General features: G+C 48.6%; 54 protein-coding genes and 4 pseudogenes (1 of these 58 running past the window's edge). 27 read left to right on the top strand and 31 right to left on the bottom strand.

The window, feature by feature from the left end:
- Positions 1 to 456, bottom strand: partial view of a bifunctional NADP-dependent 3-hydroxy acid dehydrogenase/3-hydroxypropionate dehydrogenase YdfG gene (gene ydfG / locus FEK43_RS16880; RefSeq protein ID WP_130260613.1) — the 5' portion only. 291 nt of this gene lie to the left of the window's left edge; 456 of the gene's 747 nt are visible here — the first part of the coding sequence; the start codon lies at positions 454 to 456; its stop codon lies beyond the left edge, outside the window.
- A 136-nt stretch (positions 457 to 592) separates the two neighbouring features.
- On the opposite strand from ydfG, the gene dcp reads away from it, so the two are divergent.
- Together dcp and FEK43_RS16870 are read left to right on the top strand one after the other, a co-directional pair.
- The gene (gene dcp / locus FEK43_RS16875; protein WP_135406687.1) at positions 593 to 2,638 is read left to right on the top strand and encodes a peptidyl-dipeptidase Dcp; all 2,046 of its coding nucleotides are present in this window, start codon (positions 593 to 595) and stop codon (positions 2,636 to 2,638) included.
- Between the two features lie 363 nt (positions 2,639 to 3,001).
- A complete protein-coding gene (locus FEK43_RS16870; protein WP_130260615.1) occupies positions 3,002 to 3,892 on the top strand; it encodes a diguanylate cyclase in 891 nt (296 codons plus the stop codon).
- A gap of 114 nt (positions 3,893 to 4,006) precedes the next feature.
- On the opposite strand, the pseudogene FEK43_RS23155 reads toward FEK43_RS16870, so the two are convergent.
- The 3 genes and pseudogenes from FEK43_RS23155 to ftrA all read right to left on the bottom strand — a co-directional run bounded on the left by FEK43_RS23155 (position 4,007) and on the right by ftrA (position 5,283).
- Positions 4,007 to 4,109, bottom strand: a pseudogene (locus FEK43_RS23155) (hypothetical protein).
- Positions 4,109 to 4,204 carry a protein MgtS gene (mgtS, locus tag FEK43_RS16865; RefSeq protein ID WP_064529968.1) on the bottom strand — a complete coding sequence of 32 codons (96 nt, stop codon included), beginning with the start codon at positions 4,202 to 4,204 and terminating at the stop codon, positions 4,109 to 4,111. Before mgtS ends, FEK43_RS23155 begins: the two are co-directional and overlap by 1 nt.
- A gap of 107 nt (positions 4,205 to 4,311) precedes the next feature.
- On the bottom strand, positions 4,312 to 5,283 hold the full coding sequence (gene ftrA / locus FEK43_RS16860; protein ID WP_138158651.1) for a transcriptional regulator FtrA: 972 nt from the start codon (positions 5,281 to 5,283) through the stop codon (positions 4,312 to 4,314).
- Between the two features lie 94 nt (positions 5,284 to 5,377).
- Here ftrA and FEK43_RS16855 point away from each other — a divergent pair, with 94 nt between their 5' ends.
- A complete protein-coding gene (locus FEK43_RS16855; protein ID WP_001271101.1) occupies positions 5,378 to 5,773 on the top strand; it encodes a rhodanese-like domain-containing protein in 396 nt (131 codons plus the stop codon).
- A gap of 40 nt (positions 5,774 to 5,813) precedes the next feature.
- Here the strand turns inward: FEK43_RS16855 and ydeE are convergent, their stop codons facing one another.
- Entirely contained in the window at positions 5,814 to 7,001 is a 1,188-nt protein-coding gene (gene ydeE, locus FEK43_RS16850) for an efflux MFS transporter YdeE (RefSeq protein ID WP_135406684.1), read from the bottom strand.
- Positions 7,002 to 7,195: 194 nt separating this feature from the next.
- On the opposite strand from ydeE, the gene eamA reads away from it, so the two are divergent.
- The gene (eamA, locus tag FEK43_RS16845; protein ID WP_131161905.1) at positions 7,196 to 8,095 is read left to right on the top strand and encodes an O-acetylserine/cysteine exporter; all 900 of its coding nucleotides are present in this window, start codon (positions 7,196 to 7,198) and stop codon (positions 8,093 to 8,095) included.
- Between the two features lie 30 nt (positions 8,096 to 8,125).
- Here the strand turns inward: eamA and marB are convergent, their stop codons facing one another.
- From marB to marR, 3 genes are read right to left on the bottom strand one after another with little or no spacing between them, the layout of a single operon-like run.
- Entirely contained in the window at positions 8,126 to 8,344 is a 219-nt protein-coding gene (marB, locus tag FEK43_RS16840) for a multiple antibiotic resistance protein MarB (RefSeq protein ID WP_130209257.1), read from the bottom strand.
- Between the two features lie 30 nt (positions 8,345 to 8,374).
- The gene (marA, locus tag FEK43_RS16835; protein WP_130209255.1) at positions 8,375 to 8,758 is read right to left on the bottom strand and encodes an MDR efflux pump AcrAB transcriptional activator MarA; all 384 of its coding nucleotides are present in this window, start codon (positions 8,756 to 8,758) and stop codon (positions 8,375 to 8,377) included.
- A 20-nt stretch (positions 8,759 to 8,778) separates the two neighbouring features.
- The gene (gene marR / locus FEK43_RS16830; protein WP_130209253.1) at positions 8,779 to 9,213 is read right to left on the bottom strand and encodes a multiple antibiotic resistance transcriptional regulator MarR; all 435 of its coding nucleotides are present in this window, start codon (positions 9,211 to 9,213) and stop codon (positions 8,779 to 8,781) included.
- Positions 9,214 to 9,423: 210 nt separating this feature from the next.
- Between marR and marC the strand changes: the two genes are divergently transcribed.
- Positions 9,424 to 10,089 (top strand): NAAT family transporter MarC, encoded by a 666-nt coding sequence (gene marC, locus FEK43_RS16825; RefSeq protein WP_130209251.1) that lies wholly within the window; start codon positions 9,424 to 9,426, stop codon positions 10,087 to 10,089.
- 24 nt (positions 10,090 to 10,113) lie between these two features.
- Here marC and ydeA read toward each other — a convergent pair whose 3' ends face one another.
- Together ydeA and FEK43_RS16815 are read right to left on the bottom strand one after the other, a co-directional pair.
- A complete protein-coding gene (ydeA, locus tag FEK43_RS16820; protein WP_130260618.1) occupies positions 10,114 to 11,304 on the bottom strand; it encodes an L-arabinose MFS transporter in 1,191 nt (396 codons plus the stop codon).
- Positions 11,305 to 11,392: 88 nt separating this feature from the next.
- Positions 11,393 to 12,274, bottom strand: coding sequence for a LysR family transcriptional regulator (locus FEK43_RS16815; protein WP_135406680.1), 882 nt, complete (start codon positions 12,272 to 12,274; stop codon positions 11,393 to 11,395).
- Between the two features lie 100 nt (positions 12,275 to 12,374).
- On the opposite strand from FEK43_RS16815, the gene sad reads away from it, so the two are divergent.
- The 6 genes and pseudogenes from sad to FEK43_RS16785 all read left to right on the top strand — a co-directional run bounded on the left by sad (position 12,375) and on the right by FEK43_RS16785 (position 19,485).
- The gene (gene sad, locus FEK43_RS16810; RefSeq protein ID WP_135406677.1) at positions 12,375 to 13,763 is read left to right on the top strand and encodes a succinate-semialdehyde dehydrogenase; all 1,389 of its coding nucleotides are present in this window, start codon (positions 12,375 to 12,377) and stop codon (positions 13,761 to 13,763) included.
- Between the two features lie 63 nt (positions 13,764 to 13,826).
- Positions 13,827 to 14,753, top strand: coding sequence for a glutaminase B (gene glsB / locus FEK43_RS16805; protein ID WP_130260621.1), 927 nt, complete (start codon positions 13,827 to 13,829; stop codon positions 14,751 to 14,753).
- The gene (locus FEK43_RS16800) at positions 14,753 to 15,112 is read left to right on the top strand and encodes a DUF4186 domain-containing protein (RefSeq protein WP_135406674.1); all 360 of its coding nucleotides are present in this window, start codon (positions 14,753 to 14,755) and stop codon (positions 15,110 to 15,112) included. Before glsB ends, FEK43_RS16800 begins: the two co-directional genes overlap by 1 nt.
- A 138-nt stretch (positions 15,113 to 15,250) precedes the next feature.
- A complete protein-coding gene (locus FEK43_RS16795) occupies positions 15,251 to 16,669 on the top strand; it encodes a diguanylate cyclase (protein WP_131161903.1) in 1,419 nt (472 codons plus the stop codon).
- 245 nt (positions 16,670 to 16,914) lie between these two features.
- Positions 16,915 to 18,366: a tagaturonate reductase gene (gene uxaB / locus FEK43_RS16790; RefSeq protein WP_135406672.1), complete on the top strand. Its 1,452-nt coding sequence runs from the start codon at positions 16,915 to 16,917 to the stop codon at positions 18,364 to 18,366.
- A 197-nt stretch (positions 18,367 to 18,563) separates the two neighbouring features.
- A pseudogene (locus FEK43_RS16785) lies at positions 18,564 to 19,485 on the top strand (bestrophin family protein).
- Positions 19,486 to 19,488: 3 nt separating this feature from the next.
- On the opposite strand, the gene tam reads toward FEK43_RS16785, so the two are convergent.
- Genes tam through lsrA form a run of 7 tightly spaced genes read right to left on the bottom strand, consistent with a single transcriptional unit; the run spans position 19,489 to position 26,103 of the window.
- Positions 19,489 to 20,247 (bottom strand): trans-aconitate 2-methyltransferase, encoded by a 759-nt coding sequence (gene tam, locus FEK43_RS16780; RefSeq protein ID WP_138158643.1) that lies wholly within the window; start codon positions 20,245 to 20,247, stop codon positions 19,489 to 19,491.
- A gap of 56 nt (positions 20,248 to 20,303) precedes the next feature.
- Positions 20,304 to 20,594, bottom strand: a complete 291-nt coding sequence (lsrG, locus tag FEK43_RS16775; RefSeq protein ID WP_130209237.1) for a (4S)-4-hydroxy-5-phosphonooxypentane-2,3-dione isomerase — start codon at positions 20,592 to 20,594, stop codon at positions 20,304 to 20,306.
- 23 nt (positions 20,595 to 20,617) lie between these two features.
- Positions 20,618 to 21,493, bottom strand: a complete 876-nt coding sequence (gene lsrF, locus FEK43_RS16770; RefSeq protein ID WP_000774178.1) for a 3-hydroxy-5-phosphonooxypentane-2,4-dione thiolase — start codon at positions 21,491 to 21,493, stop codon at positions 20,618 to 20,620.
- Between the two features lie 26 nt (positions 21,494 to 21,519).
- Complete coding sequence (gene lsrB, locus FEK43_RS16765) at positions 21,520 to 22,542, bottom strand: autoinducer 2 ABC transporter substrate-binding protein LsrB (RefSeq protein ID WP_130209235.1); 1,023 nt, start codon at positions 22,540 to 22,542, stop codon at positions 21,520 to 21,522.
- A gap of 11 nt (positions 22,543 to 22,553) precedes the next feature.
- A complete protein-coding gene (gene lsrD / locus FEK43_RS16760; RefSeq protein WP_130209233.1) occupies positions 22,554 to 23,546 on the bottom strand; it encodes an autoinducer 2 ABC transporter permease LsrD in 993 nt (330 codons plus the stop codon).
- Positions 23,546 to 24,574: an autoinducer 2 ABC transporter permease LsrC gene (lsrC, locus tag FEK43_RS16755; RefSeq protein ID WP_130209231.1), complete on the bottom strand. Its 1,029-nt coding sequence runs from the start codon at positions 24,572 to 24,574 to the stop codon at positions 23,546 to 23,548. The genes lsrD and lsrC overlap by 1 nt, the downstream gene beginning before the upstream one ends.
- Positions 24,568 to 26,103: an autoinducer 2 ABC transporter ATP-binding protein LsrA gene (lsrA, locus tag FEK43_RS16750; RefSeq protein ID WP_135406669.1), complete on the bottom strand. Its 1,536-nt coding sequence runs from the start codon at positions 26,101 to 26,103 to the stop codon at positions 24,568 to 24,570. Before lsrA ends, lsrC begins: the two co-directional genes overlap by 7 nt.
- Positions 26,104 to 26,351: 248 nt before the next feature.
- On the opposite strand from lsrA, the gene lsrR reads away from it, so the two are divergent.
- From lsrR to hipA, 4 genes are all read left to right on the top strand, one after another.
- Positions 26,352 to 27,305 carry a transcriptional regulator LsrR gene (gene lsrR / locus FEK43_RS16745; protein ID WP_130258990.1) on the top strand — a complete coding sequence of 318 codons (954 nt, stop codon included), beginning with the start codon at positions 26,352 to 26,354 and terminating at the stop codon, positions 27,303 to 27,305.
- A 78-nt stretch (positions 27,306 to 27,383) separates the two neighbouring features.
- The gene (gene lsrK, locus FEK43_RS16740; RefSeq protein ID WP_135406665.1) at positions 27,384 to 28,976 is read left to right on the top strand and encodes an autoinducer-2 kinase; all 1,593 of its coding nucleotides are present in this window, start codon (positions 27,384 to 27,386) and stop codon (positions 28,974 to 28,976) included.
- A gap of 365 nt (positions 28,977 to 29,341) precedes the next feature.
- Positions 29,342 to 29,608 carry a type II toxin-antitoxin system antitoxin HipB gene (hipB, locus tag FEK43_RS16735; RefSeq protein ID WP_130260632.1) on the top strand — a complete coding sequence of 89 codons (267 nt, stop codon included), beginning with the start codon at positions 29,342 to 29,344 and terminating at the stop codon, positions 29,606 to 29,608.
- Positions 29,608 to 30,930: a type II toxin-antitoxin system serine/threonine protein kinase toxin HipA gene (gene hipA, locus FEK43_RS16730; RefSeq protein ID WP_135406662.1), complete on the top strand. Its 1,323-nt coding sequence runs from the start codon at positions 29,608 to 29,610 to the stop codon at positions 30,928 to 30,930. Before hipB ends, hipA begins: the two co-directional genes overlap by 1 nt.
- Before the next feature lie 277 nt (positions 30,931 to 31,207).
- Here the strand turns inward: hipA and FEK43_RS16720 are convergent, their stop codons facing one another.
- From FEK43_RS16720 to FEK43_RS16695, 6 genes are all read right to left on the bottom strand, one after another.
- Positions 31,208 to 31,993, bottom strand: coding sequence for a hypothetical protein (locus tag FEK43_RS16720; protein WP_135406660.1), 786 nt, complete (start codon positions 31,991 to 31,993; stop codon positions 31,208 to 31,210).
- A gap of 54 nt (positions 31,994 to 32,047) precedes the next feature.
- Positions 32,048 to 33,763, bottom strand: coding sequence for a major capsid protein (locus tag FEK43_RS16715; RefSeq protein WP_130260635.1), 1,716 nt, complete (start codon positions 33,761 to 33,763; stop codon positions 32,048 to 32,050).
- 158 nt (positions 33,764 to 33,921) lie between these two features.
- The gene (locus FEK43_RS16710; RefSeq protein ID WP_105266528.1) at positions 33,922 to 34,419 is read right to left on the bottom strand and encodes a hypothetical protein; all 498 of its coding nucleotides are present in this window, start codon (positions 34,417 to 34,419) and stop codon (positions 33,922 to 33,924) included.
- Positions 34,400 to 34,669 carry a hypothetical protein gene (locus FEK43_RS16705; RefSeq protein ID WP_053877785.1) on the bottom strand — a complete coding sequence of 90 codons (270 nt, stop codon included), beginning with the start codon at positions 34,667 to 34,669 and terminating at the stop codon, positions 34,400 to 34,402. The genes FEK43_RS16710 and FEK43_RS16705 overlap by 20 nt, the downstream gene beginning before the upstream one ends.
- The gene (locus tag FEK43_RS22930) at positions 34,656 to 35,519 is read right to left on the bottom strand and encodes a hypothetical protein (RefSeq protein WP_201798112.1); all 864 of its coding nucleotides are present in this window, start codon (positions 35,517 to 35,519) and stop codon (positions 34,656 to 34,658) included. The genes FEK43_RS16705 and FEK43_RS22930 overlap by 14 nt, the downstream gene beginning before the upstream one ends.
- Positions 35,520 to 35,796: 277 nt before the next feature.
- Entirely contained in the window at positions 35,797 to 36,846 is a 1,050-nt protein-coding gene (locus tag FEK43_RS16695) for an alpha/beta hydrolase (RefSeq protein WP_135406657.1), read from the bottom strand.
- Positions 36,847 to 37,337: 491 nt separating this feature from the next.
- Between FEK43_RS16695 and FEK43_RS16690 the strand changes: the two genes are divergently transcribed.
- From FEK43_RS16690 to FEK43_RS16660, 7 genes are all read left to right on the top strand, one after another.
- Positions 37,338 to 38,270, top strand: coding sequence for an AEC family transporter (locus tag FEK43_RS16690; protein ID WP_138158641.1), 933 nt, complete (start codon positions 37,338 to 37,340; stop codon positions 38,268 to 38,270).
- A 36-nt stretch (positions 38,271 to 38,306) separates the two neighbouring features.
- Entirely contained in the window at positions 38,307 to 39,440 is a 1,134-nt protein-coding gene (locus FEK43_RS16685) for an alpha/beta fold hydrolase (RefSeq protein ID WP_138158639.1), read from the top strand.
- 40 nt (positions 39,441 to 39,480) lie between these two features.
- A complete protein-coding gene (locus tag FEK43_RS16680) occupies positions 39,481 to 40,161 on the top strand; it encodes a heavy metal response regulator transcription factor (RefSeq protein WP_130260640.1) in 681 nt (226 codons plus the stop codon).
- A gap of 15 nt (positions 40,162 to 40,176) precedes the next feature.
- A complete protein-coding gene (locus FEK43_RS16675) occupies positions 40,177 to 41,634 on the top strand; it encodes a heavy metal sensor histidine kinase (RefSeq protein ID WP_135406653.1) in 1,458 nt (485 codons plus the stop codon).
- A 64-nt stretch (positions 41,635 to 41,698) separates the two neighbouring features.
- Positions 41,699 to 42,178, top strand: coding sequence for a cupin domain-containing protein (locus tag FEK43_RS16670; RefSeq protein WP_130260642.1), 480 nt, complete (start codon positions 41,699 to 41,701; stop codon positions 42,176 to 42,178).
- Positions 42,156 to 42,917, top strand: coding sequence for a carboxymuconolactone decarboxylase family protein (locus FEK43_RS16665; RefSeq protein WP_131161700.1), 762 nt, complete (start codon positions 42,156 to 42,158; stop codon positions 42,915 to 42,917). The genes FEK43_RS16670 and FEK43_RS16665 overlap by 23 nt, the downstream gene beginning before the upstream one ends.
- A 158-nt stretch (positions 42,918 to 43,075) precedes the next feature.
- Positions 43,076 to 44,140 (top strand): alpha/beta fold hydrolase, encoded by a 1,065-nt coding sequence (locus FEK43_RS16660; RefSeq protein WP_130260643.1) that lies wholly within the window; start codon positions 43,076 to 43,078, stop codon positions 44,138 to 44,140.
- Positions 44,141 to 44,386: 246 nt separating this feature from the next.
- Here FEK43_RS16660 and FEK43_RS16655 read toward each other — a convergent pair whose 3' ends face one another.
- Positions 44,387 to 45,280, bottom strand: coding sequence for a LysR family transcriptional regulator (locus FEK43_RS16655; RefSeq protein ID WP_135406649.1), 894 nt, complete (start codon positions 45,278 to 45,280; stop codon positions 44,387 to 44,389).
- Positions 45,281 to 45,428: 148 nt separating this feature from the next.
- Here FEK43_RS16655 and FEK43_RS16650 point away from each other — a divergent pair, with 148 nt between their 5' ends.
- The 3 genes from FEK43_RS16650 to FEK43_RS16640 all read left to right on the top strand — a co-directional run bounded on the left by FEK43_RS16650 (position 45,429) and on the right by FEK43_RS16640 (position 47,013).
- On the top strand, positions 45,429 to 46,211 hold the full coding sequence (locus tag FEK43_RS16650) for an SDR family oxidoreductase (protein WP_135406646.1): 783 nt from the start codon (positions 45,429 to 45,431) through the stop codon (positions 46,209 to 46,211).
- A gap of 125 nt (positions 46,212 to 46,336) precedes the next feature.
- Positions 46,337 to 46,588, top strand: coding sequence for a DUF1471 domain-containing protein (locus FEK43_RS16645; protein WP_135406768.1), 252 nt, complete (start codon positions 46,337 to 46,339; stop codon positions 46,586 to 46,588).
- Between the two features lie 56 nt (positions 46,589 to 46,644).
- Positions 46,645 to 47,013 (top strand): helix-turn-helix domain-containing protein, encoded by a 369-nt coding sequence (locus FEK43_RS16640; protein WP_135406641.1) that lies wholly within the window; start codon positions 46,645 to 46,647, stop codon positions 47,011 to 47,013.
- Positions 47,014 to 47,285: 272 nt separating this feature from the next.
- Here the strand turns inward: FEK43_RS16640 and FEK43_RS16635 are convergent.
- The 6 genes and pseudogenes from FEK43_RS16635 to FEK43_RS16615 all read right to left on the bottom strand — a co-directional run.
- A pseudogene (locus tag FEK43_RS16635) lies at positions 47,286 to 50,414 on the bottom strand (autotransporter outer membrane beta-barrel domain-containing protein); the annotation flags it as partial.
- 168 nt (positions 50,415 to 50,582) lie between these two features.
- Positions 50,583 to 51,740, bottom strand: a pseudogene (locus FEK43_RS23345) (AIDA repeat-containing protein); the annotation flags it as partial.
- A 34-nt stretch (positions 51,741 to 51,774) separates the two neighbouring features.
- Positions 51,775 to 52,995, bottom strand: a complete 1,221-nt coding sequence (locus FEK43_RS16630; protein WP_138158638.1) for an autotransporter strand-loop-strand O-heptosyltransferase — start codon at positions 52,993 to 52,995, stop codon at positions 51,775 to 51,777.
- Positions 52,996 to 53,316: 321 nt separating this feature from the next.
- Positions 53,317 to 53,934 (bottom strand): LuxR C-terminal-related transcriptional regulator, encoded by a 618-nt coding sequence (locus FEK43_RS16625; protein WP_135406631.1) that lies wholly within the window; start codon positions 53,932 to 53,934, stop codon positions 53,317 to 53,319.
- Positions 53,931 to 54,395 (bottom strand): CaiF/GrlA family transcriptional regulator, encoded by a 465-nt coding sequence (locus FEK43_RS16620; protein WP_135406629.1) that lies wholly within the window; start codon positions 54,393 to 54,395, stop codon positions 53,931 to 53,933. Before FEK43_RS16620 ends, FEK43_RS16625 begins: the two co-directional genes overlap by 4 nt.
- Positions 54,396 to 54,761: 366 nt before the next feature.
- The gene (locus FEK43_RS16615) at positions 54,762 to 55,424 is read right to left on the bottom strand and encodes a tyrosine-type DNA invertase (RefSeq protein ID WP_135406619.1); all 663 of its coding nucleotides are present in this window, start codon (positions 55,422 to 55,424) and stop codon (positions 54,762 to 54,764) included.
- Between the two features lie 150 nt (positions 55,425 to 55,574).
- Between FEK43_RS16615 and FEK43_RS16610 the strand changes: the two genes are divergently transcribed.
- Entirely contained in the window at positions 55,575 to 56,417 is an 843-nt protein-coding gene (locus tag FEK43_RS16610; RefSeq protein ID WP_135406615.1) for a helix-turn-helix transcriptional regulator, read from the top strand.
- On the opposite strand, the gene FEK43_RS16605 is transcribed toward FEK43_RS16610, so the two are convergent.
- Positions 56,414 to 56,965: a tyrosine-type recombinase/integrase gene (locus tag FEK43_RS16605; protein WP_130219595.1), complete on the bottom strand. Its 552-nt coding sequence runs from the start codon at positions 56,963 to 56,965 to the stop codon at positions 56,414 to 56,416. The genes FEK43_RS16610 and FEK43_RS16605 overlap by 4 nt on opposite strands.
- Before the next feature lie 594 nt (positions 56,966 to 57,559).
- On the opposite strand from FEK43_RS16605, the gene FEK43_RS23150 reads away from it, so the two are divergent.
- Positions 57,560 to 57,671 (top strand): hypothetical protein (locus tag FEK43_RS23150; RefSeq protein ID WP_240730951.1); only part of this gene is annotated, 112 nt, incomplete at its 3' end.

The following is a 57,671-nucleotide window of genomic DNA, read 5'->3' as shown; positions in this document are numbered from 1 at the left end:
GGCTTTTGTCGCACCGTAGACGTTGCCACCTGCATATGGCCAGCTACCCGCCGTTGAACCAATGTTAATAATGTGACCACGATTGCGCTCAACCATGCCCGGCAGGACTGCCCGCGTCATATACACGAGGCCCTTATTGTTGGTATCAATCATGGTTTCCCAGTCTTCAACGCTCGCTTTATGTGCAGGTTCCATACCCAGCGCCAGTCCAGCATTGTTCACCAGAATATCAATCTCACTCCACTCGGCAGGAAGTGATGCCAGCATTTCTTCAATGGCGGCGCGGTTACGGACGTCCAGTTGGGCGATATACAAATTATCTCCCAGCTCGTCTTTTAACTCCTGCAACCGCTCCTGACGGCGACCAGTAGCGATAACTTTATGCCCTTGTTGAATAAAACGACGAGTAATGCATTCACCAAAACCTGCCGTTGCTCCAGTTACTAATACGATCATCTCACTGTTCCTCAACGCTTTTGTGTGTCACTAACATAGCACGTGATGCTTAAGAGCGGGTAATACTGGTTTGCAACATTGCACTCCGTTATCAGTAAGCCTACGCTATGGAACACCTCGTTTTCAGGAGTAGAAAATGTCAACGACGAATCCTTTTCTTACGCAGAGCACGCTGCCTTATATGGCGCCCCATTTTGATCAGATTGCAAATCATCACTATCGCCCGGCATTCGACGAGGGGATGCGGCAAAAGCGGGCTGAGATAGAAGCGATAGCGTTAAACCCGCAGACGCCCGATTTTACTAACACTATTCTGGCTCTTGAAAAGAGCGGGGAATTACTCACACGTGTAACCAGCGTCTTCTTCGCTATGACCTCGGCGCATACCAACGATGAATTACAGCGTCTTGATGAACAATTCTCGGCAGAACTTGCGGAACTGGCTAATGACATTTACCTGAACGGCGAATTGTTCGCTCGGGTCGATGCCATCTGGCAGCGCCGTGAATCTCTGAGTCTTGATAGCGAATCCATTCGACTGGTCGAGGTGATTCATCAACGTTTTGTTCTTGCCGGGGCCAGACTTGCAGAGGCCGATAAGGCAAAATTAAAAGTGCTGAATACAGAGGCTGCGACCCTCATCAGTCAGTTTAACCAGCGGTTATTAGCGGCGAACAAATCCGGTGGGCTGGTGGTTGACGATATTGAGCAACTGGCGGGGATGAGTGAGCAAGATATTGCCCTGGCGGCGGATGCAGCGCGCGAGAAAGGTCTGGATAACAAGTGGCTTATCCCACTACTGAATACCACCCAGCAACCGGCGCTTGCCGAACTGCGCGATCGCGCGACGCGTGAAAAACTGTTTACTGCGGGCTGGACGCGGGCAGAAAAAAATGACGCTAACGATACCCGTGCCATTATTCAACGGCTGGTGGAGATCCGCGCGCAGCAGGCGAAACTGCTTGGTTTCCCTCATTATGCTGCGTGGAAAATCGCCGACCAGATGGCAAAAACCCCCGAAGCAGCACTTAACTTCATGCGTGAAATTGTCCCGGCCGCGCGTAAGCGAGCAGACGATGAACTGTCGTCTATTCAGGCGGTTATCGAAAAGCAGCAAGGCGGATTTAGCGTCCAGCCGTGGGACTGGGCATTTTATGCCGAGCAGGTAAGACGCGAGAAATTCTGTCTCGATGAAGCGCAGCTCAAACCTTATTTCGAATTGAACACGGTGTTGAATGAGGGAGTATTCTGGACTGCCAACCAGCTTTTCGGCATTAAATTTGTCGAGCGCTTTGATATACCTGTCTATCACCCGGATGTGCGCGTATGGGAAATATTTGACCATAATGGAGTCGGGCTTGCGCTATTTTACGGTGATTTCTTTGCCCGTGATTCCAAAAGCGGCGGCGCGTGGATGGGGAATTTTGTTGAGCAATCCACGCTCAATGACACACGTCCCGTTATTTACAATGTTTGCAATTATCAGAAACCAGCGACAGGCGAACCTGCATTGTTATTGTGGGACGATGTTATAACCTTATTCCATGAATTTGGTCATACGCTGCACGGCCTGTTTGCCAGCCAACGTTATGCGACGCTTTCTGGCACCAACACGCCGCGTGATTTCGTCGAGTTCCCTTCACAAATAAACGAACACTGGGCGACAAATCCGCAGGTATTCTCTCGCTATGCGAGGCATTACCAAACCGGAGAAACCATGCCGGAAGAGTTACAACAGAAAATGCGCAATGCCAGCCTGTTTAATAAGGGCTACGAGATGAGCGAGTTACTTAGCGCAGCACTTCTTGATATGCGCTGGCATTGTCTGGAGGAGAATGAAGCACGCCACGACGTGGACGATTTCGAACTTCGGGCGCAGGCGGCGGAAAACATGGAGCTTCCCGCTGTACCGCCGCGTTATCGCAGCAGTTATTTCGCTCACATTTTTGGTGGCGGATATGCGGCGGGTTACTACGCGTATCTGTGGACGCAAATGCTGGCAGACGATGGTTATCAATGGTTTGTCGAGGAGGGTGGTTTAACGCGTGAAAATGGGCAACGTTTTCGCGACGCTATCCTTTCCAAAGGTAATAGCGAAGATTTAGAACACCTGTATCGCCAATGGCGAGGTAAGGCACCACAGATTACACCGATGCTGCAACATCGCGGCTTGAACGTATAATTCCCCCATATAGCACCGGGCTACATCCAGTCCGGTGCTATATTATAATATGCTGTTCATTTCTTTTTTAGTTATCCGGGATCTGCGTACATTTGCAGAAATAATTGGATTTATAATACTGCCAAAAGCCCTAATCTTTCAGGCCATTACCTTCTTCCCTTTGGCATAATCGGTATTATATCTTCTGGCTTGAATTTAACGTGTTCTGACAGATTTAATCACTTTTTTCTGTTTATTTTGTTTTAAATCACGCCGTTATATTTTTATCCATTAATTAATGTTTTTTCTATGGAATTGTTGACATAAATTTTCTTTTCTCTCGTTATAATAGAGCGCACAAGGAATTGTGAAAAAGGAGTGGCAATGATCAAGAAGACAACGGAAATCGATGCTATCTTGTTAGATCTCAATAAGGCTATCGATGCCCATTACCAGTGGCTGGTGAGTATGTTTCATAGCGTGGTAGCGAGGGATACCAGTCAGCCAGAAATTACGGATAACCATTCTTATGAACTGTGCCAGTTTGGTCGGTGGCTTGATCATCATGGACCACTCGATAGTGATGAATTACCCTACGTTCGGATAATAGATTCTACCCATCAGCATATGCATAACTGTGGCCGGGAATTAATGCTGGCTATTGTCGAAAATCGCTGGCAGGAAGTTCATTTTGACGAATTTCAGGAAGGGTTGCTTTCTTTTACCGCAGCATTAACAGATTACAAAATTTATTTGCTGACTATTCGTAGCAATATGGATGTATTGACGGGATTACCTGGCCGTCGGGTACTTGATGAATCCTTTGAGCATCAATTACGTAATGCTGAACCATTAAATCTTTATTTAATGCTGCTGGATATAGACCGATTTAAACTGGTTAATGATACCTACGGACATTTAATCGGTGATGTGGTATTACGAACCCTGGCGACTTACTTAGCCGGTTGGACGCGTGACTACGATACGGTTTATCGCTATGGTGGTGAAGAGTTTATTATTATCATCAAAGCGCAAAATGATGCTGAGGCGTGTCGTGCTGGGGTACGTATTTGTCAGTTAGTCGATAACCATGCCATAGCGCATCCTGGCGGACATATCCCAATCACAGTGACCGCTGGCGTGAGCCGCGCGTTTCCTGAAGAACCGTTGGATGTGGTTATTGGAAGGGCTGACAGAGCAATGTACGAAGGCAAGCAGACCGGAAGAAATCGCTGCATGTTTATTGACGAGCAGAGTGTGATAGCCCGAGTTTAAGCTCTGTTTAACATTCATTGAGAAAAATAATGCTACTGTGTCAAAGAACCGTTACCAGCGCAGAGAAATGCCTGATAGCGTAAAAGCAAAACACAAATCGATCCATGCAAGCATTCACCGCCGGTTTACTGGCGGTTTTTTTTGCCGTCAGAAAATCAGGCCCCTTGCACACAACTGTAACAAGGGGCCGGTTAGGTGAGGGATTATCTCCGTTCATTAGTCATCCCATTTGTAGCTGAAATATGCGGCCAGAAAGCCAGAAAATAAAATTATTCCCAGAACAGCTATAAAAACATTCATATTACCCAACATTATTTTCCTCCGTTTATTGTGTGGTGTGTTTCCTCGCTTGCCTTAATTTTCATCTCAATGAGAAAGATATTAGCAGAGATTACCTAAACAAAGGCTGAATCAGGCGGTTATTGTGATGGGGAATGGATGTTTTTACGATATTGCGAAGGGGATAATAAAAAACGTTGGTGAAAGTGATGACGCAATAACGCTGAATTGCCAAAACCCGTCAGCTCGGCAATTTTATCGATGTTAAAAGCCGAATTTTGCAGATAATCCTGTACTCGTATTAATCGTTCATTGAGTAGCCAGCGGGCGGGCGTCATGCCGGTTAACGCCTCAAAACGTCTCAAAAAAGTGCGCTGACTCATATTTACCCGCTCGGCGAGGGAAGACACAGTATGTGTTTGTGCCAGATTCTGCTGCAAAAAGTCGAATAATGCACCTAACGTCTGGCTTTCACGCGGTGAGGCCATTGGGCGCGTCAGATTTTGTGGTTGATCCCCCTGGCGATGTGGCTGTATGACCAGCCGTCGGGCGACATTATTAGCAATCTCATGGCCAAAATCTTTGCGCACGATATGTAAACACAGATCGATCCCCGCGGCGCTTCCGGCGGAGGTCATCACTTGTCCTTCATCCTGATATAACACATTGTCACTTACGCTGATTGAAGGGTAACGGTGCTGGAGTTGTTCAGTGTAGCGCCAGTGGGTGGTCGCTTTTCGCTGGTGAAGAAGGCCCGCAGCGGCAAGGACAAACACGCCAGAGCATATCGATACCAGGCGGGTACCGCGCTGGTGTGCTTCGCGCAATGACTGACATAGCATCTCTGGCACTTTTGCATCTATTCCACGCCAGCCAGGAATAATAACCATATCGGCGTTGGGCAATAATTCCAGCCCTCCATCTGCCACCACGTGGATCCCCCCGGTGGCTTGCAGCGCACCAGGCTCTACCGCAGCAACGGCAAAACGATACCAGTTATCGCCCAGTTCCGGTCGTGGCAGGCCGAATATTTCAACGGCTACGCCAAATTCGAAAGTACATAGCCCGTCATAAGCCAATGCAACGACCAGCGGGCGTTGTAACGTTGTCATCATTTTGCTCTTTTCTGGCATATCGGGAGGCGGTCAGTGAAAAGTAGATTGGTTACATTATTGTTAACACAACAAACCAAAAGGAAAAAGCACTATGCGTTATGTCACTGAATTTACCACAGCGAAGCCAGAAGTTGCTGAGGCGCATTTTCTCGCGCGCTTGAGTGTCGAAACAGATTGTGCCGATGTTCATGACTCTCTGGCTTATATTGGCGATGATTTCGTTTTACTTCATGTGGTTGGTCGTGAAGAGGACTTCGCTCGTCGGCATATCCCAGGCGCTCTCCATTTACCCCATAAGCAAATGACCGCAGAAAGAATGGCCGAATGGCCGGACGATACGCTATTTGTGGTGTATTGCGCGGGGCCACATTGTAATGGTGCAGACCGTGCGGCACTCAAACTGGCTCGACTCGGAAAGCCGGTTAAAATCATGCTCGGCGGGATAACCGGTTGGGAAGATGAAGGCTATGCCTTTGCCTCAGAATAATGATTAGCAAAGCCGTGCCAGTAGTGGCACGGCACGAATGTCAACAGAGTGCTGGCTGCCCCTGGGGTCTGGCGTTAATACCTTTTAACATCAGCGCCCACGCGGCAATGATGACTACCGCCAGGATGATAAACAGCGAGGAAGACGGGAGAGTGGTAAGTACAACACCACTCACTAATGGATTTACCGCTGCCCCCAACCAGCCTAATGACTGGGCGGAAAAATAGCTGGCTTTCATTCCTGGCGGCGCAATATGGTCAATCAACATATACTCACCGGGAGCATAAATAATTTCACCAACAGTAAATACCGCGGCTGAAATTCCCCACAATAGCAGGCTGTTTCCGGAAAAAATAAAACCGACCAGACCGACGACAAAACAGAGTGTGCCTACCGTCATCAGCGCGCGTATGTTGGTCGGGTTAATACGCCGCCCAACGGAATACTGCAACGTAACCACCATCGCGGCATTAACAGGCAGGACCACTGCGACCACTTTTTCAGCAAAACCACTATCCGCTATGACCATCACATATTGCGAGATACAAGAGGCAAAGGCACCGCTCACGAAAGAAGCCAGAAAGGCAGAGCAGGTGAACCACAGCAGCGCTTTATCCCGTAACAAAACCTTTGGCGACCAGACGCTGCCTGTTTCTGTGGCGATGATTTTCTCGCTGCGCTTTACCCAAATTTTAATGAAAACCATGGGAAACGCAGAGCAGATAGCTGCAAGCCAAAAGGGCAGATTGATGCTCTGCATGACCAACAGCGTGCCGAGTGGTGGGCCGACGGTCCAGCCAATATTGAGCATGGTGTAGTTGATCGAGAAGATCTTCGTTTTGCTGGTGGATGAAAGATTGTCGGCAAACCAGGCTTTCAATACAGTGGCAAAAACGGAATAGGCACAGTTGATGAGTGCGAAAAAAAGTACCACCAGCGTGACGCTGTCCACCAGGGGAATGGCAATAAAACCGCTGGCGAAGGCCGTAATTGCCAGTAACATATAGCGTTTCTTGTCGAACTTATCCGCCAGGATACCAAAACCGAGGCTAAAAACGACACCAATAGTGAGCGCAATTGTCATCGCATAACCAATGAGATCGACACCCAGACTGTACTGGCGACTCAAGTAAATAGTCATAAATGGCAGCGTGGCGCCGCGTCCGATAGTTAATAACAACGACGAGGCGAGAAGGGCGCAAGTAGAGCGTCTCAGAGATAAGTTCATTTGGCTGTCCGACAATGCATTTCGTTATGTTTTGTTTTTGAGATGTAAAGAAATAGCATGGCAAAAATCCGAAGTATAGCGACTTATTTGCCATTAATGCCGTGGTAAACGGTGATTAACGAATGAACTGTTAAAGAAAAGTAAATTCAGCTAAGTTGATTGCTGACAAAAAATGAAAATTCAGAGGCGGGAAAATGTCGCGGAAAGATGGGTTGTTGGCGCTATTAGTCGTCGTTGTATGGGGGCTTAATTTTGTGGTCATCAAAGTGGGGCTCCATAACATGCCACCGCTAATGCTGGCCGGTTTACGCTTTATGCTGGTCGCCTTCCCGGCAATCTTTTTCGTGGCGCGACCAAAAGTACCGCTGAATTTACTGCTGGGGTATGGTTTAACCATCAGTTTTGCGCAGTTTGCCTTTCTCTTTTGCGCCATTAACTTCGGTATGCCGGCAGGGCTAGCCTCGCTGGTCTTACAGGCTCAGGCGTTTTTTACTATCGTGCTCGGTGCTTTTACTTTTGGCGAACGGCTGCACGGTAAGCAACTGGCGGGGATTGCGTTAGCGATTTTTGGTGTACTGGTGTTAATCGAAGATAGCTTTAACGGTCAGCATGTGGCGATGCTCGGTTTTATTTTGACCCTGGCGGCGGCATTTAGTTGGGCGAGTGGCAATATCTTCAATAAAAAGATCATGTCTCATTCATCCCGTCCGGCAGTGATGTCTCTGGTCGTCTGGAGCGCATTAATCCCGATAATCCCGTTTTTTGTCGCCTCGCTCATTCTCGATGGCGCCGAAAAAATGATTCACAGTCTGGTCACTATCGACATGACCACCATTCTGGCGTTGATGTATCTGGCATTTGTGGCGACGATAGTTGGTTACGGGATCTGGGGTACGCTGCTTGGACGCTATGAGACATGGCGTGTCGCACCCTTATCATTACTGGTGCCGGTAGTCGGTCTGGCAAGTGCAGCGTTACTGCTGGATGAACGCCTAACAGGTCTGCAATTCTTAGGGGCCGTGCTTATTATGACCGGACTGTATATCAATGTGTTTGGTTTGCAGTGGCGTAAAGCGGTGAAGATGAGAGGCTAACAAGCCCCGATATGCCGGGGCCTGAATAAACTACATGGCGTGTTGGTTGTAATAGGGCACGCCCAGCGCATCCGATTTGTCACTGCCTGTACCCATGTGATTTAAATCGAACGGTGGTTGTTCCTGCGATGGGGGAACAATCACCACATCGCCACAGGAAGTAACGACCGGTTGCGAGGTTTGCTCCGCAAAGCTCTGCGCGGAAAAGAGAATAAGCGCGGTTACCATTGCGGATAAAAGTGGTTTCATGATTGCCTCAGTGACGTTGTCACATTTTTATTAACTGTTGTAATGGTTCAATGGATGCAAATACCGCGACTCGCACTGCATATTGGTCATCCGATATTTATGCGGTGGAACATCAAAGTAATTTTTGAAGGTGCGAGTCAGCGTTTGCTGTGACTCGAAACCATAACGTTCTGCCAGATAGAGGATTGGCTCGTTGCTTTCTTTCAGCTTTTGCGCGATTTCTGTCATCTTACGGCTGCGGATGTATTGGCCTAATGAATGGCCGGTTTCTTTTTTAAACATCCGTTGCAGGTGCCATTTGGAATAACCTGAACGCTCTGACACTTTTTCCAGTGACAGTGGTGATTCCAGGTTGTCCTCGATCCAGTCCAAAATGCTATGAATGGTAATAGCGTCAGTATTGCGTCTGGACATCGTCATACCTCTTTTTTTGTTTACGGCAGGACTTTCTTAAGCAAATGCTCAAGCGTTGCCACTTCGTCCGCCGTCAGGTTTTTTGTTAATTCTTGATGCAGGTCCTGGCCAACTAATTGATGGCATTGTTCACATATTGCCGCGCCACTGCTGGTGAGTTTCACCAACACGCCGCGCTTGTCATTCGGGTTCGGCAACCGCTCAATCCAGCCTTTGCAAACCAGGCGATCCAACATGCGGGTCAGCGCGCCAAGGTCAACCGAAAGGACTTTTTTCAGCTCAACGGGAGTAATGCATGCTGCGCAGCGGATAGAGCAGAGCACCTTAAACTGTGCCGCGGTGATATCGAGCGGTGACAGATAATCGTTAAGCAGACGGTCTTTCTTCTGATTAACCATATGGATTAAGCGACCTAATGGGATGATTTCATTGAACAGGTCGCTGGTACTTTTCACAATGGTTGCCCTGGCAAGTAATTAGTTGCAGGGGATAATATTGCCCAGGCAAGTATAAGTCAAACGAATGAATCCCTCGATGCCACGATTTGCTAAATCGGTTCAAGTATTGCGCAGTGTGCTGCAAGATTAGTTAAAGAGTGAAACTTTCTCCTTGTTTACCCTTTATACTTTTCGCAGATAACTAGCGACACAGGATGACAACCACCAATGTTAGATTTGTTTAAAGCGATAGGCCTGGGGCTGGTGGTGTTATTGCCGTTAGCTAACCCGTTAACCACCGTAGCGTTGTTTCTCGGGCTTGCGGGTAACATGAACACCGCCGAACGTAATCGTCAGTCATTAATGGCCTCGGTATATGTTTTTGCCATCTTGATGGTGGCGTACTATGCCGGACAACTGGTGATGGACACATTCGGGATTTCGATTCCCGGTCTGCGTATTGCTGGCGGCTTAATTGTCGCTTTTATTGGTTTCCGTATGCTCTTCCCCCAGCAAAAAGCGATTGACTCACCGGAGGCGAAAAGCAAATCCGAAGAGCTGGAAGATGAACCCAGTGCCAACATCGCCTTTGTTCCACTGGCAATGCCAAGTACCGCTGGACCGGGGACCATTGCGATGATCATCAGTTCGGCGTCCACAGTACGTCAGAGTTCAACCTTCGCAGACTGGGTACTGATGGTTGCGCCGCCGCTGATCTTTTTTCTGGTTGCGGTCATTTTGTGGGGAAGCCTACGTAGCTCTGGCGCAATTATGCGGCTGGTGGGCAAGGGGGGAATTGAAGCGATCTCCCGCCTGATGGGCTTCTTACTGGTGTGTATGGGAGTGCAGTTTATTATTAACGGCATCCTGGAAATCATTAAAACGTACCATTAAAAAAGGCCCGAATGGGCCTTTCAACTATTGTGTCTGTTCTTCGAGTTTCACTGGCCAGCGGCGGAATATGACGATTGACCATATTAACGCAGCGAGAGCAGGCACCGCGCCAACATAGCCAATCATCGACATCGACCAGTGAAGACTCACCTGATTACCCACCAGCGCCCCGGCGCCGATACCAATATTAAATATCCCCGAAAATAGCGCCATCGCAACGTCGGTAGCATCCGGTGCCAGCGCCAGCACTTTTACCTGCATCCCAAGGCCGATGATCATCATCGCAATCCCCCAGAAAACGCTCAGTACGCCGAGGTGCATCTCACTGTTCGCCGCAGGTAACAGTAGCGCCAGGCACACCAGCAATAACGCAATTGCCGCACTCACCAGCGTAGACGCATACTGATTGCCGAGTTTGCCGAAAATCACGCTACCAATAATGCCTGCGCCTCCGAGCATTAACAGCAATGCTGTGGCAAAATTGGCGCTGAACCCAGCTACGTTTTGCACAAAAGGCTCGATATAGCTGTATGCCGTGTAATGCGCGGTAACCACCACTACCGTCAACAAATAAATGCTCATCAATGCCGGGCGGCGGAACAGTTGCGGAAGACTTTTCAACGACCCGGAATGCTCGCTGGGGAGTAATGGAAGTAACTTAATCAGGCATAGCAGGGTGATAAGCGCTCCAATACCAATGGCAAAAAACGTCGTTCGCCAGCCGAAATATTGCCCCACAATTCGACCAATGGGTAAACCTAATACCATTGCCAGTGCTGTACCGGTAGCGATTAAACTCAACGCCTGCGCTCGTTTACCTGCTGGCGCCATGCGAATCGCCAGAGACGCCGTTATCGACCAGAAAATAGCATGTGCGAAAGCAACGCCGATTCGACTGATCACCAGAACGGTAAAGCTCCACGATAAAAATGACAGCACATGGCTGGCAATAAATACCACAAACAGGCAGATCAGCAATTTGCGGCGTTCAACCTGACTGGTCATTAGCATAAAAGGCAATGACATTAGCGCTACTACCCATGCATAAATGGTCAACATGATGCCGACCTGAGCAGTTTGCATGTGAAAACTTTGCGCAATGTCAGAAAGCAGGCCAACAGGGACAAATTCGGTAGTATTGAAGATGAAGGCGGCTACTGCCAGCGTAACTACCCGTAGCCACGCCACTTTGCGGGAAACAGTGTTTGTTGTCATAACAGATTATCGGGTGAGTTGCGAAAAGGTGATGAAATGATCTTAAAACGGTTAATGATGTGAATACAATGACTTTGTGATCCACATCTCATTTTGCCGCTTCTTGCTGTTCCAGCGATGTGTCAAGCAGTTCAATAAACGCCTCAAGCTGACGAGTCTTCGCGCCACGACGCCAGACCAGCCATGTCGTTAACCAACGCCATTGCTCACCTAATGGCCAGGCTTCAACCTGATGATGCCCCGGCATACTTTCCAGCATGGAACGAGGAATAAGCGCAATTCCCGCTCCGGCGATTACACAGGCCAGCATACCGTGATATGACTCCATCTCATGAATTGTCCCCGGCGCTGCGCCGTCGGCATGAAACCAGCTCTCAAAGTGGCGGCGATACGAGCAGTTAGCGCGGAAGGCATAGATATTACAACCATTAACCTGACTGGCGCGGGTAACGGAAGTATGTCCTTGCGGCGTAACGATCATCAACTCCTCGCGATACACCGGCATCCCGTCAATGGCTGTATGGTTAATCGGACCATCAATAAATGCCGCATTCAGTTTTCCCTCAAGTACACCGTCCAGCATAGTTCCGGAAGGGCCAGTGGAAAGGGAAAACTGAATTTTAGGATAACGACGGTTAAATTCTGCCAGTGTAGCTGGGATGCGTACCGCTGCGGTGCTTTCCAGCGAACCGAGAGAAAACAAGCCTTGTGGCTCATCGCCAGCAACAACATTTCGCGCTTCGTCGACCAACGCGAGAATTTGTTGGCTATAGCGCAAAAAATTATGCCCGGCAGGAGAGAGACGTAAACGCTGATTCTCGCGAATAAACAGTTCCACGCCGAGTTCTGTTTCCAGCTGGCGGATACGGGTAGTCAGGTTAGATGGCACACGATGCACTTTTGCTGCCGCCTGGGTAATGCTGCCTGCCTCGGCAACGGCGTTAAACATCTCCAGCTGGGTCAGATCCATAGCATTCTCGATTCGTGAACAAGTGACTTAATATTATTCATTTTAACGAAAGAGTAAATCTGCGTATCTTCACACCATAACTCACGAAGGAGATACCCGAATGACCATTACTCCGCTTACCCATGCTATTTCAATAAATCCAGCCAATGGAGAACAACTTTCTGCACTGCCGTGGGCTGGCGCTGACGATATTGAACACGCACTTCGGCTCGCGGCGGCAGGCTTTCGCGACTGGCGCGTAACAAACGTAGATTATCGCGCAGAAAAACTGCGTGATCTCGGTAAGGCTTTGCGCGCCCGTAGCGAAGAAATGGCGCAAATGATCACTCGAGAAATGGGGAAACCGATCAAACAGGCGCGTGCCGAAGTGGCGAAATCAGCAAACTTGTGCGACTGGTATGCAGAGCATGGTCCGGCAATGCTGAAGAGCGAACCTACGCAGGTAGAAAATCAGCAAGCGGTTATTGAATATCGTCCTATGGGGACGATCCTGGCGATTATGCCGTGGAACTTTCCGTTATGGCAGGTGATGCGAGGGGCTGTTCCCATTATCCTGGCAGGTAACGGTTATTTGCTTAAGCATGCGCCAAATGTAATGGGCTGTGCACAGTTAATTGCTCAGATCTTTAACGATGCAGGTATCCCACAAGGCGTCTATGGCTGGTTGAATGCCGACAATGACGGTGTAAGCCAGATGATTAAAGACCCGCGCATTGCTGCGGTTACAGTCACCGGAAGTGTCCGTGCGGGAGCAGCCATTGGCGCGCAGGCTGGGGCGGCGCTGAAAAAATGTGTGCTTGAATTGGGCGGTTCCGACCCATTTATTGTGCTTAACGATGCCGATCTGGACCTGGCCGTGAAAGCCGCGGTTGCCGGACGTTATCAGAATACCGGGCAGGTTTGTGCAGCAGCAAAACGCTTTATCATCGAAGAGGGGATTGCCTCTGCATTTACCGAACGTTTTGTGGCGGCGGTATCGGCGTTGAAAATGGGCGATCCGAGTCATGAGGATAACGACCTCGGGCCGATGGCGCGTTTCGATTTGCGTGATGAGCTACATCATCAGGTTGAAAAATCACTGACACAGGGCGCCCGTCTGTTACTCGGAGGGGAAAAGGTAGCTGGCGCAGGAAACTACTATCCGGCAACGGTTCTCGCAGACGTCACGCCAGAAATGACCGCGTTTCGTGAAGAGTTGTTTGGACCCGTCGCGGCAATCACCATTGCGAAAGATGCTGAACATGCGCTTAAACTGGCTAATGACAGCGAGTTTGGACTTTCTGCAACCATTATTACCTCTGATGAAGCACTGGCGAAACAAATGGCAGCACGTCTGGAATGTGGAGGGGTGTTTATCAATGGTTTCAGCGCCAGTGATGCACGGGTAGCGTTTGGCGGTGTGAAGAAGAGCGGCTTTGGTCGTGAGCTTTCCCATTTTGGGTTACATGAGTTCTGTAATATCCAGACGGTATGGAAAGACCGGATCTGACGTCACATATTTAGCTCTGTTATACTCGCAGGTCTTTTCAGACCTGCGAGCAAGGAGCAGAGAGTGGCAGTCGCCATGGATAATGCAATTTTAGAAAACATCTTGCGGCAAGTACGACCGCTAATTGGTCGGGGGAAAGTCGCGGATTATATTCCGGCACTGGCAACGGTAGAGGGTTCCCGACTGGGCATTGCTATCTGTACCGTTGACGGGCAGCTTTTTCAGGCCGGAGACGCGCAAGAGCGTTTTTCAATTCAGTCTATTTCCAAAGTGCTCAGTCTCGTTGTTGCAATGCGTCATTACTCCGAAGAAGAAATTTGGCAACGTGTGGGCAAGGATCCGTCGGGATCGCCATTCAATTCCCTGGTGCAACTGGAAATGGAGCAGGGTATTCCACGAAATCCTTTTATTAATGCCGGTGCGTTGGTGGTCTGCGACATGTTGCAAGGGCGATTAAGCGCCCCACGGCAACGTATGCTGGAAGTGGTGCGTGGACTAAGCGGCGTGTCTGATATTGCCTACGATACGGTGGTAGCGCGTTCAGAGTTCGAGCATTCTGCGAGAAATGCGGCGATAGCCTGGCTGATGAAGTCGTTTGGCAATTTCCATCATGATGTGACAACAGTACTGCAAAACTACTTTCACTACTGTGCACTAAAAATGAGCTGCGTTGAGCTGGCCCGAACGTTTGTCTTTCTGGCAAATCAGGGGAAGGCTATTCATATCGATGAGCCGGTGGTAACGCCAATGCAGGCGCGACAAATTAACGCGCTGATGGCAACCAGTGGTATGTACCAGAACGCGGGCGAGTTTGCCTGGCGGGTGGGACTTCCGGCGAAATCTGGCGTTGGTGGCGGTATTGTGGCGATCGTCCCACATGAAATGGCCATTGCGGTCTGGAGTCCGGAACTGGATGACGCAGGTAACTCTCTTGCCGGTATTGCAGTACTTGAACAATTGACGAAACAATTAGGACGCTCGGTTTACTAATGCAGTCTATTGATCCACTCTTCGCGCGTTTATCCCGTTCAAAATTTCGCTCCCGCTTTCGTTTAGGTATGAAGGAGCGTCAGTATTGTCTGGAGAAGGGCGCGCCGGTTATCGAACAACATGCGGCGGATTTTGTCGCTAAACGTCTTGCCCCGGCCTTACCTGCGAACGATGGCAAGCAAACTCCCATGCGCGGGCATCCGGTATTTATTGCCCAGCATGCTACAGCAACATGTTGTCGCGGCTGTCTGGCCAAGTGGCACAACATTCCGCAGGGTGTTTCGTTAAGTGAGGAACAACAACGTTATATTGTGACGGTTATCTACCACTGGCTGGTTATTCAGATGAATCAGCCATAAGAATGTCAGATTTCGACAAAGCCGTATCGGATTAATATCTTTATTTGTCACCGCTGCCAGTGAACATGCTATCCTTTATGAGAATTTACTTATTGCGTTAAAATAATTGCAGCCTGCAATTGTATGGACAGATAATTAATGCGTGTACACCCCATCTCAACTTTCCATTTGTTCCTGGAAGGCCATTTGCTACGTAATAGCATCGCGATTTTTGCGCTAACCACGCTGTTCTATTTTGTTGGTGCAGAGTTACGTCTGGTTCATGAACTCTCTCTCTTCTGGCCGCTGAATGGTGTGATGGCAGGGGTTTTTGCCCGGTATGTCTGGCTCAATCGGCTGCATTACTATGCAATCAGTTACGTGGCGATGATGGCTTATGATGCGATGACTACCGAATGGGGTTTAGTTTCACTGGTCATCAACTTGTCCAATATGATGTTTATTGTGACCGTGGCTCGGTTAGTGCTGAGGGATAAGCGACTGGGGAAAAATAAGTATGAGCCAGTAAGTGCCTTACGCTTGTTTAATTATTGCCTTATAGCCGCATTATTATGCGCAATTGTCGGGGCGGTTGGTTCAGTAAGTATTGATAGTCTGGATTTCTGGCCCTTACTTGCTGACTGGTTTAGCGAACAGTTTTCGACGGGCGTGTTAATTGTTCCGTGTATGTTGACGCTGGCGATCCCCAGGGCGTTGCCACGCTTTAAAGCAGAACAGATGATGCCGTTTATTGCGCTCATTGTATCGGTGATTGCCTCTGTGGTGATTGGCGGGGCGGGGAGTCTGGCGTTCCCACTGCCTGCATTGATCTGGTGTGCGGTACGCTATACCCCGCAGGTAACGTGTTTGCTGACTTTTTTGACGGGAGCGGTGGAAATCGTACTGGTGGCAAATTCGGTGATAGATATCGCCGTCGGTTCGCCGTTCTCTATCCCACAAATGTTCTCCGCTCGTCTGGGGATTGCTACCATGGCAATTTGCCCAATCATGGTTTCCTTTAGCGTGGCGGCAATTAATTCGCTGGTTAAGCAAGTTTCTCTGCGTGCCGATTTTGATTTTCTCACCCAGGTTTACTCGCGCTCAGGTCTTTTTGAGGCATTAAAAAATCCGTCACTACAACAGACACAACATCTGACGGTGATGCTGCTTGATATCGACTATTTCAAAAGCATAAACGACAACTATGGTCATGAATGTGGCGATAAAGTTTTAAGCGTGTTTGCCCGGCATATACAGAAGATAGTTGGTGATAAAGGGCTGGTGGCGCGGATGGGCGGCGAAGAATTTGCTGTTGCAGTGCCTTCGGTGAATCCTGTGGATGGTCTGCTGATGGCGGAAAAAATCCGTAAAGGCGTAGAAATGCAACCGTTTATCTGGCAACAAAAAACGCTTTATTTGACGGTTAGCATTGGTGTCGGAAGTGGGAGTGCAACATTTCGTACGTTAATCGATGATTTCAATAAGCTGATGGTAGAAGCTGATACTTGCCTTTATCGCTCGAAAAAAGACGGGCGAAATCGTACCAGCACTATGCATTATGGCGAGGAAGTTGTCTGACAGGTTGTGATTTTTTGGTGGTGAACATCTAATTTGTTCTACCAATTTTGTCATTTCCCATTTTTACCGGGAATCATGACTACAAGCTTTCACTTTCCGGAACCTTGACCAACAGCACATTTTTCGCCAAAAAACGTGAATTGTTCGCCGCGAGTTGATCAAAACAGGGGTTCAGTGTATCAAAGTTTGCTAACCTGTCGTACCAATTCAAACAGGTTGTATGACTAATCAAAAGGGAACCCATTGTGAAAACACTAAATCGTCGCGATTTTCCCGGTGCACAGTATCCAGAACGTATCATTCAGTTTGGTGAAGGTAACTTCCTGCGTGCCTTTGTCGACTGGCAAATTGATCTCCTGAATGAGCACACCGATCTGAATTCTGGTGTGGTCGTAGTTCGTCCGATTGAAACTTCATTCCCGCCGTCACTGAGCACTCAGGATGGTCTGTACACCACCATCATTCGTGGTTTGAATGAGAAGGGCGAGGCGGTCAGCGATGCGCGTCTGATTCGTTCTGTTAATCGTGAAATCAGCGTCTACAGTGAATACGATGAATTCCTGAAACTGGCGCACAACCCGGAAATGCGCTTTGTTTTCTCTAACACCACCGAAGCAGGTATCAGCTACCATGCAGGCGACAAATTTGATGACGCGCCAGCGGTAAGCTATCCGGCAAAACTGACTCGCCTGTTGTTCGAACGTTTTAACCATTTCAACGGTGCGCTGGATAAAGGTTGGATTATCATCCCGTGTGAACTGATCGACTATAACGGCGATGCGCTGCGTGAACTGGTTCTGCGCTACGCGCAGGAGTGGGCACTACCAGAAGCATTTATTCAATGGCTGGATCAGGCTAATAGCTTCTGTTCAACGCTGGTGGACCGTATCGTTACCGGTTATCCGCGTGATGAAGTGGCGAAACTGGAAGAAGAACTGGGGTATCACGATGGTTTCCTCGATACCGCTGAACACTTTTACCTGTTTGTAATTCAGGGGCCGAAATCCTTAGCGACTGAACTGCGTCTGGACAAATATCCGCTCAACGTGCTGATTGTTGACGATATTAAACCGTATAAAGAGCGCAAAGTGGCAATCCTCAACGGTGCACACACCGCGCTGGTGCCGGTGGCGTTCCAGGCAGGGCTGGATACTGTAGGCGAAGCGATGAACGATGCTGAAATTTGCGCATTCGTTGAAAAAGCCATCTACGAAGAAATTATTCCAGTACTGGATTTGCCACGTGATGAACTGGAATCTTTCGCCAGTGCGGTAACCGGGCGTTTCCGTAACCCGTATATCAAACATCAGCTGCTTTCCATTGCGCTCAACGGTATGACCAAGTTCCGTACCCGAATTTTGCCTCAGTTGCTGGCAGGGCAGAAGGTGAACGGTAAACTTCCGGCCCGACTGACCTTCGCGTTAGCCGCATTGATTGCATTCTATCGTGGAGAACGTAACGGGGAAGCGTATCCGGTACAGGATGATGCCCACTGGCTGGAACGTTATCAGCAACTCTGGAGCCAGCATCGTGACCGTATCATCGACACCCAGGAGCTGGTCGCTACTGTGCTGGCAGAAAAAGACCACTGGGAACAGGACCTGACGCAAGTGCCTGGCCTGGTCGAACTGGTTGCTAATGACCTGGATTCCATTCTGGAAAAAGGGATGCGCGAAGCTGTACGTCCGTTGTGCTAATACTCTGAACCCGGTTTCGACCGGGTTTCTTATTCCACCATATTAGTTACAACATCCTATATGCCATTTATCACAACTAGGTGCCATATGTCACACCTGTTCATGTTGTAAGCTTGTTGGTAATTTGTAAGTAGCGTCTTGAGAATGTGACCGTAATCACGTTTAATAGGGCGACTTTTCCACGCCTGAAGATAACCATGATTGTTCGTCCACAACAACACTGGCTGCGCCGTATTTTTGTCTGGCACGGTTCAGTATTATCCAAGATATCCTCGCGCTTACTACTCAATTTTCTCTTTTCTATCTTCTATCGCTGTTATTTTCATGCTGCCCTGGTACACGCATCTGGGCATCAAATTCACCCTTGCACCGTTCAGCATTCTCGGTGTCGCCATCGCCATCTTTTTGGGTTTTCGTAATAACGCGGGGTATGCCCGTTATGTTGAAGCGCGCAAACTTTGGGGGCAGTTGATGATTGCTTCACGGTCGTTACTGCGTGAGGTAAAAACGACATTGCCAGATTCGGCAAGTGTAAGGGAGTTTGCCCGACTGCAAATCGCCTTCGCCCACTGTTTACGCATGACGTTACGCAAACAACCACAGGCGGAAGTGCTGGCACATTATCTCAATGCCGAAGATCTTCAGCGTGTACTGGCTTCAAACACTCCAGCTAACCGTATCTTGTTGATAATGGGGGAGTGGTTGGCGGTTCAGCGACGCAATGGACAACTTTCAGATATCCTGTTTATTAGCCTCAACGATCGGCTTAATGATATTTCAGCGGTTCTGGCAGGCTGCGAGCGCATTGCCTATACGCCAATTCCCTTTGCCTACACCCTGATTTTGCATCGTACCGTTTATCTGTTTTGTATCATGCTGCCGTTCGCGCTGGTCGTGGATCTGCATTACATGACGCCTTTTATCTCTGTGCTGATTTCCTACACCTTTATTTCGCTGGATTGTCTGGCGGAAGAACTTGAAGATCCGTTCGGTACAGAAAACAACGATTTACCACTGGATGCCATCTGCAACGCTATTGAAATTGACCTGTTACAGATGAACGATGAAGCAGAAATTCCAGCGAAAATTCTTCCCGATCGCCATTACCAGCTGACGTGATAATTACTCCGTACGTCGGGCAACAATAAAAAGTCGCGGGAATGCCAGCAGTATCTGCCCGTTCTCCTGGAGTGGATACTGCTCTTCCAGCATCTGATGGTAGCGCGTAAGAAAATGCTGCTGTTCGCTCTCAGTCAGATCCTGCAACCATGGGCGTAATCCGGTTGCGGTCACCCAGTCAATAATCGCCTGGTGCGACGGCATCTGGTGATAGTAAGTGGTTCGCCAGATATCAATCTCGCATCCGGCTTCGCTCAAAATATCGTAATAAGCATGAACGCCAGCCAGCGGCTCACGCCCGCGATCTGGATAATTTTGTTCCCAGGCGACTTCGCGCATCAGCACATGGGTCGGCTCCAGCCAGTTATCTGGCATCTGTACTGCCAACACACCATGGAGATTAAGTAACGAAACCAGATGAGGAAACAATTCGTAGTGGTCGGGCAGCCATTGCAGTGAGGCATTAGCAAAAATCAGATCAAGTGCCTGTTCCGGTTGCCAGTTGCGGATGTCTGCTTCCACAAACTGACACTTTGGAAGAGCACTGCGCGCTTCGGCAATCATCGCCGGAGACGAGTCGATGCCCGTTATCATGGCCGCAGGCCAACGTTGATGCAGCAGGGCGGTGCTGTTACCTGGGCCACAGCCAAGATCGGCAACGTATTCGACATTCTCCAGCGGCACTCTGGCAAGCAGCTCCATCGCCGGACGCGATCGTTCAGCGGCAAAGTGCAGATATAAAGAGGGGCTCCAGTCAGACATTTTTTTACTCCCGTCAGCGCGTTACCCCAATTGTAGATAAAATTGATGAATTCGCCTCACGGCATCAACCCATTGAACACACGTTTTTTACGCGGCCCGGTCATTAGCGCTTCCAGTTTCGCGACACAGGTTTTGTAGTGGGGCGTGGTTTTATGGAACGCCACTGCGTCTTCATCTTTATAGGCTTCGTAAATATAAAAGCGCGAATTCACTTCCGGGTCCTGTAAGACATCGAAGCGCAAATTACCTTCTTCCTGTACCGAGCCCAGGTGGTTCTGGCGAAAGACCTCGATAAACTCGTCAACCTTGTCTTCATGAACGTTAATTTCAACCAGTGTGACGTGCATGATTCTTCTCCTTAAATCCGCAGTTACTGTTTTTCACTCAGATAGAGTTCATATGCCCGATCAGCCGTTTCGTTATGGTGAACCACCGCCTGTACGGCTTTCATCATCGCCACCGGATGGTCTGACTGGAAAATATTTCGCCCCATATCCACACCAGAAGCGCCCTGATCGATAGCCTGCCAGCACATTTCCAGCGCTTCGCGCTCCGGTAATTTTTTACCGCCAGCAATAACAATAGGTACCGGACATCCGGCAACAATCCGTTCAAAACCTTTATCGACATAATAGGTTTTGATAATTTGCGCCCCCATTTCAGCGGCGATTCGAGTCGCGAGCGAGAAATAACGCTGATCGCGCACCATATCTTTGCCCACGCCAGTGACTGCCATGGTCGGCATTCCCACTTTCATTCCAGCATCGACCAGCTGAATAATATTTTTGATCGACTGATGTTCATATTCGCTGCCGATATAAACCTGCGCCGCCACCGCACAACTGTTCAGGCGCACGGCGTCATCCATCGATAACGCCACTGCTTCATTACTTAATTCCGCAAGGATAGAGTTCGCACCTGACGCCCGCAGTACCACTGGCTTATTGGTCGCGGGTGGCACCACGCTGCGCAAAATACCGCGTGTACACATTAATACATCGGCATGTTCAAACAGTGGGGCGATATTTATATCAATGCGTTCAAGTCCGGTAGTCGGCCCCTGAAAATAACCATGATCAAAGGCCAGCATCACGGTTTTACCCGTTTTCGGATTAAATATCCGCGATAAACGAGACTGCATTCCCCAGTCCAGAGCACCGCAACCTTTGAGGGTAAAAGGGATATTTTGTTGCGGTTGATCGGTGCGAAAATCTTTACCATCTTTAATATCGTCTAAATCTGCCATAACTTACTCCGGTTAAGTAATGCACATCAGAAATCGTATTTGCCGATATTTTCTTTATTGAAAACCACGCGCTCCGGTAACAGTACAATGCCATTACCATCCGCTTCGTAGTCATAGCCCTGAACGCTGTTTGGCGAGACTTCCACCTGACCTACGCCCTGAATATCCAGCTTGTCGCCCGTTTTCATTGCACCTTTTTTCAATAATGCATCTGCGACATAGACCGAAATTTTGCCTTGCTGAACCACATCCCACAGGCCAAACTCTTTCACCGTGCCGCGCTCTACATACGGACGCATCACATTTGGCGTACTGAATCCGACAATCGCAACTTTGTCATTTTTCAGGTTTTCTGCGGCTTGTGCGGCAGCGGGCAGGGCGTTGGCATCGGGGGCGATAATGACATCGAGATCGCTATAGGCTTTTAATATGCCTTCCGCAGTTTGTAACGATTTAGTGGCATCGTTATAGCCAAACTGCGTAGTGACAATTTCCCAGCCTGGATGTTCTTTGGCGATTTTCGCTTTCGCTTCTTTCACCCATTGGTTTTGGTCGGTAACCGTGGGGCTGGAGTAGAAAAACGCGACTTTGGCTTTGTCTTTATTTACCTGGCGCGCCGCCATATCCACCAACATACCTCCCAACTGGGCGGGCGTTCCCTGGTTAATGTAGTAAGAACGGCACTCCGGTTTGGTGTCAGAATCCCAGGTAAGTACTTTCACCCCACGTTGCATGGCGCGTTTCAGTGCCGGGCATAAACCATCTGGCGAAACCGCAGAAACGATAATGGCGTTATATCCCTGATTGACGAAGTTATTAATCAACTGTACCTGACCAGAAACACTGGGTTCTGTCGGCCCGTCGTAGGTCACATCAACGCCCAACTCTTTACCAGCTTGTTGTGCGCCGTTGCCACCGCTGGTAAAAAATCCCACGCCAACCAGTTTGGGAATAAATGCAATACGCTCTGCGGCCTGCACATTCATAGAGATTGCGGCAATGCCAAGGGCGCTAAGTAAGGCGATTTTCTTAAAGCGATGAAGTGTCATGAAGATATCCTTTATGGCAATGGGTTATTGGCCCGACGCGCCAGCCACTCTTTAATTTGCTGGCGATGCAGGCTAACGGAACGACCAACGACAACGACGATAAGCAGCGCACCGGAAAGGGCGCTGGACACCTGATTTGGCACTCCTGCCATTTGCAAACCTTGTTGCAAATATCCCACTAATAAAACCGCAATGGCGGTGCCGATAATGGAACCGGAGCCACCATAAATATTGGCACCGCCGAGCACCACTGCGGTGATGGCGGGCATCAGAAACGACGCACCGAGATCGGAACGCGCGGAACCAAAATACGACACTAGCAGCACAGCGGCGACCGCAGACGCCAGCCCTGTCATGGCATAGAGCGCACATAAGGTACGGTTAACTGGAATCGCGCTATAAACCGCCACGCGCGGGCTTTGCCCAATCAAAAACACGTTACGTCCGGCATGGGTTTTATGCAGCCACAGCCAGAAAACGAGGAGACATATCAGGAAGATAATCAGCGGAACGGGGAGTCCCAGCACATCCAGGTTAGCGAAATCAGTAAACGCCATCGGGAATCCACCAATACCTTCGTACCCTGTCGCTCCGGCCATCCCGGAAAGCAGCAGAGCGCTTCCGGCAAACAGATACAGTGTGCCAAGCGTAATCACCAGCGGGTTAACTTTGGTATAGATGATTAATCCGGCGTTGATCAGCCCGCACAATGCGCCGAGCAGTAATGTCAGAAGAATCGCCAGTGGCATCGGCACACCACTTTGAAACAGTACGCCCAATGCAATGGCGCAGAGGCCGATGGTCGAACCAAACGAAATATCGATCCCGCCACTGACAATCACCATCGTCAGCGGTAGGGCGACAATGCCAATGCAGATAAAGTCACTGGTGCTGAACAGCAACATATTGAGATCTAACATCCGCGAGTTAATTGCACCAAATGCGACGATCTCAATAACGAGCAGTGCGGCAAGGGCCAGTTCCCAACCGTAGCGAATACGCATTACGCGGCCTCCCGTTTTTTACCTGACGAAGCGGGTTTAACGGATGGCGGTTGCGTCATAAAGCGGGCATATTTTTGCCGCCGCAGATTACGTTCCAGCGCGCAACGCAGGCGTCCATCAAACACCAGCACCGCCAGCAGAACCAGGCCCGCGATAAAATCATTCCACCATGCCGGAATGCGCAACAGCACCAGTACGCTATCGATCTGCGTCAGGAACCAGGCGCCGAGCACCGCTCCGATAATCGCGCCGGAACCGCCGAGCAAACTAATGCCGCCCAGCACGCAGGCAGCGATAGCTTTCATTTCCAGCCCGGTGCCGGTCTGATTAGGGATAAACCCAATCTGCGAAGCAAACACAATCCCCGCCAGTGCCGCCATGCAGCCGTTCAACGAAAATGCCACAATCCGAATGGCTTCTGTACGAACGCCCAATTGACGAGCGCCCTGTAAATTATCGCCCGTGGCATAAAAACTGCGTCCAAACGCCGTCTTCGCCAGCAGCCAGGCCATAAATGCCACCAGAATTATCGTCAACCAACCAATCGCGGAAACGCCAAACAGTAGCGGGGCGGAGAGTTGTTTCAGTTCGGCGGGTAACCCTTCAATCCATTTACCGCCAGTCCACAGCAGCATGATGCCTCTGTACAATCCTAATGTACCGAGCGTAGCGACAATGGCAGGGATCTTTAGCCACGCGACCAGTACACCGTTGAAAAATCCCGCGAGCAAGCCGAGCAGTAACGTCGCGACACAAGCAACAGGCAGTGAATACCCCGCGTTCAGTAATATCCCCAACAGCACCGCGCACATACCCGTAATTGAGCCTACCGAAACATCAATATTGCGCGTCAGCATCACCAGCGTCGCGCCCATCGCCAGCAGGATCAAGATTTGTGCGCTGCTATAAACCATGGTCAGCGTTTGCAGACTTAAATACTGACGGTCGAGAAAACCTGGCAACAAAAACAGCAGCACCACCGCCAGCAGTGCCGTGATTTCACGGTTGTTCTGAATAAACTTCAGCATGACGCCTCCTGACGCTGACTATCGCCGAAGGCAACGCGCATAATGGTCTCGACATTAATATCGCGCCCGGTCAGTGCCGAGTGGGTAATTTCACCCTGATGCATCACATACACGCGGTCAGCCATCAGTTCGATCTCTTCCAGATCGGAGGAAATAAGCAGCACGGCCACATTTTGTGCGGCGATGCTGCGCAACAGCTGGTAGATATCATTACGCGCCGAGACATCCACGCCGCGCGTCGGCTCATCAACAATCAATACTTGCGGCGAAGCTTCCAGACATTTGGCAATCAGGATTTTTTGCTGGTTGCCACCGGATAAAGTTCGTGCAGCTTGTTCCGATTCGTTAAATTTAATATTCAGCGCGCGACGATATCGTTCCAGTGTGGCGTTATCTTTCGCGGTTTTTGCCCAGAATCCGCGTTGATTATGGGTGAGGGCGCAGACGTTCCACGCCAGCGAAGCATCGAGATTCAATCCTGAGGACTGGCGATCTTCTGGTAGATAAACCAGACCGCAATGCAAACGTTCTCCGGTAGATAATTTATTGATCTCTTTACCATTCAACATGATGCACCCGCCACGCAAAGGCCGCAGACCATATAACGTTTCTGCCAGTTCAGTGCGCCCGGCCCCCACTAGCCCAGCCAGGCCAAGAATTTCTCCGGCATTCAGCGTAAAACTGACATTCATAAAACCTTCGCCAGTCAGATTTTCCAGCGCCAGTACCGATGTTCCAGCTGCATGTTGTGGGCGATTACCGGGCAACTCCAGCCATAACTTTTGACTGGCTGAGAGAGATTTTTCCCGCGTTGCTGGCGTAATGGCCTGAATGATGTCGTCGGTAGACAGCTCACTGGTTTTGCCACTTAACGCGATAGTTCCGTCGCGCATCACGCTAATCCGATCGGCAATCTGGCGAATTTCCGGCAGCTTATGTGAGATAAAAACAATACCCACGCCAGTGGCGAGTAGTTCCCGCAAACGGCCAAACAAGCGTTCGGTTTCCGCAGGGGTAAGCGACGCTGTAGGTTCATCGAGAATAAGAATTTGCGAATCGCGCATCAGACCGCGCAGGATTTCCACCATTTGGCGGTCGGCAACATCCAGTGAGCCCGCCAGACTATGCAGATCAAACTGGCAGCCCAGCGCCGCCAGCAAGTTCTTCATTTTCTGCATAGAAAGCTGTTTTTTTGCCAGCCCATACAGGATGTTTTCTTTTATCGACAGACTTGGGAAAAGCAGCGGTTCTTGGGGAACGAGATAAATACCCAACTGATGAGCATGAACTGGCGTTAATCTGGTGTAGTTGTTGCCCCCAATCTCCAGCGTACCGCTATCAGCGGGGGTAATACCGGCGATGATTTTCATTAGCGTCGATTTACCCGCGCCGTTACCGCCGAGCAGGGCGTGGACTTCCCCCTGATGCAACGTAAAATCGATGCCTTTCAGGACATTAACCCCTGAATACTTTTTATAAACCGAGCGGGCGCAAAGTAGCGGTAACGCGCGGGTATCACTCGTTTGCATATTTCCCCCATTCAGTTTTGCAGGTGAGTTTTGAACAAATGTATTTTTACTTTTAATTTGTTCATAACCTTAGGTGGCTATTGCGCATAATTCCGACGAATAGATCACAATTTATGCTATTTTGATTTTTATGGTTGCGTTTGTTCATTGCTGTTTGACCAAACTGTGGTGGTTATCACAGATATAAGCGCGCAATAACTGAACAATTGCATTAAAGATTTAAATATGTTCAAAGTGAAGAATGAATTATGACAATCAACGATTCGGCAATTTCAGAACAGGGAATGTGCGAAGAAGAACAGGTCGCGCGGATCGCGTGGTTTTACTATCACGACGGGCTGACCCAGAGCGAGATTAGCGATCGCCTAGGGCTAACGCGTTTGAAAGTGTCGCGGTTACTGGAGAAAGGGCATCAGTCCGGCATTATTCGCGTGCAGATTAATTCTCGCTTTGAAGGCTGTCTGGAATATGAAACGCAATTACGTCGCCAGTTTTCATTACAGCATGTGCGGGTGATCCCTGGACTCGCAGATGCAGATGTCGGCGGGCGCTTAGGAATCGGCGCAGCGCATATGTTGATGGGATTGCTCCAGCCACAGCAAATGCTGGCGATTGGCTTTGGCGAGGCAACGATGAACACGCTGCAACGCTTAAGTGGGTTTATTTCGTCACAGCAAATCCGCCTGGTCACGCTCTCCGGTGGCGTCGGCTCTTATATGACAGGCATCGGGCAACTTAACGCAGCGTGCAGCGTCAACATCATTCCGGCGCCATTACGAGCATCTTCGGCTGAAATTGCCCGAACGCTGAAAAATGAAAACTGCGTCAAAGATGTCCTGTTAGCCGCACAAGCTGCGGATGTGGCCATTGTCGGCATTGGCGCCGTGAATCAAAAAGAGGATGCGACGATTATTCGCTCCGGTTATATCAGCCAGGGCGAACAGTTAATGATTGGTCGAAAAGGGGCCATTGGCGATATTTTAGGTTACTTTTTTGACGCTAAAGGTGACGTTGTCACGGATATCAAAATACATAACGAACTGATTGGCTTACCTTTAACCGCGATGACAACCATTCCAATTAGAGTAGGTGTCGCAGGGGGCGAAAATAAAGCCGAAGCGATCGCCGCTGCGATGAAAGGCGGCTACATCAACGCGCTGGTTACCGACCAGGATACTGCCGCTGCGATTTTACGTGGTTAATTTAGCATCACCTTATTACCGGGAACGATGGAGAACGTATAGAGGAACAGACAGAACGCTTAAGCCGAGGACAATCTAATGGCTCGACTCTTTACCCCTTCAGAATCAAAGCATTACCTGATGGCGCTGGACGCAGGCACCGGAAGTATTCGGGCTGTGATTTTCGACCTGGAAGGCAATCAAATCGCGGTAGGACAGGCGGAGTGGCGGCATCTGGCAGTACCTGACGTTCCCGGTTCAATGGAATTTGATCTGAATAAGAACTGGCAACTGGCGTGCGAATGTATGCGCCAGGCGTTACATAATTCTGGTATCGCGCCGGAATATATTGCAGCCGTTTCGGCATGTTCGATGCGCGAAGGTATTGTTTTATATAACAATGAAGGAACACCGATCTGGGCCTGCGCCAATGTGGATGCCAGAGCGGCGCGGGAAGTCAGCGAACTTAAAGAACTGCATAACAATACCTTTGAAAACGAAGTTTATCGCGCGACCGGACAAACGTTGGCTTTAAGCGCCATTCCCAGATTACTTTGGCTGGCGCATCATCGTTCTGATATCTACCGACAAGCGTCGACCATCACCATGATCAGCGACTGGCTGGCCTATATGTTAAGTGGGGAACTGGCGGTCGATCCGTCTAACGCAGGCACCACGGGACTTCTCGATCTAACCACCCGTGACTGGAAACCTGCATTGCTGGATATGGCCGGACTGCGGGCTGATATTCTTTCTCCTGTCAAAGAAACCGGCACATTGCTGGGCGTGGTAAGTTCACAAGCTGCGAAACTTTGCGGCTTGAAGGCTGGCACTCCGGTGGTCGTGGGAGGAGGGGACGTACAGCTTGGTTGCCTGGGATTAGGTGTAGTGCGTCCGGCACAAACTGCCGTACTTGGCGGCACATTCTGGCAGCAAGTTGTCAACTTAGCCGCGCCGATGACAGACCCAGAAATGAACGTGCGCGTTAATCCCCATGTTATTCCTGGCATGGTACAAGCTGAATCTATAAGCTTTTTTACCGGACTCACCATGCGCTGGTTCCGCGATGCTTTCTGTGCCGAAGAAAAACTGATTGCCGAACGTTTAGGTATCGACACTTACACGCTGCTTGAAGAAATGGCCAGCCGGGTGCCGCCTGGGTCGTGGGGCGTGATGCCGATATTCTCCGACAGAATGCGCTTTAAAACCTGGTATCACGCTGCGCCTTCTTTTATTAACTTATCCATTGACCCGGATAAATGTAACAAAGCGACGTTGTTCCGTGCTCTGGAAGAAAATGCGGCGATTGTATCGGCGTGTAACTTGCAGCAAATTGCTGATTTCTCGAATATTCATCCTACATCGCTGGTCTTTGCAGGCGGAGGTTCAAAAGGGAAATTATGGAGTCAAATTCTCGCTGATGTCGCGGGATTACCCGTTAATATTCCGGTGGTCAAAGAAGCCACCGCATTAGGATGTGCCATTGCAGCTGGCGTCGGTGCCGGGATTTATTCATCAATGGCAGAAACTGGAGAACGTCTTGTACGCTGGGAACGGACGCATACACCAGACCCGGAAAAGCATGAACTTTATCAAGATTCACGCGATAAGTGGCAGGCTGTATATCAGGATCAACTGGGGCTGGTTGATCACGGACTGACGACATCGTTATGGAAAGCGCCTGGGTTATAGTTTTATTGACAGCCACATCCTGATAACCGTGGCTGTTAATTTTTGAGTATCGGTATTCCTATTTCTTTTCTTTATTAGGATTAGGTGATAACGGCTGGGCATGCCGGGAGTGAAATATATCTGCTAAACCGTATCAAGCCGCATACCGAAGATGGTATGCGGTTTAGTATTGACGACTTTAGTCAGCAACCTCAAATGGCACATCAGCGCCGTTTTTTAATCCTCCATTTTATCCGCGATCGCGGATATCGCAGCGTTTATCCCGTAGAGCGGATAAAATGCGTTTACAGATTGACTTTATCCTCACTAAGGGATAAAACTGACAATATCCCCTTGAGCGGATAAACTTCTTGTGGACGTATGGCATGATGAGCTTTCCGATGATCTATAGCCCAACGCAATTAGCGAATGCAATGAAACTGGTTCGTCAGCAAAATGGCTGGACGCAGAGCGAGCTGGCGAAAAAAATCGGCATTAAGCAGGCGACGATTTCGAATTTCGAGAATAATCCCGATAACACTACGCTGACGACATTTTTTAAGATATTACAGTCACTTGAACTCTCAATGACGCTATGCGACACGAAAAACGCTGCGCCAGAATCAACACAACAGCAAGATCTGGAGTGGTAATGCCTAAACTTGTCACTTGGATGAACAACCAGCGGGTAGGCGAGTTAACGAAGTTGGCCAATGGCGCGCACACTTTTAGGTATGCGCCGGAGTGGTTAGCCAACCGTTATGCCAGGCCGTTGTCGCTATCGCTGCCATTGCAGAGGGGGAATATCACCTCTGATGCCGTGTTTAACTTCTTCGATAACCTGTTACCCGATAGCCCGGTTGTACGCGACCGGATCGTTAAACGTTATCATGCTAAATCCAGACAACCGTTTGATTTATTGTCAGAAATAGGGCGAGACAGCGTTGGCGCCGTGACGTTATTACCAGAAGATGAAACCGTAACGCACCCGATAATGGCATGGGAAAAGCTTACTGACGCCAGACTTGAAGAAGTATTAACGGCTTATAAAGCAGATATTCCGCTAGGCATGATAAGAGAAGAAAATGACTTTCGCATCTCAGTTGCTGGCGCGCAGGAAAAGACCGCGCTGCTCAGAATGGGCAATGACTGGTGCATTCCGAAAGGAATAACGCCGACGACGCATATCATTAAATTACCGATTGGTGAAATCAGGCAGCCCAACGCGACGCTCGATCTCAGTCAAAGCGTGGATAATGAATATTACTGTCTGCTGCTGGCGAAAGAACTCGGGTTGAATGTTCCGGACGCAGAAATCATAAAAGCGGGTAGAGTGCGCGCGTTAGCAGTCGAACGCTTTGACAGGCGCTGGAATACTGAACGAACGATTTTACTTCGCTTGCCACAGGAGGATATGTGTCAGACATTCGGTTTACCTTCATCGGTGAAATATGAATCTGACGGAGGCCCAGGCATCGCGCGGATCATGGCGTTTTTAATGGGGTCCAGCGAGGCGCTTCGCGATCGTTATGATTTTATGAAATTCCAGGTATTCCAGTGGTTGATTGGCGCGACGGACGGCCATGCGAAAAATTTTTCGGTTTTTATCCAGGCCGGTGGCAGTTATCGACTCACGCCATTTTACGACATCATTTCAGCATTTCCGGTATTGGGTGGCGCGGGAATACACATCAGCGATCTCAAACTGGCAATGGGGCTTAACGCATCCAAAGGCAGAAAAACGGCAATCGATAAAATTTATCCGCGACATTTTTTGGCGACAGCAAAGGCGCTGAAATTCCCGGAAGTGCAGATGCAAGAAATCCTGAGTGACTTTGCCAGAATGATTCCCGCAGCACTGGATAACGTGAAGACTTCATTACCGGCAGATTTTCCGGAGAATGTGGTGACAGCAATTGAAACCAATGTGTTGAGGTTGCACGGTCGGTTAAGCCGAGAATACGGAATTAAGTGAGATGTGGGGTTTGGTCGTTGCTAATGAGCAGGACAATCATGACCGCTAAAGACTAGATTTTTCCTTTGTTTATGTTGGTGCGCATAATGTATATTTAGGTTAAAGAAATCAACCACTTACATAATTATATTAGATCGATACGATCGAAGATGTCAATCAAAGACGAATGCCACCACGCATCGAACGGGCTTTAAAGTTTCGCTTATGCGTCTTTGCGTACTTACGGAACGAACGGCGGGAAGAACGCTTGGACATACGACGGCGAGAACGAGCCATATTACCTCCGATAGTTGTTAATCAATTGCTGTTGGAACTGGTTAGGGGGGAGGCGTCCCCCCTTGTTTACCGCTTTCGCAGAATTCGAAGAACCGAAACCACGAAACCTATCGAGATAAGAGCTAGCAGCGTTAATAAGGCCAACGCTACCACCAGTTTTGTTATCGAAACCAACTCTAAAACTCTCCTGTCCAACTGGCGTATTCAAATAATCAGCCAGAACCTTGTCCTGTACAGTCTGATACTGTGTTCTAATCCGCTGCGCAGAACTGAGGCCTGTCTGTGCTTCAATATTGGCACGGCGGGAGGCCTCGGTCAAAACCTGCTGATTAATCAGATTCGACTGCGATCGCATGTTATCGGCACTCTGAATGGCTTGCGCAGCCTGAGCCTCTTTGAGCTTCACATCAGCCGCGCTATTCGCAATCTGGTTACGTTGTAACGCAATCTGAGACTCAATACCTTCACGGGCTGCTTCTTGCTGCTCACGCTTCGTTAAGGCGTCAAATACGCTGACCGCAGAATTAACCACACCGGAAAAATCGGCAGGCTGGGCGGCCTGAATACCTGACGAACTGACGGAACCAAGACCACCGGAACCAGTAACGGCCAGAATGGGGTTAAGGCCAGCTTTCCGTAAATCCTGCACACGGTACTGGATGCCGTTTTTGGCCAAATCCATCGTTAATTTATTGGCACGGTTAGCGGAATCCTTCGCAGAGTTCGCGCCAAGCAGGGAACCAGCAATGGAACCAGCGGCACCAACGGCAGATGATAAAAAGCCCATAATTTCACCTCATGAAAAAAAGGCCTCCGCAGAGGCCAAAAGTGACAATGTAACTTAGAAATGGTCGATAAGACCTGGTACTGAGTAAACAGGCATAGGCCGCACACACTTCAAGTCGAAGAACGCATCCATGATGAACTGAGGCTCGTCCTGTACGGCGAGGACGCGCTTCATCGGTGGATTCTCCTCGATAAACTCCTGATTCAGTGCGGGCAGAGAGTCGAACCGCTGGGCCAAATGCCACACGTCGAGGGATTGCGGGTCGGTAGAACGCAATTTACCAGTAATCTGGGACGGTCGATAGCGGTACTCCGCATAACGTTCCTGGTAGCCAAAGACCTCATCATCCTTGGCGTTGCCTTGCGCATAAATCTCTTTATTCAGAATAGCTTGTTCGCCCAGGTGGGCCAGTGCAGGCCAATAGAAATCAAAGCGGGTCTGGCGGGAGAACATACGCGGGATGCCTTGCTGGTAGGTCAGGTCGGCACGAACGCTGACAAGGCCAATCACAAAGCAATGCTCAACAAACGAATGCGAAAAACCACGGTTAACACCACCGGAAACGCCATAAGCGGCAAGGTTACCTTGCGGGCTGGCGTCGGTAGTCGCAGAGTTCTGAAGCACGGGATTAATATTTATATCGAACGAACCAGAGCCAAGATACTCAGGACGCTGAACACGGGCATCAGGAGAAATAACGCCAAAATGACTGCGAATAATCTCAATGTATCGCGTACCACCGCGAGCATCACGCTCAAGCAGCCGCTGGAGCTGGAACGCCTGACGCAGCGAGTTAATCGTGAGGTTATCAACAACTTCACCACCTTCCTTATTCAACGTAACCGGAGGCTGATTGCGGCTAAATCCACCAATAACATCAATGCGACCAGTGGAGGGCGACATAGGAGGCCATTCCAGCGGATTGCTGGGATTCCTGCCGTCACTCATATAAACCGCATTACCATAAGAATTAGATGATGCACTTTCATTGCCAACGTTATTACGGGCAAGATAAGTCGGATTGTGCGGAGTCATATCCCCATCAACACCAACGCCATAAGAAACAAACGGCAGGCCATCAGGATAAGTAGGGAAATCGAGCGTATACGACGGCGGAACGCCTAAACCAATCTCAACACCTTCGCCTTTCTGAGGCCACGGCAGGGCACTTGTGAAGTAATCGTGACGCTTGGCACGCTTACGCAGCGGGAAATTTGCGAGGCCTGTTTCTTCCTCATCGCCAAGCGGAAGCGGGGCGGAATTAATCAGGTTTTCATCACGATACCACTCGTTATAAATCAGGTTATAAGCGCGGAACGGCAGGGCGCTTACGCTGATACCTTCAACACCTGTGGGAACGCCAAAATAATCGGCAAGGGAGCCAACAGGGAAGCCGCCAGCAGGGGCTTTAATCTGCGGGATTAAATAATCCGTAGAATCACCAGGGTTCTTCTGTTCTCCGTTGAATTTCTGCCAGTTATCCCAGACGAGGCGATAAGGTACAGAAAAATACTGAATATCCAGACGTAGATTATCCATGAAAGGAACCACGGGCGTGGAAAGACGCGCGAGAACACTCGTTTTAAGGTGGAACGTATCACCCGGCAAAGCCTCATCCAGAAACACGGGAATCAAATAACCAGCGTCAAAAGTGGTTTTATAACCAGAGCTGCGGTTAAAGACCGAACGCTGAATATTGGCACTCGGGATTACTGAAAAATTATGCTGACTTTTTGCATTACTAGGTACTTTACGACCGAATTTACTCATAAACCCCCCTCGGGAATTTCGAACAAATACTATACAAACTACTGTATAAACTGACACCTTTTTCAAGGCTTCGTGGGAGCCGCCTGTGAATTTCGGTGTCACCTGGCACAGTTACATCAAGTAAGGCGCTGTGCCAGGCTGAAGGGCCGGAGCCGTCTTCAGGTTTTGGCAGGTTCGGAACCTGCATCTGGTGCTTTATTCATTTCAGCACCGGAACGCTCCCGCGGGGACGCCGGAGCAGGTTCCGACTCGCGAACCTTCGGTTCGGTCGCCGAAACCTCTCCGCCGCTCAACAATCCAAGCTCACGCGCTTGATTCCAGTTTGCTGGATTACTCATCCACTCAACGTACTGTTTAACGTTATTACCAAACATCGAGCGAATCGTGGACGGCAGGCTCTTAAAGTCGTCGTGAACGTCGTCAATTAAAGCCATTGCGTCCACGTAATCAGTAATCGCGGATGCATCGTAGAATTCAGCACGTTGAGCACTGGTAAAGACTGTCGTGTCTCCCGTTCTTATCGCACGCTCAACAATCTTGTTAATGTCGCACTCGTCGCGAAAATGCTGCTGGGTCATCGTCGGTTCTTCAAACACGATGCCGGGCGACGGTGGCGGGTTATAGCGGGTATGGAACTTAGGCTTCGATGTACGCATCTTCAGAATCCTTCAGGAACGCCGGAGTAGCTTCACAAACATAAACACGGTCAATATCGACCGGAACCAGCTGCTGATCAGCAAAGTCATAAGCAGTCACGCGGTGCAACGAAAAATCAGTGCGCTGCATACGGTTACAGAACGCGTGCAAATGTCCTTTCGCAATACCGTCATGCTGGGCCATAAACATAAAAACATCAGCATTAATCAGCTTGTCGTGAATTACATAAACTGCATCAGAGTGAGCCATTTTCTAATTTCCTCATCATTCGCTGGAATTTAACCAGATTAAATTTATCCAAATCCTGCAAACGCCACGGGTCTAATACCTGGGCATTTAACTGTCGTCGTTCTTTATTTTGCTGCAACTTCTCAAAATCACAGCCTGATAATAACTTGTCATAATAGCGGGGCGGTTTTATCTGACGACCGCCGCGACCAATACACGCATCTGAATTAACTATGTCATCGTAATATTCCATAAAAAAATCATAGCCAATACCAGGCCTGTTGCTCATAGCCGAAAACTCGGGTATGCGATGTCCATAATGCTCATCTGCACGGGAACCGGTGACTTTTTTAACACAGTATCGCGCCACGTAAGCAGCCGACTCAAAACTAAAAGCAGCAACAACAGACCAACCAAAAGTCCAACATCTTTCAAGAAGCGAAGACCTATATAAATTAAATCTTCCAGCCTTGTGTAATGTCTTATCCGGAAAGTCATATCCAAAAATAATCGCATGATAATGCGGACGCTCTAATTTAGAGCCATATTCACCACAGCCAAAAAAACGAATCGAAATATCATCAACAGCCAAAGCCTTACGTAAACGCTTCATAAAATCGGTGAAATGTTTACGAACGAGAGTACCGCCTTCAGGTAAATTCTCAGGCGAATAAGTCAGAGTGATAAAACAATTGTGATCGTGCATGTGGGCTTCATGAACGCAGCGGGTCGCCCAGTCACGAGAGTGAGCAAGACGGCAACCGATGCACTGACCGCAGGGCAACTGAATAAATTTAGCGCCACGTGACGGCGTGAAAAAAATCTTCCCCGATGGCATCTGGTACGCGTTCAAAGGACGGGTACAAGCCATGACACACCTCCAGAAATCACGTATGCGCACCTTAGTGCGCATAATGTATATTATGTTAAATGACGAATTGGATTGGATAAGCAACGTCTTACACCCACGTCTCGCCTCGTGGAGTCAGCAAATGACTACCCTATTGTCGGAATCTTGATTCCCCAGGATGATGGAGCTCTCTTTCAATTTTCTAACTACCCCGCCAACTTGTTTTTTTAAAGTGGAAAATGGCTACAGTTGATGGATGTCCCCCAGCCTGTACGGCTGGGGATCCCCTGGAGGGTAACTAGATATTCTTATGGAAGAAAACGTCTAACTTTTGCGTCGCCTGGTCAACGTATTCTGGCACCCAATATGTCTCAATGTGGGTAGCACCATCGATCAGGAAGAGCTCTTTGTCCTTCGTACCGGTAGCTTTAGCGAACGCATCTTTAGTCATATAGAGCGTATCCGCTTTGGAACCGGCAATCATTAGCAGAGGTTTATTGATCAGGTTGATATGGTCCGTCACGTCAAAGTTCATCAAGTCTAACAGACTGCTCGTGGTGTATTTAAACGTTGAGTTTGGATGTGCGTGGGTTTTCCAGTAGTACTCGTAGCCCTGGCGATATAACGCAAAAGGTAATTTAGCGATCTGTTCATCAGTCAGGTTGGCATCACCAGGGTAAAGCACTTCGCCACCGGCCACTTCCTGAGCTCGTGCATCTGAAGCCTGCTGAAGACGTTGTTGAATAGTATCCAACTGTGAATCCTGCATACCATTGCGCCGTACAAGTCCTGAATTGAACATGCTAATGGTTGCAATCGATTTGAATCGTTTGTCCGTCTCGGCGGCAGCAAGTGAATACCCTCCTCCCCCGCAAATCCCCAACAAACCAATACGGGAGCTATCAACACCGGGATACTGGCTGATGAAATCAGCCATACCGTGGATATCTTCAATACGATTCGCAGGTTTGTCTACGTTACGTGGCAGCCCTCCGCTGGCCCCCTGATAAGCAGCATCGGCGGCGATGGTAATATATCCGTGTTCAGCCAAGCGTTGGGCATATAATCCGGCGACCTGCTCTTTTACGCCACCATTAGGGTGAGCCACCACTATTGCCGGATATTTTTTCGCAGGGTCATAGTTAGCAGGTGTATACACATTCGCTGCAATCTGAATGCCATGCAGATCATATTTCACAGGATGGATATTGACCTTGCCTGCGACATTTTCGGTGATAGCCCCGTCATAGACGAGAGTAAACGGGTTCTTTTTGTAATCTGCTGCATTTGCTGAAGTGATACCGACGACTGCCGTCATCAGCATTGCACTTAAAAGTGTCAATTTCATGGTTTCTCCCGATAAAAATGCGTGTTCATAAGGCAACCGAGATGGAACATTCAGACACAGAGTAGAGAGAAAAAGCTGTCAGTATCATGACCGCTAAATAACATTTTTGTCAGGAAGCCCCAGCTCATCGTGTTTTCCGTTGAGGACGGTTGAAATACGCTTTCCCGGATCTGATTTATGAATCAGGCTGATTAACCCTATCGGTAAAGCTCTCTCAAATGAACATAAATATGTTGCTATACTCTAAATAATTCGAGTTGCAGGAAGGCGACAAGCGAGTGAATCCCCAGGAGCTTACATAAGTAAGTGACTGGGGTGAGCGAACGCAGACGCAGCACATGCAACTTGAAGTATGACGAGTATATACTCATTCTGACTTAAGCGGCCGTGATATACCCCGTATAAAATAAGTCACTCATAACATTTCGACGAATAAAATTCGCAGCGTCCTGGTTGATAACTATCATATATACCATGGCAAGGATATTAATATGGCGACACTTGAGCAACTTATTATTTTCTTTCTTCTTATTGGTATTGGCGTTATAGCACGTAAAGTGGGAGTTATTACACCGGGAAACACGCCCCAACTCACATCTCTTGTTTTTAATTTTGCGATGCCAGCTATTATACTTTCCGGGGTTACGACTGACCAGCCACATATTTCCGGAAAGGAACTTTCCATCGTACTGGCATCCGCATTCACTACACTTATTTTACTGATTATTTGCAGTCGTATGCTGGTAAGAGTTTTACGCTACGAAAGAGAATGCTATGGTGTGATTACTGTCATGACAACATTTACTAATGTTTCCATGATGGGGATCCCAATGATATATTCTTTATATGGCGCCAAAGCCATGATTTATATCACTGTCTTTTTACTCCCATATAACTTATTGTTCTTTTCATATGGTTATTACTGCATGAAAGACCAGAGTGGTAATGCTGAAACCCTTAGCTTGAAAAATATGTTAAACGTTATCAATCCGGGGATTGTTGCCTGTATTCTTGCTTTGCTTTTATATATTTCAAATGTGCATATTCCTTACATCATTGCACAACCAATAAAAATGCTGGGCGCAATAACCGGCCCGGTTTCAATGCTACTGATAGGTTCATTCCTGTTAGACATCGAATGGAAATCTGTTTTTAAAGATGTGAAAGTATGGATATTCACTTTTTTTAAAATGGTCATCATTCCGCTTGTTATTATATTAATAATGAAGTTATTCATTAACGATGGGCTACTGTTGGGCGTCCTGCTTGCTGCAGTAGCAACGCCAGCTGGTGCAGGAACGCCCTTATTGGCTCAGATGTTAAATAAAAAAGTTTATCCGTTAGCTCTTAAAGGTGCGACATTAACCACACTGGTGTCACTTATTACGATGCCTCTCGTGGCAATGATGACGGGTATTGGATAAACCAGGAACGCTATTTTAAACCATCAGAGATAATATATGAACCATAACACTCCTTTCAAAAAAACGGTCGGTAATATCTTGTTGTCCGGACTAATATTTGCCGTTTCTGGTTGCGCAACGCACAGCATTCAGAGCCAAAGTACAGAACCGCATATTGTATTACAAACTCAGGGAAGCTTTGCTGTGGGAGGCACAACAGTCAAGCATTCAGGAACATTTTCAGAACAAAATTTTCTCTCTCCTGATGGTCAAACCGCTTATGGCGATCATGCTTATGTCTTCTACCAAATTCCGGTAAATGCACATAAATATCCGCTGGTCTTCCAGCATGGCGGTGCTCAAACAAAAAGAACATGGGAAAGTACACCAGATGGACGCGATGGATTTCAGAATATTTTTCTGAAAAAAAATTATAGTGTTTATCTCGTTGATCAACCACGCATGGGTGAAGCCGGTTTATCGACCAAAGATGATGCGGGTAAAAATCCCTGGGCGGGCAATCCTATGTATGCCGACAAGACGTTTTTTCTGTTGTCCCGTGTTGGCAATGAACAGGGTGTTTTTAAAAATTCGCAGTTCCCTGACAACCCTGCAAGTATTGAAGCATTCCAGCGCTCCTGGAATCCCTATTCAGGAGAACTTGATAATGACCTGAATGCGAAAACACTTGCACAGTTATTTGAAAAAATTGGTCAGGGTATTTTAATCACTCACTCGATGGGCGGCACTATTGGCTGGAGAACGCCCTTTTATACCGACAATGTAAAAGCCATTGTTGCTTATGAGCCAGGCGGAACACCATTTATCTTCCCGGAAAATGAGATGCCAGCACCGGTGAAGACGACATTTGCACCATTGAGCGCTTCCGCGATGGGAGTTCCCATGAACGATTTTCTCAAACTCACGCGAATCCCAATCGTTATCTATTATGGCGATTTTATTGCTGAAAAACCGGATGCTGCCGTTGGCCCGGATAAATGGAGAAGTGAATATGAAATGGCAAAGCAATTTGTCAAGACAGTTAATCGTCACGGTGGAGACGCCACCCTTGTCCATCTTTCTGATATTGGCATCAAAGGCAATTCTCATTTCCTGATGGCGGAAAAGAATAATCAGGAGATTGCCGGAATACTGGCATCGTGGTTACACGATAAAGGACTCGATAAATAAATCAGCACCCTAAAGCCATAGGTGTAGAGGGATGAATATTATGCGCCTTTTAATTATAGAAGATGAAGAGAAAACATCGACGTATATCAGTCGTGCATTAAAAGAATCGGGGTTCATCGTTGATATTTCAGCCGATGGCGCTGAAGGGCTTCATTACGCGCTGGAATTAGACTACGACGCGATAATTCTTGATGTGATGCTACCGGGAATGGATGGTTATCAAGTGCTGGAAGGCGTCCGGGCCAGAAAACAGACACCCGTGCTGATGCTGTCAGCTCGGGGCTCGGTCGACGAACGCGTCAAAGGGCTTCGTATGGGCGCGGATGATTATCTCCCTAAACCCTTCTCACTCATTGAATTGGTGGCGCGTATTCAGGCGTTGGTGCGTCGCCGCCCTACTGATGGCGCAGACATCACTCAACTTCACATTCAGGATTTGCATCTGGACTTACTGGCGCGCAGGGTATTTCGCGGTGGAACGAGACTGGAACTAACCGCAAAAGAATTTTCCCTGCTGAGTCTGCTCGCTCGTCATCAGGGAGAGATTTTGTCAAAGATGATGATTGCCGAACAAATCTGGGACATGAATTTTGATAGTGATGCCAATGTAGTTGAAGTCGCCATTAAACGTTTACGCGCCAAAGTTGATGCCCCATTCGACGTTAAGCTACTTCATACCGTGCGCGGCATGGGGTATGTCCTCGAAGTCCGGCCTGAGTAAATAAAGAGGATAAGCATGGTTAAGCGTTCTATCTCTGTCCACCTGGCGCTGATGTTTGCTTTATCTGCGCTGCTGATTGTTTCCGTAATTGGCATCCTGCTCAGAAGCTCTTTGCATGATTCCTTGCAAAAGCAGATGCACAACGAACTGTTGTTCAGGGAATCATTGATGAGCCCGTGGATCACCGCGCGAACCTCGGCCGATGGTTGGTCCACGCTTGCCAATAAATTCACCGTATTAGCCAACTCCGAAGGTGAGCGTGTTCGCTACTGGATTGTCAGCGATAACCCGCGTTTTAGCGTGGGAGGAATGCCGCCGGTGGGAGTTCAGTGGTCTTCTTTACGGGAGGGATTTAATAAAGTACCCGGCACATCAGAGAGCGCATGTTCACTGTTTTTGTTAGTGAAAACGATCCCGGCAAACGGTGAAAGACCTGAGTTACGTTATGTGGTCGCCATTGATTCCACGCCGTACATGGGAACGCTCAATGCCTTTACGCGGACACTGCTGATCATTGCGGCTCTGGGCGTAGCGATCGTTGCCCTGCTGGGCTACGTTGTTTCAAAGATTGGCCTGCGTCCGGTGGGTATGCTCAGTAAGCAGGCGCAACATCTCGCCCCTGGGGACCATAGACAGCGACTGGACGCCAGAGCCTTACCCGAAGAGTTACAACAACTGGCCTCATCATTTAATGGCGTGCTGGAGCGCCAGGAAATCGCCTGGCGGCAACTCGAAAGTTTTAATGCCGATGTTGCTCATGAACTCCGCACGCCGCTGACTAACCTGATTGGCCAGACGCAACTGGGGCTATCACGACGACGCTCTCATGAGGAACTGGAAGAATTACTGGGCTCGAATCTGGAAGAACTTGAACGTATGACGTCCATCGTCAATGACATGCTGTTCCTGTCTCATGCCCACGCGGGAGAACATGCTTCTCAGCTTACACAAGTCTCCTTGCGAGAAGAAACCCTTAAGACAGCAGAATATGTCGAGCCCTCATTTACTGAAAAACAGCTTTCGTTGGATGTTGAAGGCGATGTTACTGCGTTTATCGATCGGCGGCTGTTCCACCGCTCACTGGCCAATTTACTGGAAAATAGCGCAAGACATTCCCTTTCCAATAGCACTATTACTGTGCGCTTAAGCGAAAGGGATAATCAGGCCTGTGTTGAAGTTTCCAATCCAGGCAATCCGATAGCACCAGAACACTTACATCGGCTTTTTGAGCGGTTTTATCGCATCGACACTTCACGAGCAAGGAGTGATGCCCATCATGGGTTGGGGCTGTCGATCGTGCGTGCCGTCGCTATTATGCACCAGGGTGATGTCTTTGCCCGTAGTGAAGGCGGCATCAATACATTTGGCCTCACTTTTGCGCTGAAAGCGGATAAAACGGTGAGCAATGCGCCTTCAGGCACTGAGTCTGGAGCAACGTTAACTGACAAAATTGTCAGCGAGGCGTCAGCCTGACGACATGTCCGTCTGAATAGAATCATTGTCTCCCCTCCTGTCACCGTAGATAAGGACGCGTTGTATGATCAGACAGTTACATTACCTTGGGCTACTACTGCCTCTCTTCACAACTTCATCATGGGCTGCGGAGCAAAATTCCACTGTCCATATCGCCCCCGCCGGAAGCCAGACTGCGGTGTATGGCTCGGCGGAGAATTTTACCGGTCGTGTCCGGGTTGATCCTCTGTTCAACGCTGACAACGACATCCGTGTTTCCGCAGCTTATGTCACCTTTGAACCTGGTGCCCGCTCCGCCTGGCATACGCATCCAGCAGGTCAGCGACTGATTGTGACCTCTGGTGTTGGACTCACCCAACAAGAAGGCAAGCCGGTGCAGGTGATCCGTGCTGGCGATGTTGTCTCTTGTCCGGCGGACGTTAAACACTGGCATGGGGCGGCCCCCGGTAGTGCGATGACACATCTGGCAATAACCGGCGTGGTGGATGGCAAAAGCGTTAACTGGAAGGAGTTAGTGACAGATGAACAATACCACGCCCATTAAGATATTAACGGCAGCGGTACTGCTCACCTTTGGTTTTGCGCTTACCGCAAATGCTGCGCTCATCAATAAAGGAGTTACCGAAATGAATCATGAATATACGGTTTCAGATACGCTGTCAGCTCGCCAGCAGGCCATTCCGTTGATTGCCGCATCAATGGCCAGCAGTCAGATGGATAAGCTGAATGCAGCGCTTAATCAAGGACTTGATACAGGACTCACGATAAACGAAGCTAAAGAAATTCTCATCCAGCTCTATGCCTATACGGGATTCCCCCGCAGCCTGAATGCACTGAATGAGCTGATGAAAGTCGTCGAAACACGTAAACAACGTGGCATCGAAGACATTGAAGGTAAAGCGCCGATCGCCCCTATTCCCGTCGGGGATGAGCTTCGCCGTGTCGGTACCGCAAACCAGACGAAAATCTCAGGCGCGCCTGTTCAGGGGCCACTGTTTGATTTTGCGCCAACAATAAATCAATTCCTGCAAACACATCTGTTCGGCGATATTTTCGCTCGCGATAACCTCGACTGGCAAAGCCGTGAACTGGCAACAGTTGGCGCATTAGCCGCTACGCCAGGCGTTGAAGCCCAGTTACTGTCACATACGCGAGCAAGTATGCGAGTCGGTCTGACGGCAGCGCAGTTACGACAGTTAGCACAGGTTCTGCGTGAACATGGCGACAATGATGCAGCCACAAGAGCTGAAGAGGCACTGCAAAAAGCGCTTGAGAACAAATAGAGACGGTCGTCATGCAGACTCTCCCCCTGGTCAGTGCACATACGTGATTCATCCTCTGCATTTATGAATCCGCCAAATAAAGGCAATCAAGGGGGCGAAATAATTAACGCTGGCAACTCAGATATGATTAAACGGCAACCATAACAGAGGATGTAATTTTGAAAACGGTCTTAAAAATGCTGGCCATCTGCATGATGGCAGGAGGCCTGGGGGCGCAGTCTGTATACGCCGAACCATTGGTCATTCAGGAGCAAGGAAGTTTTTCTGCCGGAGGCACCATCATCACCGCCCCGGGAACATTTGACGCGAAAAAGCCGCTGGACTCTGCAGGTCAAACTTATCATGGCGATCATGCGTCGGTGTTCTATCAAATACCGGAGAATCCGCATAAATATCCCATAGTTATGCTACATGGCGCGGGCCAGTCTTCTCGTACCTGGGAAAGTACGCCGGATGGTCGAGAAGGGTTCCAGAACATATTCCTGCGCCGCGGATTCTCCACGTATATTGTCGATCAGCCGCGTCGGGGTGATGCCGGACGTACCACTGTAGAAGGTACGGTTACACCAAAACCTGATGAGCAGATGTGGTTTAACCAGTTCCGTGTTGGCGTGTGGCCAGAGTATTTTAAAGGCGTCCAGTTTTCCCACGACAAAGAGGCACTAAATCAGTATTTCCGCCAGATGACTCCGAATACAGGGCCATTTGATGTCAATGTCATCTCTGATGCGATGTCTGCCGTAGTGGATAAATCAGGCCCGGCAATCCTCTTTACCCACTCTCAGGGTGGTGGACCAGGCTGGTATACCGCGATGAAAAACAACAAGGTCAAAGCCATTGTCGCCTTCGAGCCAGGCAGCGGTTTTGTGTTCCCGGAAAAAGAACTCCCTGCCCCTATGCCTAGTGCGTTCGACACGCTGAAGGGTGAATCCGTGCCAATGGAACAGTTTATGGCGCTGACTAAAATCCCGATTTTGATTATTTACGGCGATAACATACCGGATAAACCTGTAGCTATGCCCGCACAGGACAGCTGGCGAGTACGGCTGGCAATGGCGCGTAAGTGGCGTGACGTGGTTAACAAGCATGGTGGGGATGTGACGGTGACGCATCTGCCTGAGGCTGGAATCAGAGGTAATACCCACTTCCCGTTTTCCGACCTGAATAATGTGCAGATCGCTGATTTGGTGAGTCGGTTTTTGAAAGAGAAAAATCTGCAATAGCCATTTTAGAAGATCACCTTAAACGTTTAATAGAGCGCCTAACCTTCAGTGGGCGCTCATCGTATTGTGTAGCTTTTTCTGATGGAGATTCACAGCCTCGAAGATGTTTGCTCTGTTCACTGCTGTATCAAGCTTTCAACGTTACTGAAGCGCTGGCCTTCGCCGTATTAAAGCGCACTGACCTACAGGCGTGCAGTGAAAAAGGTCATTATGCCCGCGCAAGGCCCACAGCAAAATGTGGACCCGTTATTCCGCGTAGCGAAGTGCATCAATCAACAGCGCAAAAGCAGGCGGATGCTGCTTACGGCTGGGATAGTAAAGGTAATATCCGGGAAAAGTTGGACACCACTCCTGTAAAACCTGAATAAGCTCGCCTGACGTTACATAATCCTGAATCGCGTCTTCGGGAACACAGGCGATACCAAATCCTGATAATGCGGCATCAATTCTTTCTGGCAGCAAATTAAACGTCAGTTGCCCATCAACTCTGACCCGTAACGGTTTCCCTTCGCGTTCAAACTCCCAGTGATAAAGTCCACCGGCCGTTGGCAGACGCATATTGATGCAGCGATGATTTTGTAGTTCGTGAGGCGTTTCAGGCGCAGGGTTTGCAGCAAAATACGCCGGCGATCCCACCATGGCCATCCGCATATCCGGCCCAATTCGCACTGCAATCATATCCTTATCCACACTTTCACCCAGCCGTATCCCGGCATCAAAGCGGCCTTCAACAATATCGACAAAACCGTTATCCACCACCAGTTCGACATTGATTTCGGGATATTCCCTGAGGAACGGTTTTAGCTTCGGCCAGACCAGACTGCGCGCAGCGTGTTCCCCGGCTGATAAACGAATATTCCCGGTGGGCGTGCCATTCAGTTGGATAAGTGATTCCAGCTCGCGCTCAAGCTCATCTATACGTGGCTCAAGACAGGCAATTATTCTCTCCCCTGCTTCCGTGGGGGCCACGCTACGGGTAGTTCGGGTTAAGAGACGGATATTTAACCTTTCCTCCAGTGCCTTCATTGCATGGCTAAGTGCAGACTGAGAGACGCCGAGTTTGCTCGCTGCTTTGGTAAAACTTCGCTCTCTTGCCACCACAAGAAAGATTTGCAGTTCGTTGAAGTTTTCTTTAAGCATTGACGATTTCCTTGTAGAAGCATTCCCTTCAAAGCGCATTCATGAAGGGCGTTCATAGACACAATCATTTTAGCCTCATTACTGGCAATAATGATAATTGATATTCTGGCTGTATCAAAAATAAGGCTGAATTATCAGAAGGTTTATCATGAAAATACTCGTTGCTGGCGCAACAGGAAGCATTGGTATTCATGTTGTGAATACTACTATTGCAATGGGCCATCAGCCAGTGGCTCTGATCAGGAATCGGCGGAAAATCAAGTTACTCCCTCCTGGAACAGATATTTTCTATGGCGATGTTTCAATACCTGAAACACTCACCGATTTACCGAAAGATATTGATGCCATCATTTTTACACTCGGCTCCGATGGTCAGGGACGTATTGGTGCCAGAGCGATAGATTACGGCGGTGTACGTAACATTTTGCGAATATTCATGGATACACCTGTTCGCATCGCCCTGATGACAACGATTGGCGTTACTGAGCGGCTCAGTAGCTGGAATCAACGTACTGAAGTTCATGACTGGAAGAGAAGATCTGAACGCCTGGTCAGAGCCAGCGGGCATATCTACACTATCGTCAGACCCGGCTGGTTTGATTACAACAATGATGATGAGCACAGAATCGTCATGCTTCAGGGGGATAAACGCCATGCGGGAACGCCGGAAGATGGTGTTATTTCCCGGGAACAAATCGCCCGGGTACTGGTAACGGCCTTGAGCAATGATGCGGCAAAAAATAAAACGTTCGAACTGATCGCAGAGCGAGGAGAAGCACAGCAGGATCTCACTCCTCTGTTTGCAGAGCTGCAGAGTGATAATCCCCAAAAAAATGATGGGGTTTTCGATATAGACAATATGCCCCTTACTGAAGAACCTGAGTGCGTTATTAACGACCTGAATCTGTATTCGAAAAATTCAAAAATCTGACAACGTTGTCATATGACAGTCAGTCTTATGACAGCTTAGAACTGTATATTTACAGATCAAGAAGGAGGAAGCTCCTTCTGATATTTGTCAACTTCCAAATATATCGTTTAAAACAGGTATCAGATATGAAAGCACTACTAATTACTACATTATTCATGGGATTCATTTCGGTAAATACTGCATCTGCTGCTGAGGAGATTCGTCATGCAGATGGCAAAGAAAAGATTGGTGTAGTCTCAGCCAGTAATGCCCTGACGCTTGATGAATTATCGAATGCGCTTTCTCGTAAAGCTGATGCTCAAGGAGCAACATCATTCAAAATTCTGTCAACCACGGGGAATAACCGATTGCACGGGGTTGCTGAAATCTATAAGTAAGTAATTAGCATTTTGAACAATATATGTCACAGCCCTCTTATAGTTAGCGTCGCCTTATGTCCAGAACAGAAGATATTATCGATGAGGTAACTCGATGGATTGATTCAAACATACATAAACCGCTGAAGCTAGACGATGTTGCTACGCGGGCTGGATATTCTAAGTGGCATCTTCAGCGGATTTTTGTACAGATAAAAAAAGTTAGCCTTGGGAAATATATTAAAGATAAAAAACTTAGTCTTGCAGCTAAAGATCTTGTCGAGACTAATGAGTCTGTGATGAGCATCGCCTATAAATATGGGTTTGATTCACAACAGACCTTTACTCGGATTTTCTCTAAAAAATACAAATTGCCACCATTAAAATATAGAAACACCGAAAGGATAAAAAACATTAACATTTTAAATAATTTCACACTTACGTAGTATCACTTAAATGGTAATTTATTCTGCATCGAGAGATGAATACCTTTTGAGCCAATAGTTCTAATGGACATGGAAACCTGTTTACCCTTGTTGTATCCCCTCAGATATTACATTGACCATCTGGCTTAGCTTCATTGTCCACACAGTTTGCATCGCTACAGGCCGTGAATTTTTTTTACGAATTCTGGCAGCAAGTATTTAAACGCGGGCGGAAGCCTTTTAACTTCCGCCCGCAGCGCATGGTTTAATCCCTGCGGTGTTCAGGGTATGACTCAGAAATTAAAACGGAACCCGACACTGCCCGTGACCGGAGACTCGGTATGCTTACCGTTTTCATAACGAGCCTCAGCCCAGACGCCAGCATTTGGGGTCAGTTGCGCACTGACACCCAGTCCGTATTTCCCGGTCGTCCCGGAGATGTCGTTCCTGAAGTCGTAGGTGTCATTGATACGGACTTTGTTGTTGTCCGAAAATTCATGATTCACCGCCGCCGACAGGTACGGCTTGACTTCTTTTCCTGCAACGTCAAGGGTCATCCCCAGCTTCACGCCAGCCTCAGCCTGCAGAGATTTGGTTGCGCCGATATTGGCTTTCATACCGTTATTCAGGCTGATATCTTTCGCATCCGCCCTGAATGCCGTTGTCCGCACGTATGGCTGCGCCCATGCATTCTCATTCAGACTGAAGGTTCTGCCCGCTTCGAGACTACCGCCGAAACCGTTCTGGCTGTAATCCCCTTTCACCGCCGTACCGTCACTCATCCAGGTACGCAGCTCATTATTAAAGCGGTTGTATTTCAGCACACCGTCCACGTAGTAACCGTCATTATCAAACCAGGTCGCGTACAGACCACCGCCAGTGCTGTCTACCGCACTCTTTCCTCCACGGGCATGCTTGATGCTGTTGTCGGAGTAAGAGAAGAAGGTACCTAGAGCTAAACTGCTGTCACCCAGGTCAAAGACCATATCGGCACCGGTTTCGAAACCGTTCTGAGTCAGGGTATAGCCCGAGCTGGCCCCGCCGCTGATGCGGTTGTCTGACCCTGTATAACGGCCCCATACGCCCCCTGGTGCACGGGTATTCTGCATCACATCACCATGACGGAAACGCAGATTATCCAGCTCGCTGTTGAAGACGTATGCCGGTGCTGTCGCCATACCCAGTAACGCGTCGGCCGATTTGGTTGTGCGACGCACTAGAGACGACGATGTACCTGCATCTGGCTTACCTGCGCCCGGATTACCAGCATCCGGATTGTTACCAGCATCCGGGTTAGTCGGCGGAGTCACCGGAGGCGGAGTGTCAGCCTTCAGATACCAGTTGGTATTTTCCTTGCTCAGGCCGTATTCCCAGGTACCGGCATCGACTTTCCCGCCTTTCAGGGTAAACGCGGCATCACCGCCACCGGTTTGCACCACCTGAAGCGGCGCACCAGCAGATGCTGGCTCCAGACCGGTGTTTTTGATATCCAGCACAAAGTTACCGCTGGCATTGCCCACGACATTCAGCATATCTCCGGTATGTGATGCAATATCCGTGTTCATCCGGAACGTCCCGCTACCCGATAGGCTCCCGAGCGCCAGCGATACCGCCTGGAAGGCTGGCGTCATGCGTGTGGTTGTTGACGGACGGAAATCAACGGTCCCGTTATCCAGCGTTAATGCGCCAACAGTGGAGTCACCATCGAGATGCCAGACAGAAGCACCTTTAACCGCCATATCACCTGCACCGGTGCTGTCTCCCGCAACATTCCCCGTCAGGATGGCCCCGTTATCCAGCGTCAGGGTGGTGCCTGACTGTGCCGTCACATTAGCGTTCGCCTGAAGGGCATCCATCGTCATGGCACCGCCACTCTGAAGGAAAATCCCACCGTCCTGAGACAACAGGCCGCTGAAACGGGTGCTACCACCTTCCTGCGTCAGGGTACCGGTACCCGTCAGGGTGCCTGCGAAGGTCGCAGCACTGTTGTTGAGGAAATACAGGTTCCCTTCATTTGTGACAACGTCACCGACGAGAGTCCCTTTATCAGTCAAGGTGGTGGTACCAAGGAGCACACCGCCGCTGCGGACATCCAGCGTACCGTCACTGCCAACCATCGTATCGCTGGCCTGATGACCGTCAAACACCGTCAGGTATCCACCGTTTTCCAGCAGCATATTGGCTGCATTGCCGCCAGCGATACTGAAACTGCCTTTATCGTTGATACCACTCAGGAATGCACTGGTATTGGTGACTACTGCCCCGCCAATGTTCTGGGTAACCTTAGAGGCTGAACCACCGGCCTCAACCTGCAGCATGCCACCGCTTGTAATAATCGTTTCTGTGACATTACCGTCGATGTAAACATGCTGACGTCCACCACTGTTAACGATTGTGTCAGTGGCACTGCCGCCACTGGAGACGTACTGGCGTCCGCCGTTGTTAACTGTAGTTTTCGTGGCATTTCCGCCGTAGAGATACTGCCCCCCACCGGAATTAATTGTAGTGTTAGTGGTACTGCCGCCGCTGGAGATAAACTGGCGCCCAGTATTGTTAATTACGGTGTCCGTGGCACTGCCGCCGATACGGACATACTGGCGACCGCCGCTATTAATAGAAGTAGCAATGGCGATACCGCCTTTGGAGACAAACTGACGCCCACCGTCATTAACAGAGGCGTTCAACGCATTGCCGCCGCTGTAGACATATTGGCTCCCTCCGTTGTTAACGAGGGTGCTCGTGGCAACACCGCCACCGGAGACAGCCTGGACACCACCACTGTTAAGGGTCGTGCTCGTGGCACTGCCGCCTGAATTGATATTCTCGCGGCCACCGTTATTAACGATGGTGCCAGTGACACTACCGCCGCTGGAGACATGCAGTAAGCCATTGCTGTTAATGGTTGTGTCAGTAGCGATGCCCTCGACTATCACATCTCCACCACTGTTAATAGTGGTACCTGTGGCCTGATGCCCATTGAGTACAACGAGAGAACCACCATTCTCAAGCAACATATTGCTGGCACTGCCTGCGGCAATACTGAAGCTGCCGTTCTGGTTAGTCCCGTCCATAACAGCGCTTGTATTGGTCACGATAGCCCCACCGCTGTTCTGGGTAACCAGCGAGGCAGAACCACCGGCGTTCACCTGAAGCACACCGCCGCGGTGGACCGTGGTACTGGTGGCACTACCACCAGAATTTACAATCTGAACCCCACCACTGTTGATGATGGTATCTTGTGCTTTTCCGTTCGAACCTACATACAGACTCCCACTATCATTGATGGTAGTCTGCGTCAGTACAGATTCTTTCAACGCTCCAGCAACACTTACCCGCCCACCACTGTTGATGGTGGTGTTAGTAGCAGAGCCTCCGGAGTCCAAGTTCATCACACCACTGTTGATAGTGGTACCGGTAGCAGTTGCAGCTTTATAACCGGCATAATTTTCGCCCTTGATGTCAAGGCGACCACCATTTTGGATGACCGTGTCAATAAAGCTGGGAGCTTTATTGCCTGCGAAACCTGTCGCCCAGCCCCCATCAACGATGGTACTGGTCACGACGGAATCGGCATGTGCATTTAGCCTCCCGCCACTGTTAACAGTGGCACCGGATACATCCCCTGATGTATGTAGCGAGCCACCACTGTTAACAGTGGTATTGATTGCGGTAGCTCCGGCATAGACAACCTGCATACCACCATTTACAACGGTGTCTGTTGCTGTGCCGCCCGCATCGACAAACTCCCTGCCCTCATTAAGTATGGTGCCAATGGAATCGCCCCCCCCGGAGATTTTCTGCTCCCCACCGTTAATAGTGGTGTTCGTGGCACTACCGCCATTCTCGATAAACAGACTCCCTCCGCTGTTGAGGGTGGTTTCTTTAGCCTGATGTCCATTTAATACCCTGAGATATCCGCCGTTCTCCAGTAACATATTGCTGGCACTGCCCGCGGCAATACTGAAACCACCATTCTGGTTCGTTCCGTTCATACTGGCGCTGGTATTGGTCTGGATAATACCGCCACTGCTTTGGGATAAATTTGAGACAGAAGCCCCCCCAAATACCACAATAGTCCCGCCACTATTGAGTGTGATGTTATCGGCATTGCCACCGTTATCTACATTCTGTACTCCACCGCTGTTAATGGTGATGTCCGCAGCACTTCCGCCGTAATGAACAGTCTGTTGCCCACCATTGTTAATGATGGTGTTCGTGGCAACGCCTCCACTAGAGACATACTGATTTCCACCGTTGCCAATAGTTGTGCTGGTTGCATTACCGTGTACACGCTGGGCGCCACCACCGTCAATAGTTGTATTCGTGGCGCTGCCACTGCTACTGACCGTCTGAGTTCCTTTACTGTTAATGATGGTGTTCGTGGCACTTCCACCGCAGAGGTGTTGGTACCCATAGTTAATTGTGGTACTCGTGGCACTGCCTCCGCTGGAGACATAAAGAGATCCTGGGTTCCTGCTGCCGTAGTTAATAGTCGTGCTCGTAACACTAGCTCCGCTGGAGACATGCAGGATACCACCGTTTATTGTGGTATTCGTTGCCGTGTCGCCCGGACGCAAGTACGTGGCTCCGCTTCCGTTATCCACCACTGTCATATTGTCATAGGCTGCAGCCAGCGCGGGTGCTGACGGCATAAGCAAACCAGCAATCAGCCCTGCCAGCACGGTACGCTTGATTTGCCGGGGACGCCGGCCTCCTTTACGGGTCAGTTCTGAAGTGACCACCCACATCCCGGAGGATTCATTCCAGACAGTGTTATAAACCTTATTCATTGCTTACTCCTTTCTCCAGAGTGTCCTCAACACCCTGCTCAGTTAAAGAACGGTGAAGTTTATTGATGACGCCCTTGACCTGGGCGCCGGTTATCAGCCGGGTACATTCAAATTGCCGGTCAGTATTCTTATGTCTCGGGCACCACAAAAAATCGTGGTGGTCAAAATTCAGCGATGTATCGTCCCAGCATCCATAACAGCCATGGGAGTTGAATACCCGCCACGGGGTATAAAATTCGCTGTTGGGCAGGCTGAAGCCACTTATCAGCACCACCGGAATACGGGTAGCCCAGGCCAGCCATGACAGACCGCTTGGCAGGCCGATGAAGAAACTGGCATGCCGCAGCAGGTTCACCCTCTCCTGCAGCGGTAGCTTGCCGGTAAAGTCTTCGGCTCCCCACGGGATGTGATTCCAGACAAAGCCCTGGCCATAGTGGGCGTCCCGGTCAATGCACAGCACCCGGTAACCCAGTGATTTCAGGTGTGCGATGACCTCACTCCAGCCGGTACCGTTGTTCCAGTACTTCGCCTGGCAGGTGGACTGTGTGGCGATGCACACATAAGGCTCCTGGATAACCCGGGGCGCGGACAGGTCAAGCCGGACGGGGGCTTCACGCGGGTCAACGCCCAGAATGTAGCCTGCAGAGCGGTGGAAACCGACCTTGCGGAAATCCACCGGCTGATTGTTTGTATCGCCACCGAAATAAAGCCCCACGCGATAGGTGGCATAAGGCGCCACCGTGCGCGGCTTATCCGGCGTGGAAAACTGTATCTGCGGATACTGAGGCGCCAGCAGATCAATAATGTCCTGCGCCATCGTGCATTCCAGACGGCACTTATGCAGGGACTGGAAGCGTTCCGTATAAGGAAACCAGCCGAGCAAATCGCCCAGCGTCCCGGTCGGGAATGAAATCAGTACAGGCCGGTCTTTTAATTTCAGGGTTTCATCCAGCAGAGGCGTTTCTTCCCCCTGACGGAATACCTGAATACGAAAGCGCACGAAATATTTCTTACTGCTGGTTACCCAGCCTTTATCCACATCGCAGCAGAAAAGAATATTTTCTGAATCCGCATCCAGCAGACGCACGTGCCATTTCCCTTCAGGAAGCAATACACGTGCACCATCATTAAAATCATAAAAAATATTTTCAGGCCCTACCTGCGTTGGCGTATCAGGCGGAGGGATAAAAAATGTATTCTTCAGCGTTGACATATTTTCACCTTCAAAAATATATAAGCGTTGAAAAGCACGATGAGTACGCTAACAATATAACTGAGTTGTCTTTCTTATAATGAGCAATACCCATCGCTCAGTTATGATATTCTTCTGTGATAGCAGAGATGAGTTCACATATGACATTCTCACGATGTCACACCTCGCGCATTCCATTATAGTTAAAACGACTTTAGTCGTTGCCGATGAAATGCTCTCTGCATTACTTCCGGTTACGCGCAGGAGTTAGTTTACAGTTTACGTGCAGAAAGACTTATCAATTTCGGAAGTGTATCCGCTCAGCATGTGCCGTTACAGCGCTTACAAAAACGTCCTGTTCATAATCCATGCAATATCATTCCGGTTTCTCAAACCGATTTTAAATATCGCCTTTTGTCGGTAGTAACACACATTGCTGTAATGTATTTCCATGCGCTTTGCAATATCACTTACAGTTTCCCCACTAAGAAGTGCATTTATCACATGTCGCTCATTAGCACTTAAACGCTGAAATTTATACCCACTACTTATATAGCGAGAAGGCACGGCCAGAATGCGCAGAAAAATATTTTTCAATTGATGAAAGCTTTGTGACGGAGAAATCCAGGTAAAAGGATATCTGATATTATTCTGCCCTCCCTGATGGCCAAATAAAATGCATGGAGTCCCTCTCAGTTCGTGGCGTTCAGAATAAAGGACTGACAGATTCCACAAAAACCACAGCGCCCTCACAGTCACTGATGACTCATAGCAGGTGAGATCTACCACAATGACACGCTGTTTCCCGGGGAGGTGTCTATCAGACAGAATATGCGACACAATCTGGTCCGGTGTTTCCACGGAAATAACCTGAACAGCATGTTGCCCGGCACTTTCCATCACTGCAAAAAGCCCGAGGCGGGTGTACTGACACTGACTCATCAAAAATATCTGTTTCATCCGTATTCTGTCAGCTCCTGAGGAGCCTGTTCATTCTGTTTTCTCGATACCATCCACTGACGTAGTTTCTGAAATTTTGTCTGTGGCCTGAGTGACTGCTTTGCTGCGGGGGCAACAGGTTCCAACAGAACATCCAGTTCTGCTCCTGAACTGGCCGGGATTTCCTGCGGATCCTGTATATCCAGGATCCGAAGAGCGCGTCTTCGTCCCGTTGTCGGTTCGTTCTGTATGAAGCGCCTGCTGCGGATATGGTTTCGTCCCTCGTGCTCAATGTAATACAGAATATCTTTTGCTGTTCTCTGGGGAATATGAAACTCCCGGCTGACCGCCTCAACTGTCAGTAACCTGCCGGTTCGCATCCCCCAGAAGGTCACGATGATATACAGTGGTCGAGCCTGCATGTCCTGAACACACTCAGGACAGAAAAAATGTCTCTTTATTCGTCTGCGTCTCTCAGGCATACCCGCCACCTGAATATCTCTCCGTCAGAAATATGAATTAAGAAGCACTGACATCCCTCCCCCCAATAATGACAACAGACATCTGTTGCCGCTTGTGTCGGGTTATCAGTGCTGAGTAACGCGCAATACAGGTGCACAAGAAGAGGATCTGTTGTTGTCAAAATGACCCATTTTGACAACATTGGATTAAAAAACTAAATTTTTGTTTTTATCTGGTTTTATTTTCTTAGTTATGTGATGTTTTTGGCTATTTATACTATTGATGGAGTTTTGGAAAATTTAGAAAACTGACAGACATCAATGCCATATTGTTACAGAAGGGAATTGATACGGGGGTTTTATTGATTTAAATCAAATGATCTTTAATTAATTGTTGTTTGCATAACATGTGTTTTTTAACATTTGCAGCCGCAATACAGGCAGTTTACAGTTTGGGTCAAAAAGTTGCTTTTTCGCCCTTTTTGACGGCTTCCATAACCGTTCAAAGCGGGCCGAATTTGAAGCTGTATAAATCACCGTATGCCGGATATTCCGGTGTCCCAGGTAATCCTGAATCAGGCGTGTATCGATGCCGTTATCAGCCAACGCGTAACCACACCCATGTCTCAGCATATGTGGATGGACAGCAACAGCCAGCCCGGCATTTCTTCCTGCTTCAGCCAGCAAGTTATAAAATCGTTGACGGGTAAGCGGACGCCCTGATCTGGAAATAAACAGCCAGTCCCTCTCTTCTTCTGTTGTAGGTAATTTCATAGTTTCCCGGGCTTTGAGCCAGTTCCTGATACATTGTACTTCTTCAGTCAGTAAGGGATGCACGGTGCTGAAGCCGTTTTTCAGGCGCTGGACGCACAGTTTTCGGGACTCGAGCTCAAGGTCAGCAAGACGTAACGAAAGCATTTCGCTGACCCTGAGTCCGTGGATAAAGGCAAGAAGTATCATGCAGGCATCACGTTCCGGGTGGCGCCCCTTCAGCACCGCCTGTAGCAAAAGGCTGACTTCATGGTGAGTAAGAAATTTTCGGGAAGACATTAATGGCTCCGGTCAGATGAAACAGAGCATTCAAGAGTGACACGATGACCCCATCAGGCTATGGCTAAACGTGCTAAAGTCAGGAAAGCAGAATAAAACACCGATTGCTCTTAAGAACAGTCAACTGGCATGGACCCACAGGTATAGCAAATGAATTTAATCCAGCAACTGGCGGGAATTATCGAAGGGAACCTGAACAGCTCACTGTCAGTAAAAGTTCTTGCTGAACGTTCAGGCTATTCAGAACGCTGGTTGTACAAACTGTTTCAGGATGTAACGGGGATCAGTGTGGCGCAGTACATACGTCGCAGAAAACTAACACTTGCCGCTTTACTTTTGCGTCATACCAGTCGCCGGATAACAGATATATCACTAATGTATGAATTCAGTTCGCCCCAGGCTTTTTCCCGTGCTTTCAGGCAACAGTTCAAGGTGTCACCAGTACAGTATCGCAATGCGGATGCCTGGGATATGCAGTATGCCCAGCCCGTATTGTACAGAACCACACCGTGCACAAAATTCAGAATGATTGAGATAGCTGATGGCAATCATCCTTCTGTTCCAAACCTTAAAATGCCTGTGAATCTGGGAATGGACTTTATCCATACCCAGAGCGGCGATCATTTTATTTATAACCGTAACCTTTTTCAGTCCATAGTATCAATTTATGATCCTGTTAATGAAATGTCTGATTTTATGATTTCAGGTGAAATGATACCCTCCAGAGAAACAGATTCTGAATTAATTTATACTTTTAAAGAAATAAACAGTTTTTCCCTGCCAGAGACACTTCTTCCTGATGGTTTATATGCCAGCCAGGAATTTACTGGGACATACAAAGAGATTTTTGATTTTCATATATATGATGCCATGGGGGCGCTGTGTATTAATAAATGTGTTTTAAAAAGAGGACCTATATATACACTATTTCACAGAACAGATAATAAAAATATTATGGATATGCAATTCCTCACTCCTTGCGTAAAAATTTAACTGCGCCAGACCCGATGAAAACGACCTGGATTACTGGCCGTATACAGTACAGTATGATGAATGTTCCTGTGACCCAGATAATCCTGAATCAGACGGGTATCCAGTCCCTGATTAGCAAGAGCATAACCACAGGCATGACGCAACATGTGCGGATGAACCTTAATTCTCAGACCCGCACGCTGACTATATCGTGCGCAGAGTTTATAAATCCATTGTCTGGAAATTTTTTTTCCATGGCTTGACAGAAAAAGATAATCATCCTGACTACCTTTAGCGTATCTTTTTCTAATCAGGAACCAGCGTTGCAATAATTCTATTGTTTCTGGCTGTAATGGATGTGAAGTTGATAATCCATTTTTCAGACGCCTAATAAAAACAATTTTTTCAGTCATATCAAGATCTCCCAGTCTAAGGTCTATCAACTCACTGACGCGAAGTCCATGAATGTAAGTTATATGTAGCAATGCTTTATCACGGATTTCATTTCGCGTACCCGTTATAGCATTAAAGAAAAGCGCCCATTCGCTGCTGGTGATGTATTTACGCATATTTCCTCCTGTCAGAGTTATACCTGAATTTTACACTATTAATTAAAAGGAAGACTTATCAGTTTCGGAAGTTGGCGTGTAAACGATCCCCAACGCCGTATTGACGTTATCTTGCCTGGCCTTCAAAGATAATAAGTGAACGTCCATATGACACGTAGGGTAAAAATCAGTTTACATCCAGGGCAACAACTCCTTCACGCAGTTACCTATATCGTAGTATTACTGCCGAAATAACAACTTACCCCACGAACAATGTTGGCGGGGATTCTGGTAATTATATCTTTTTTATTCGATAATCTTTAAAAACGTTCAAAAAAAATTAACCACTAACTAATAATGATATTTTATTGGCTAATTTTTACGTGATAATAACGGCAGGTAAAAAAACACATTAAAATAACGTTAAAAAGATCGAAATTATCATTAGTATATTACCCATCCTTTTGTTTTTACTTAAAAAAACATAATGCAATTATTGTCAAAAACCAAACAAGATTAGGATTTTGTTATTTAAAACCTAGACCATTGAGCTTGCTTACTTTATCGATAAATCCTACTTTTTTATTGCGATCCAATCATTTTAAGGAGTTTGAAATGGATAAGAAGCAAGTAACGGATTTAAGGTCGGAACTACTCGATTCACGTTTTGGTACAAAATCTATTTCCACCATCGCTGAATCAAAACATTTTCCGCTGCATGAAATGC

This window comes from Escherichia sp. E2562 (genome assembly GCF_005781075.1).
Lineage (GTDB): Bacteria > Pseudomonadota > Gammaproteobacteria > Enterobacterales > Enterobacteriaceae > Escherichia.
The sequence above is the reverse complement of the archived record's forward strand: the minus strand, read 5'-3'. Positions and strand labels throughout refer to the sequence as shown.

Excerpts from the sequence above, each read along its gene's own strand:
- dcp (WP_135406687.1), top strand. The coding sequence starts at position 593 with ATGTCAACGACGAATCCTTTTCTTACGCAGAGCACGCTGCCTTATATG.
- FEK43_RS16870 (WP_130260615.1), top strand. The coding sequence starts at position 3,002 with ATGATCAAGAAGACAACGGAAATCGATGCTATCTTGTTAGATCTCAAT.
- mgtS (WP_064529968.1), bottom strand. The coding sequence starts at position 4,204 with ATGTTGGGTAATATGAATGTTTTTATAGCTGTTCTGGGAATAATTTTA.
- ftrA (WP_138158651.1), bottom strand. The coding sequence starts at position 5,283 with ATGACAACGTTACAACGCCCGCTGGTCGTTGCATTGGCTTATGACGGG.
- FEK43_RS16855 (WP_001271101.1), top strand. The coding sequence starts at position 5,378 with ATGCGTTATGTCACTGAATTTACCACAGCGAAGCCAGAAGTTGCTGAG.
- ydeE (WP_135406684.1), bottom strand. The coding sequence starts at position 7,001 with ATGAACTTATCTCTGAGACGCTCTACTTGCGCCCTTCTCGCCTCGTCG.
- eamA (WP_131161905.1), top strand. The coding sequence starts at position 7,196 with ATGTCGCGGAAAGATGGGTTGTTGGCGCTATTAGTCGTCGTTGTATGG.
- marB (WP_130209257.1), bottom strand. The coding sequence starts at position 8,344 with ATGAAACCACTTTTATCCGCAATGGTAACCGCGCTTATTCTCTTTTCC.
- marA (WP_130209255.1), bottom strand. The coding sequence starts at position 8,758 with ATGTCCAGACGCAATACTGACGCTATTACCATTCATAGCATTTTGGAC.
- marC (WP_130209251.1), top strand. The coding sequence starts at position 9,424 with ATGTTAGATTTGTTTAAAGCGATAGGCCTGGGGCTGGTGGTGTTATTG.
- ydeA (WP_130260618.1), bottom strand. The coding sequence starts at position 11,304 with ATGACAACAAACACTGTTTCCCGCAAAGTGGCGTGGCTACGGGTAGTT.
- FEK43_RS16815 (WP_135406680.1), bottom strand. The coding sequence starts at position 12,274 with ATGGATCTGACCCAGCTGGAGATGTTTAACGCCGTTGCCGAGGCAGGC.
- sad (WP_135406677.1), top strand. The coding sequence starts at position 12,375 with ATGACCATTACTCCGCTTACCCATGCTATTTCAATAAATCCAGCCAAT.
- FEK43_RS16800 (WP_135406674.1), top strand. The coding sequence starts at position 14,753 with ATGCAGTCTATTGATCCACTCTTCGCGCGTTTATCCCGTTCAAAATTT.
- FEK43_RS16795 (WP_131161903.1), top strand. The coding sequence starts at position 15,251 with ATGCGTGTACACCCCATCTCAACTTTCCATTTGTTCCTGGAAGGCCAT.
- tam (WP_138158643.1), bottom strand. The coding sequence starts at position 20,247 with ATGTCTGACTGGAGCCCCTCTTTATATCTGCACTTTGCCGCTGAACGA.
- lsrG (WP_130209237.1), bottom strand. The coding sequence starts at position 20,594 with ATGCACGTCACACTGGTTGAAATTAACGTTCATGAAGACAAGGTTGAC.
- lsrF (WP_000774178.1), bottom strand. The coding sequence starts at position 21,493 with ATGGCAGATTTAGACGATATTAAAGATGGTAAAGATTTTCGCACCGAT.
- lsrB (WP_130209235.1), bottom strand. The coding sequence starts at position 22,542 with ATGACACTTCATCGCTTTAAGAAAATCGCCTTACTTAGCGCCCTTGGC.
- lsrD (WP_130209233.1), bottom strand. The coding sequence starts at position 23,546 with ATGCGTATTCGCTACGGTTGGGAACTGGCCCTTGCCGCACTGCTCGTT.
- lsrC (WP_130209231.1), bottom strand. The coding sequence starts at position 24,574 with ATGCTGAAGTTTATTCAGAACAACCGTGAAATCACGGCACTGCTGGCG.
- lsrA (WP_135406669.1), bottom strand. The coding sequence starts at position 26,103 with ATGCAAACGAGTGATACCCGCGCGTTACCGCTACTTTGCGCCCGCTCG.
- lsrR (WP_130258990.1), top strand. The coding sequence starts at position 26,352 with ATGACAATCAACGATTCGGCAATTTCAGAACAGGGAATGTGCGAAGAA.
- lsrK (WP_135406665.1), top strand. The coding sequence starts at position 27,384 with ATGGCTCGACTCTTTACCCCTTCAGAATCAAAGCATTACCTGATGGCG.
- hipB (WP_130260632.1), top strand. The coding sequence starts at position 29,342 with ATGATGAGCTTTCCGATGATCTATAGCCCAACGCAATTAGCGAATGCA.
- hipA (WP_135406662.1), top strand. The coding sequence starts at position 29,608 with ATGCCTAAACTTGTCACTTGGATGAACAACCAGCGGGTAGGCGAGTTA.
- FEK43_RS16720 (WP_135406660.1), bottom strand. The coding sequence starts at position 31,993 with ATGGGCTTTTTATCATCTGCCGTTGGTGCCGCTGGTTCCATTGCTGGT.
- FEK43_RS16715 (WP_130260635.1), bottom strand. The coding sequence starts at position 33,763 with ATGAGTAAATTCGGTCGTAAAGTACCTAGTAATGCAAAAAGTCAGCAT.
- FEK43_RS16710 (WP_105266528.1), bottom strand. The coding sequence starts at position 34,419 with ATGCGTACATCGAAGCCTAAGTTCCATACCCGCTATAACCCGCCACCG.
- FEK43_RS16705 (WP_053877785.1), bottom strand. The coding sequence starts at position 34,669 with ATGGCTCACTCTGATGCAGTTTATGTAATTCACGACAAGCTGATTAAT.
- FEK43_RS22930 (WP_201798112.1), bottom strand. The coding sequence starts at position 35,519 with ATGGCTTGTACCCGTCCTTTGAACGCGTACCAGATGCCATCGGGGAAG.
- FEK43_RS16695 (WP_135406657.1), bottom strand. The coding sequence starts at position 36,846 with ATGAAATTGACACTTTTAAGTGCAATGCTGATGACGGCAGTCGTCGGT.
- FEK43_RS16690 (WP_138158641.1), top strand. The coding sequence starts at position 37,338 with ATGGCGACACTTGAGCAACTTATTATTTTCTTTCTTCTTATTGGTATT.
- FEK43_RS16685 (WP_138158639.1), top strand. The coding sequence starts at position 38,307 with ATGAACCATAACACTCCTTTCAAAAAAACGGTCGGTAATATCTTGTTG.
- FEK43_RS16680 (WP_130260640.1), top strand. The coding sequence starts at position 39,481 with ATGCGCCTTTTAATTATAGAAGATGAAGAGAAAACATCGACGTATATC.
- FEK43_RS16675 (WP_135406653.1), top strand. The coding sequence starts at position 40,177 with ATGGTTAAGCGTTCTATCTCTGTCCACCTGGCGCTGATGTTTGCTTTA.
- FEK43_RS16670 (WP_130260642.1), top strand. The coding sequence starts at position 41,699 with ATGATCAGACAGTTACATTACCTTGGGCTACTACTGCCTCTCTTCACA.
- FEK43_RS16665 (WP_131161700.1), top strand. The coding sequence starts at position 42,156 with ATGAACAATACCACGCCCATTAAGATATTAACGGCAGCGGTACTGCTC.
- FEK43_RS16655 (WP_135406649.1), bottom strand. The coding sequence starts at position 45,280 with ATGCTTAAAGAAAACTTCAACGAACTGCAAATCTTTCTTGTGGTGGCA.
- FEK43_RS16650 (WP_135406646.1), top strand. The coding sequence starts at position 45,429 with ATGAAAATACTCGTTGCTGGCGCAACAGGAAGCATTGGTATTCATGTT.
- FEK43_RS16645 (WP_135406768.1), top strand. The coding sequence starts at position 46,337 with ATGAAAGCACTACTAATTACTACATTATTCATGGGATTCATTTCGGTA.
- FEK43_RS16640 (WP_135406641.1), top strand. The coding sequence starts at position 46,645 with ATGTCCAGAACAGAAGATATTATCGATGAGGTAACTCGATGGATTGAT.
- FEK43_RS16630 (WP_138158638.1), bottom strand. The coding sequence starts at position 52,995 with ATGTCAACGCTGAAGAATACATTTTTTATCCCTCCGCCTGATACGCCA.
- FEK43_RS16625 (WP_135406631.1), bottom strand. The coding sequence starts at position 53,934 with ATGAAACAGATATTTTTGATGAGTCAGTGTCAGTACACCCGCCTCGGG.
- FEK43_RS16620 (WP_135406629.1), bottom strand. The coding sequence starts at position 54,395 with ATGCCTGAGAGACGCAGACGAATAAAGAGACATTTTTTCTGTCCTGAG.
- FEK43_RS16615 (WP_135406619.1), bottom strand. The coding sequence starts at position 55,424 with ATGTCTTCCCGAAAATTTCTTACTCACCATGAAGTCAGCCTTTTGCTA.
- FEK43_RS16610 (WP_135406615.1), top strand. The coding sequence starts at position 55,575 with ATGAATTTAATCCAGCAACTGGCGGGAATTATCGAAGGGAACCTGAAC.
- FEK43_RS16605 (WP_130219595.1), bottom strand. The coding sequence starts at position 56,965 with ATGCGTAAATACATCACCAGCAGCGAATGGGCGCTTTTCTTTAATGCT.